The sequence below is a fragment of the Flavobacterium sp. GW823-FHT04A11 genome, assembly GCF_058796535.1.
Genome location: NZ_CM179503.1, coordinates 634,386 through 692,056, shown reverse-complemented (window position 1 = coordinate 692,056; position 57,671 = coordinate 634,386). Strand labels below are relative to the sequence as shown.

At 33.3% G+C, this 57,671-nt stretch carries 50 protein-coding genes (2 of these 50 cut by a window edge); 25 read left to right on the top strand and 25 right to left on the bottom strand.

The genetic code is table 11. The features are described from left to right. The 3 genes from AC3QL1_RS03125 to AC3QL1_RS03115 form a co-directional block, all read right to left on the bottom strand. Positions 1-683 carry the 5' portion of a cell division protein FtsX gene (locus AC3QL1_RS03125; RefSeq protein WP_492495009.1) on the bottom strand. 193 nt of this gene lie to the left of the window's left edge, so only the first 683 of its 876 coding nucleotides appear in the window; its start codon is at positions 681-683; its stop codon lies off the left edge, out of view. A gap of 719 nt (positions 684-1,402) precedes the next feature. Then, positions 1,403-3,964: a TonB-dependent receptor gene (locus AC3QL1_RS03120; RefSeq protein ID WP_492495007.1), complete on the bottom strand. Its 2,562-nt coding sequence runs from the start codon at positions 3,962-3,964 to the stop codon at positions 1,403-1,405. 86 nt (positions 3,965-4,050) lie between these two features. Continuing rightward, entirely contained in the window at positions 4,051-4,398 is a 348-nt protein-coding gene (locus AC3QL1_RS03115) for a winged helix-turn-helix domain-containing protein (protein ID WP_492495006.1), read from the bottom strand. 318 nt (positions 4,399-4,716) lie between these two features. On the opposite strand from AC3QL1_RS03115, the gene leuS reads away from it, so the two are divergent. The 5 genes from leuS to AC3QL1_RS03090 all read left to right on the top strand — a co-directional run bounded on the left by leuS (position 4,717) and on the right by AC3QL1_RS03090 (position 10,628). Continuing rightward, complete coding sequence (gene leuS / locus AC3QL1_RS03110) at positions 4,717-7,581, top strand: leucine--tRNA ligase (RefSeq protein ID WP_492495004.1); 2,865 nt, start codon at positions 4,717-4,719, stop codon at positions 7,579-7,581. 278 nt (positions 7,582-7,859) lie between these two features. Continuing rightward, positions 7,860-8,708: an alpha/beta fold hydrolase gene (locus tag AC3QL1_RS03105; RefSeq protein ID WP_492495002.1), complete on the top strand. Its 849-nt coding sequence runs from the start codon at positions 7,860-7,862 to the stop codon at positions 8,706-8,708. Between the two features lies 1 nt (position 8,709). After that, on the top strand, positions 8,710-9,183 hold the full coding sequence (locus tag AC3QL1_RS03100) for an RNA polymerase sigma factor (protein ID WP_492495000.1): 474 nt from the start codon (positions 8,710-8,712) through the stop codon (positions 9,181-9,183). After that, positions 9,170-9,760 (top strand): hypothetical protein, encoded by a 591-nt coding sequence (locus AC3QL1_RS03095; protein ID WP_492494998.1) that lies wholly within the window; start codon positions 9,170-9,172, stop codon positions 9,758-9,760. Before AC3QL1_RS03100 ends, AC3QL1_RS03095 begins: the two co-directional genes overlap by 14 nt. A 181-nt stretch (positions 9,761-9,941) precedes the next feature. Next, positions 9,942-10,628, top strand: a complete 687-nt coding sequence (locus AC3QL1_RS03090) for a zinc metallopeptidase (RefSeq protein ID WP_492494996.1) — start codon at positions 9,942-9,944, stop codon at positions 10,626-10,628. Positions 10,629-10,852: 224 nt separating this feature from the next. Here AC3QL1_RS03090 and AC3QL1_RS03085 read toward each other — a convergent pair whose 3' ends face one another. From AC3QL1_RS03085 to AC3QL1_RS03075, 3 genes are all read right to left on the bottom strand, one after another. Beyond that, entirely contained in the window at positions 10,853-11,323 is a 471-nt protein-coding gene (locus AC3QL1_RS03085; protein WP_035681816.1) for an Lrp/AsnC family transcriptional regulator, read from the bottom strand. 300 nt (positions 11,324-11,623) lie between these two features. After that, positions 11,624-12,373 carry a uroporphyrinogen-III synthase gene (locus AC3QL1_RS03080; RefSeq protein WP_492494994.1) on the bottom strand — a complete coding sequence of 250 codons (750 nt, stop codon included), beginning with the start codon at positions 12,371-12,373 and terminating at the stop codon, positions 11,624-11,626. Between the two features lie 14 nt (positions 12,374-12,387). Next, the gene (locus AC3QL1_RS03075; RefSeq protein ID WP_492494992.1) at positions 12,388-13,056 is read right to left on the bottom strand and encodes a DUF4271 domain-containing protein; all 669 of its coding nucleotides are present in this window, start codon (positions 13,054-13,056) and stop codon (positions 12,388-12,390) included. A gap of 105 nt (positions 13,057-13,161) precedes the next feature. Here AC3QL1_RS03075 and AC3QL1_RS03070 point away from each other — a divergent pair, with 105 nt between their 5' ends. From AC3QL1_RS03070 to AC3QL1_RS03060, 3 genes are read left to right on the top strand one after another with little or no spacing between them, the layout of a single operon-like run. After that, positions 13,162-13,887: a polyprenol monophosphomannose synthase gene (locus AC3QL1_RS03070; RefSeq protein WP_492497527.1), complete on the top strand. Its 726-nt coding sequence runs from the start codon at positions 13,162-13,164 to the stop codon at positions 13,885-13,887. A 10-nt stretch (positions 13,888-13,897) separates the two neighbouring features. Next, positions 13,898-15,238, top strand: coding sequence for a dihydroorotase (locus tag AC3QL1_RS03065; RefSeq protein WP_492494989.1), 1,341 nt, complete (start codon positions 13,898-13,900; stop codon positions 15,236-15,238). A 9-nt stretch (positions 15,239-15,247) separates the two neighbouring features. Continuing rightward, positions 15,248-15,736, top strand: coding sequence for a DUF4296 domain-containing protein (locus AC3QL1_RS03060; RefSeq protein ID WP_492494987.1), 489 nt, complete (start codon positions 15,248-15,250; stop codon positions 15,734-15,736). 1 nt (position 15,737) lies between these two features. Here the strand turns inward: AC3QL1_RS03060 and AC3QL1_RS03055 are convergent, their stop codons facing one another. Both AC3QL1_RS03055 and AC3QL1_RS03050 read right to left on the bottom strand, forming a co-directional pair. Beyond that, entirely contained in the window at positions 15,738-16,739 is a 1,002-nt protein-coding gene (locus tag AC3QL1_RS03055) for an NAD-dependent epimerase/dehydratase family protein (RefSeq protein ID WP_492494986.1), read from the bottom strand. Positions 16,740-16,893: 154 nt separating this feature from the next. Continuing rightward, a complete protein-coding gene (locus tag AC3QL1_RS03050) occupies positions 16,894-18,129 on the bottom strand; it encodes an outer membrane beta-barrel protein (protein WP_492494985.1) in 1,236 nt (411 codons plus the stop codon). Between the two features lie 233 nt (positions 18,130-18,362). On the opposite strand from AC3QL1_RS03050, the gene tyrS reads away from it, so the two are divergent. After that, positions 18,363-19,658, top strand: a complete 1,296-nt coding sequence (gene tyrS, locus AC3QL1_RS03045) for a tyrosine--tRNA ligase (protein WP_492494983.1) — start codon at positions 18,363-18,365, stop codon at positions 19,656-19,658. A gap of 77 nt (positions 19,659-19,735) precedes the next feature. On the opposite strand, the gene AC3QL1_RS03040 is transcribed toward tyrS, so the two are convergent. The 4 genes from AC3QL1_RS03040 to AC3QL1_RS03025 all read right to left on the bottom strand — a co-directional run bounded on the left by AC3QL1_RS03040 (position 19,736) and on the right by AC3QL1_RS03025 (position 25,517). Next, positions 19,736-20,716: a LuxE/PaaK family acyltransferase gene (locus AC3QL1_RS03040; protein ID WP_492494982.1), complete on the bottom strand. Its 981-nt coding sequence runs from the start codon at positions 20,714-20,716 to the stop codon at positions 19,736-19,738. Positions 20,717-20,858: 142 nt separating this feature from the next. Next, complete coding sequence (locus AC3QL1_RS03035) at positions 20,859-21,203, bottom strand: T9SS type A sorting domain-containing protein (protein ID WP_492494980.1); 345 nt, start codon at positions 21,201-21,203, stop codon at positions 20,859-20,861. Between the two features lie 108 nt (positions 21,204-21,311). After that, positions 21,312-22,499: a beta-helix domain-containing protein gene (locus AC3QL1_RS03030; RefSeq protein ID WP_492494978.1), complete on the bottom strand. Its 1,188-nt coding sequence runs from the start codon at positions 22,497-22,499 to the stop codon at positions 21,312-21,314. A 195-nt stretch (positions 22,500-22,694) separates the two neighbouring features. Continuing rightward, entirely contained in the window at positions 22,695-25,517 is a 2,823-nt protein-coding gene (locus AC3QL1_RS03025; protein WP_492494976.1) for a TonB-dependent receptor, read from the bottom strand. Positions 25,518-25,747: 230 nt separating this feature from the next. Between AC3QL1_RS03025 and AC3QL1_RS03020 the strand changes: the two genes are divergently transcribed. The 3 genes from AC3QL1_RS03020 to AC3QL1_RS03010 all read left to right on the top strand — a co-directional run bounded on the left by AC3QL1_RS03020 (position 25,748) and on the right by AC3QL1_RS03010 (position 29,200). Further along, complete coding sequence (locus AC3QL1_RS03020) at positions 25,748-26,431, top strand: response regulator transcription factor (RefSeq protein WP_026983516.1); 684 nt, start codon at positions 25,748-25,750, stop codon at positions 26,429-26,431. A 226-nt stretch (positions 26,432-26,657) separates the two neighbouring features. Next, positions 26,658-27,743 (top strand): sensor histidine kinase, encoded by a 1,086-nt coding sequence (locus tag AC3QL1_RS03015; RefSeq protein WP_492494974.1) that lies wholly within the window; start codon positions 26,658-26,660, stop codon positions 27,741-27,743. A 161-nt stretch (positions 27,744-27,904) separates the two neighbouring features. Then, positions 27,905-29,200: a porin gene (locus tag AC3QL1_RS03010; RefSeq protein ID WP_492494972.1), complete on the top strand. Its 1,296-nt coding sequence runs from the start codon at positions 27,905-27,907 to the stop codon at positions 29,198-29,200. Here AC3QL1_RS03010 and AC3QL1_RS03005 read toward each other — a convergent pair. The 3 genes from AC3QL1_RS03005 to AC3QL1_RS02995 form a co-directional block, all read right to left on the bottom strand. After that, a complete protein-coding gene (locus AC3QL1_RS03005) occupies positions 29,197-30,273 on the bottom strand; it encodes a glycosyltransferase (RefSeq protein ID WP_492494970.1) in 1,077 nt (358 codons plus the stop codon). The two genes, AC3QL1_RS03010 and AC3QL1_RS03005, sit on opposite strands and share 4 nt — an antisense overlap. Positions 30,274-30,509: 236 nt before the next feature. Then, positions 30,510-31,013: a hypothetical protein gene (locus tag AC3QL1_RS03000; RefSeq protein WP_492494969.1), complete on the bottom strand. Its 504-nt coding sequence runs from the start codon at positions 31,011-31,013 to the stop codon at positions 30,510-30,512. A 63-nt stretch (positions 31,014-31,076) separates the two neighbouring features. Then, positions 31,077-34,511: a DUF8818 domain-containing protein gene (locus AC3QL1_RS02995; protein WP_492494968.1), complete on the bottom strand. Its 3,435-nt coding sequence runs from the start codon at positions 34,509-34,511 to the stop codon at positions 31,077-31,079. A 170-nt stretch (positions 34,512-34,681) separates the two neighbouring features. On the opposite strand from AC3QL1_RS02995, the gene AC3QL1_RS02990 reads away from it, so the two are divergent. From AC3QL1_RS02990 to AC3QL1_RS02980, 3 genes are all read left to right on the top strand, one after another. After that, positions 34,682-35,743, top strand: coding sequence for a helix-turn-helix domain-containing protein (locus AC3QL1_RS02990; protein ID WP_492494966.1), 1,062 nt, complete (start codon positions 34,682-34,684; stop codon positions 35,741-35,743). Between the two features lie 3 nt (positions 35,744-35,746). Further along, complete coding sequence (locus AC3QL1_RS02985; RefSeq protein WP_492494964.1) at positions 35,747-36,802, top strand: helix-turn-helix domain-containing protein; 1,056 nt, start codon at positions 35,747-35,749, stop codon at positions 36,800-36,802. A gap of 114 nt (positions 36,803-36,916) precedes the next feature. Next, on the top strand, positions 36,917-39,091 hold the full coding sequence (locus AC3QL1_RS02980; protein WP_492494963.1) for a TonB-dependent receptor domain-containing protein: 2,175 nt from the start codon (positions 36,917-36,919) through the stop codon (positions 39,089-39,091). 21 nt (positions 39,092-39,112) lie between these two features. Here the strand turns inward: AC3QL1_RS02980 and AC3QL1_RS02975 are convergent, their stop codons facing one another. From AC3QL1_RS02975 to AC3QL1_RS02960, 4 genes are all read right to left on the bottom strand, one after another. Beyond that, on the bottom strand, positions 39,113-41,266 hold the full coding sequence (locus AC3QL1_RS02975; protein WP_492494961.1) for a peptidase domain-containing ABC transporter: 2,154 nt from the start codon (positions 41,264-41,266) through the stop codon (positions 39,113-39,115). 7 nt (positions 41,267-41,273) lie between these two features. Beyond that, complete coding sequence (locus AC3QL1_RS02970; protein ID WP_492494959.1) at positions 41,274-41,795, bottom strand: TlpA family protein disulfide reductase; 522 nt, start codon at positions 41,793-41,795, stop codon at positions 41,274-41,276. A 162-nt stretch (positions 41,796-41,957) separates the two neighbouring features. Next, positions 41,958-42,587 (bottom strand): hypothetical protein, encoded by a 630-nt coding sequence (locus AC3QL1_RS02965; protein ID WP_492494957.1) that lies wholly within the window; start codon positions 42,585-42,587, stop codon positions 41,958-41,960. 377 nt (positions 42,588-42,964) lie between these two features. Beyond that, a complete protein-coding gene (locus tag AC3QL1_RS02960; protein ID WP_492494955.1) occupies positions 42,965-43,195 on the bottom strand; it encodes a hypothetical protein in 231 nt (76 codons plus the stop codon). Positions 43,196-43,637: 442 nt separating this feature from the next. On the opposite strand from AC3QL1_RS02960, the gene AC3QL1_RS02955 reads away from it, so the two are divergent. Continuing rightward, positions 43,638-43,991, top strand: coding sequence for a helix-turn-helix transcriptional regulator (locus tag AC3QL1_RS02955; protein WP_492494953.1), 354 nt, complete (start codon positions 43,638-43,640; stop codon positions 43,989-43,991). 68 nt (positions 43,992-44,059) lie between these two features. On the opposite strand, the gene AC3QL1_RS02950 is transcribed toward AC3QL1_RS02955, so the two are convergent. Continuing rightward, positions 44,060-45,319, bottom strand: coding sequence for an aspartate kinase (locus tag AC3QL1_RS02950; RefSeq protein WP_492494952.1), 1,260 nt, complete (start codon positions 45,317-45,319; stop codon positions 44,060-44,062). A gap of 147 nt (positions 45,320-45,466) precedes the next feature. Further along, positions 45,467-45,955, bottom strand: a complete 489-nt coding sequence (locus tag AC3QL1_RS02945; RefSeq protein ID WP_492494950.1) for a GNAT family N-acetyltransferase — start codon at positions 45,953-45,955, stop codon at positions 45,467-45,469. A 170-nt stretch (positions 45,956-46,125) separates the two neighbouring features. On the opposite strand from AC3QL1_RS02945, the gene fbp reads away from it, so the two are divergent. Next, positions 46,126-47,133 (top strand): class 1 fructose-bisphosphatase, encoded by a 1,008-nt coding sequence (gene fbp, locus AC3QL1_RS02940; protein ID WP_492494948.1) that lies wholly within the window; start codon positions 46,126-46,128, stop codon positions 47,131-47,133. A gap of 195 nt (positions 47,134-47,328) precedes the next feature. Here the strand turns inward: fbp and AC3QL1_RS02935 are convergent, their stop codons facing one another. Further along, the gene (locus AC3QL1_RS02935; protein ID WP_492494946.1) at positions 47,329-47,760 is read right to left on the bottom strand and encodes a tellurite resistance TerB family protein; all 432 of its coding nucleotides are present in this window, start codon (positions 47,758-47,760) and stop codon (positions 47,329-47,331) included. A gap of 171 nt (positions 47,761-47,931) precedes the next feature. On the opposite strand from AC3QL1_RS02935, the gene AC3QL1_RS02930 reads away from it, so the two are divergent. The 5 genes from AC3QL1_RS02930 (at position 47,932) to AC3QL1_RS02910 (ending at position 51,390) form a co-directional block, all read left to right on the top strand. Further along, positions 47,932-48,525, top strand: coding sequence for a HupE/UreJ family protein (locus AC3QL1_RS02930; RefSeq protein WP_492494945.1), 594 nt, complete (start codon positions 47,932-47,934; stop codon positions 48,523-48,525). A 6-nt stretch (positions 48,526-48,531) separates the two neighbouring features. After that, entirely contained in the window at positions 48,532-48,963 is a 432-nt protein-coding gene (locus tag AC3QL1_RS02925; protein ID WP_232682551.1) for a deoxycytidylate deaminase, read from the top strand. After that, positions 48,964-50,541 carry a S41 family peptidase gene (locus AC3QL1_RS02920; protein ID WP_492494943.1) on the top strand — a complete coding sequence of 526 codons (1,578 nt, stop codon included), beginning with the start codon at positions 48,964-48,966 and terminating at the stop codon, positions 50,539-50,541. It abuts the gene before it with no gap. A gap of 15 nt (positions 50,542-50,556) precedes the next feature. Beyond that, a complete protein-coding gene (locus AC3QL1_RS02915; protein WP_492494941.1) occupies positions 50,557-50,922 on the top strand; it encodes a nuclear transport factor 2 family protein in 366 nt (121 codons plus the stop codon). 150 nt (positions 50,923-51,072) lie between these two features. Beyond that, positions 51,073-51,390 (top strand): hypothetical protein, encoded by a 318-nt coding sequence (locus tag AC3QL1_RS02910; protein ID WP_492494939.1) that lies wholly within the window; start codon positions 51,073-51,075, stop codon positions 51,388-51,390. Between the two features lie 190 nt (positions 51,391-51,580). On the opposite strand, the gene AC3QL1_RS02905 is transcribed toward AC3QL1_RS02910, so the two are convergent. The 3 genes from AC3QL1_RS02905 to AC3QL1_RS02895 form a co-directional block, all read right to left on the bottom strand. Further along, positions 51,581-52,186, bottom strand: coding sequence for an FAD-dependent oxidoreductase (locus AC3QL1_RS02905; RefSeq protein ID WP_492494937.1), 606 nt, complete (start codon positions 52,184-52,186; stop codon positions 51,581-51,583). 1 nt (position 52,187) lies between these two features. Then, positions 52,188-52,388: a hypothetical protein gene (locus tag AC3QL1_RS02900; protein ID WP_042563701.1), complete on the bottom strand. Its 201-nt coding sequence runs from the start codon at positions 52,386-52,388 to the stop codon at positions 52,188-52,190. A 103-nt stretch (positions 52,389-52,491) separates the two neighbouring features. Continuing rightward, positions 52,492-53,070 (bottom strand): MarC family protein, encoded by a 579-nt coding sequence (locus tag AC3QL1_RS02895; RefSeq protein ID WP_492494934.1) that lies wholly within the window; start codon positions 53,068-53,070, stop codon positions 52,492-52,494. A gap of 429 nt (positions 53,071-53,499) precedes the next feature. Here AC3QL1_RS02895 and AC3QL1_RS02890 point away from each other — a divergent pair, with 429 nt between their 5' ends. The 3 genes from AC3QL1_RS02890 to AC3QL1_RS02880 all read left to right on the top strand — a co-directional run. Continuing rightward, positions 53,500-54,069: a DUF3109 family protein gene (locus AC3QL1_RS02890; RefSeq protein WP_492494932.1), complete on the top strand. Its 570-nt coding sequence runs from the start codon at positions 53,500-53,502 to the stop codon at positions 54,067-54,069. A gap of 334 nt (positions 54,070-54,403) precedes the next feature. Continuing rightward, positions 54,404-55,381: a ribonucleotide-diphosphate reductase subunit beta gene (locus AC3QL1_RS02885; protein ID WP_492494930.1), complete on the top strand. Its 978-nt coding sequence runs from the start codon at positions 54,404-54,406 to the stop codon at positions 55,379-55,381. A gap of 265 nt (positions 55,382-55,646) precedes the next feature. Then, positions 55,647-57,671, top strand: the 5' portion of a protein-coding gene (locus AC3QL1_RS02880; RefSeq protein ID WP_492494928.1) for a ribonucleoside-diphosphate reductase subunit alpha. Its footprint extends 366 nt past the window's final position; the window shows 2,025 of its 2,391 coding nt (coding positions 1-2,025); its start codon is at positions 55,647-55,649; its stop codon lies off the right edge, out of view.

The window sequence follows — 57,671 nt, the reverse complement described above, 5'->3', positions numbered from 1 at the left end:
AATCCTGCGCCTAACATTCCTAATTTTACACTTCGCATTACAAATGGTTTACGAATAAATGCTTTTGTAGCGCCAACCATTTGCATAGTTTTAATAATAAAACGGTTTGAATGTATGGATAAACGTAATGAACTGTTGATTAATAAAACAGCAATTATCGCAAGGAAACCACTGATAATCAAAATCCACATACTTACTTTTTTGATGTTGTCGTTTACCAGATTTACCAATTGTTTGTCATAAACAATATCTTCAATCATCGTGTTTTGACGCAAACGGCTTTCTATTTTAGTGATGCTGTCTCTTTCAACATAATCTGCTTTCAAGTGAATATCGTATGAGTTCAAAAGAGGATTTTCTCCTAAGAAAGTAAGGAAATCTTCTCCAATAATATCGGTATGTTCTTTTGCAGCTTTTTCTTTGGTTACATACACAAATGATCTCGCAAAAGGAGCTCTTTTAAGTTCCGTATTAAAAGCTTTTATTACACTATCATTAGCTTCGTTTTTAAAGAAAACCGTCATCGCGATTTTTTCTTTAAAATCATTGGCCAGTTTTTTAGAATTGATAATGAATAATCCCAGTACTCCTAAAAGGAATAAAACCAGAAAAACACTTAATACAACCGAAAAATAAGAGGAAATTAACCTGCGCTTTTGAAATTTATCAAAGTTGGAACTCATAGTATGCTTAAATTATGTGGTAAAAATAATAAAGAATTTCTTTATTTAAAGTTAATAACGATCAAAGTTTTAACTTTCGTACCATAAATATACGATTCAGGATTTAATAAATCAAGAATAAAAAATCCCGAAAGCTGAATTAACCGCAAAGTATAGAAATTCTCTAATATTTAAGGTTGTGTTTTTAAGAACATTGCCCGAAGTTTCAACCTTGGGATAGATGTTGTTTATGATTTTGATTGGCTCCAAATGGTTGAAACCATTCGCCATGTTCTAAGGTTGTGTTTTTCTAGATCATAGCCCGAGGTTTCAACCTTGGGATCCATTTTGTTGAGATATTTTGATTGGCTCCAAATGGTTGAAACCATTCGCTATGTTCTAAGGTTGTGTTTTTCTAGATCATACCCCGAGGTTTCAACCTTGGGATGCATTTTGTTGACATTTTGATCATCTCCAAATGGTTGAAACCATTCGCTGTGTTCTAAGGTTGTGTTTTTCTAGATCATACCCCGAGGTTTCAACCTTGGGATGCATTTTGTTGAGACATTTTGATTGGCTCCAAATGGTTGAAACCATTCGCTGTGTTCTAAGGTTGTGTTTTTCTAGATCATAGCCCGAGGTTTTAACCTTGGGTTCCATTTTGTTAAGGCATTTTGATCGTCTCCAAATGGTTGAAACCATTCGCTATGTTTTAAGGTTGTGTTTTCGCCTTATTGATTTTAAATTTTTCCAGTTTCCCAAACTAAAGATAAATAGTATAACCCGCCAATTGATGGGCCGCCAAGAATTGAAGTATATGGTTTATTTAGAATATTAGTTCCGCCCAATTTTGTTGTTAATCCGGTTTTCTTAAAGTTATAATTTACCTGAGCGTCCATCGACCAATACGCCGGAACCGTTCCTGAAACTAAAAAAGAAACATAATCAAAATTGTTTTGATAACGAGCTGTTACGCTTGCACCAAGATTCTGCCAAATATTATTTGCCATTAAAGTTCCGTTTACATTAAATTCAGGCGTATTAAAACCGTCTTCAAGACCATCTTTATCATCTGTTCTGTCAAGTTTGGTATACGTTAGATTTGTTAGCGCCGTAAAAGTTTCATCAATTCGATATTTTAAGCCTAAACTTCCTCCGTAATTGTAAATTTTACTTTGCGAATTTGTCCATAATCGATATCTGTTTTGCGTATTTTTCGAATATAAAGCTGCCGGAATCAGATTAGGATCTGTGGTATTCGCAATACTCGCTTCGACCTGAGCGATAAAGTTTTTATAAGAGTTGTAATAAAAATCGGCATCAATAAAAAGGTTTCTGTTTAAAGCTATTCCTTTAAAACCAAACTCAAATGATTTTACAAATTCAGGTTTCAGATACGTGTACGGATTTTTCTGAATCGTATTTTTATTCTTTTCGATTGCAGCAGCCTGAGTTATTCCAAGCGTATTGACGTCGTTATTTACCTGCGCCTGAAATTTATCGATCGAAGCTTTCGTATATGAATTCTCAAAAATACCGTCAGACATAATTCGCAAACCGCCAACACGTTTTACACCGCCGGAATTTACATTAGAAAATCCTTCGAAAATACTTGGAAAACGATACCCATTTTGATAAGAAGCTCTAAAACTAATAGTTTCTTTTGGCGAATAAACCGCTGTAAACTGAGGCGTGAATTTGGCATCAAAATAATCTGCTTTATCAATTCTTAAAGTAGCGCCTAATCTTAATTTATCATGTAATAAATCTTTTGTCAACTGCGTAAAACCGCCCGTTTTTTGATAGGTTAAGTTTTCAGAATCATTTTTTGGGTTAATAAAATAATTTCCGTCAGGAACGATTATGTAGTTTCTGTAATCGACACCACTCAATAATTTCACCTGTATTTTTTCGAAAAAGGAAACAAAGGCTTTATCCCAATTAATTAAACCTTCGCCATGAACCAAAGTCGATTTTACACGCAAAGCCGCACCAATATCCCAATTATTAATGTCGATTAATTCATTTTTCTTTTGTTCATAAGCTTCAGTTCCGGGTTCAAAACGTCCCTGATCAGATTGTGTTCTGGCTAATTTATGCGCATCTGCAACTGTTGCGCCATTTGTTACAGCATTTTTATAAGCGGTGCTGTAATCTTCAAACCATTTATCATCAGATTTGTAAGCGCGATCCATGTTTTCTGCCAATGAGCGTAAGTTGTATGAGTTTCCCGTATTTTCGGTTGTAGCGTATGCTTTAACCTGAAAAACCGGAGTGTGATAATCGGCTGAAAATTGATTCAATGTATAATCATCTAATCGAAATCTGTTTGAACGCTGATAAATAGTATTAATCAATGCTGTTTTATACGTCACGGCAAGTTCATGATCTTTTTTCGGACGGAAATAAAAACCAACATCAGCTTTGTAATTTTTGATGTCATAATCTGTAATATCCGTTTCGCGATATCCGGTTCTGGCAACCACATAATTTTTGCCGTTTAGATTTAAAGTTTTTCTGTTTGCCGATTCATTTCCGTAACCGTTAACTTCATCATACGCCGGATTATCAGTTCCGAATAAATTCGTTGAAGCATTTGCATTTGGCGCCAAATCAGTTCTGTCGTCTGCAACCCAATCAGTTCCGCCAGTTGTCGAAGCATTAATTTTGAAGGCAAATTTTTCGTTGAAAGCCTTAGCAAATCTTAAATTAAACTGCGAATATATTTTCGGTGAAAACCGGTCAATATTTCCCACATGATTTACGCCCGTCAATTGCTGAATACTTACGCCCTGATATTCAAATGGATTTTTAGTCTGAATATTGGCCAAACCATTTATGGCGTTCATTCCGTACAAAGCCGCCGCCGTTCCCGGAATAATTTCGATTTTATCAATATCCAGATCATTCGCGCCAAGAGCGTTTGCAATTGGAGCACCCAAATGTGGCGCCTGATTGTCGATTCCGTCAACCAATTGCGCGAATCTTACGTTTGTTGAATTGGCGAAACCTCTTGTATTAATGACTTTAAAGCCCACACTTGGCGTTATAATCTGAACTCCTTTTACATTTTCAAGCGCTTCATAAATACTTGGTGAACCCATTTTTTTGGCTTCCGCCGATTTTAACTGCTCGATACTTATCGGCGAACGCATAATATTTTCAGATCGGCGTGAAGCGGTAATGACAACTTCATTTAAATCTTTTTTTTTAATGCTATCCTGATCTTTTTTTGAGTTTTCGATTTGTGAAAAACTTTTCAGACTAATTAAAAGCAGGAATATGCAGCAATATATTTTCATGATTTAGATTTAATTTCAGTATGTTTTAAAATGAATACTGACGGTTAAAAAAAATGGTTTTAGTTATTTTAAATGAAAATTACGATTTAGAATTTTAAATTTTGTGTTTCTTTTAAAGCAAAATCTTTAATACGTTTCTCTATTTCGTAAAAAATGGTAATTGCTTTTTCTCCGGCTTCGGTTAATTTTGCCCCGCCGCCGCCTTTTCCTCCAAGTAATTTTTCTACCAAAGGACTTTCTGCACGCTGATTCATTTCTTCGACTAATTGCCACGCCTGGCGATAAGACATCTTCATTTCTTTTGCGGCATTGGTAATAGAACCGGTTTTCCGAATATTTTCTAAAAGCCAGATTTTTCCAATTCCCAGAAACGGACCTTCGGTTTCTTCAATCCAAAGGCGAACTTCAACAGAATATTTTTTGCTATTATCCATTTGATTCTTTTAATGATGTACAAAAATAGCTATTATGTTGTAATAATATTCTTTCTTTGTTTATTTTGTGCCGGATTGAAATACAGCCTTACAATATAATTTGTTCCTCCGGAACTTGTAGTAAATTGATATATTTTGCTACGTATTAAATGTAAATTTAAGTATTTTTACGTAATTAAAACATAAGTATTTTTTATTTTATTTGTTTGTCAACGAAATAGCTTTGGTACAATCTGTAATAAATGTAAATTTGCGAACTTAATTCGGTAACAAAACCTTTGAACCTTTGTTACTCTGAACCTTTGAACCTAAAGTAGAATGAAATACAATCCAAACGAAATCGAAGAAAAATGGCAAAAATATTGGGCTAAAAACCAAACTTTTGCTGCAAGTAATAATTCTGAAAAACCGAAACATTATGTTTTGGACATGTTTCCTTATCCGTCTGGAGCGGGATTACACGTTGGGCATCCGCTCGGTTATATTGCTTCAGATGTTTATTCTCGTTTCAAAAGACATCAGGGTTTCAATGTTTTGCACCCAATGGGATACGACAGTTTTGGATTGCCGGCAGAACAATATGCGATTCAGACCGGGCAGCGTCCGGAAGATACAACACGCGTAAATATTGACGGTGGAGTTGATAAAGAAGGAAAACAAATTGCAGGATACAGAAAACAATTAGATAAAATTGGATTTTCATTTGACTGGGCGCGTGAAGTGCGTACCTCAAATCCTGATTACTATAAACATACACAATGGATTTTTATTCAATTGTTTAATTCGTGGTATTGCAAAAAAGAAAACAAAGCCTTTGATATTGCTGATCTTGTAAAAGTTTTTGAAGGCGAAGGAAATAAATTGGTTGAAGCAGTTTGTGATGATAACGTCGCAATATTCACAAAAGAAGAATGGAGATCGTATTCTGAAGATGAAAAAGAAAAAATTCTTTTGCAATACAGATTAACGTATTTGGCCGAAACCGAAGTAAACTGGTGTCCAGGTTTGGGAACTGTTTTGGCAAATGACGAAATCGTAAATGGCGTTTCTGAGCGTGGAGGATATCCTGTTATTCGTAAAAAAATGACGCAATGGAGCATGCGAATTTCTGCTTATGCTGAGCGTTTGCTGCAAGGTTTAAATGATATTGACTGGAGCGAATCTATCAAAGAATCTCAAAGAAACTGGATTGGGAAATCTGTTGGTGCTTTGGTAAAATTCAATGTAAAAAATCATAACGAGATTATCGAAGTATTTACAACTCGCCCTGATACCATTTTCGGAGTAACTTTTATGACTTTGGCGCCGGAACATGATTTGGTGGCTAAAATTGTAACGGCTGATCAAAAAAATGCCGTTGAAGCGTATATCGAAAAAACAGCAAAACGTTCAGAGCGTGAACGTATGGCCGATGTAAAAACAATTTCGGGCGTATTTACCGGAGCTTATGCAGAACATCCTTTTACAAAAGAACCAATTCCGGTTTGGATTGGCGATTATGTTTTGGCAGGTTACGGTACTGGTGCTGTAATGGCGGTTCCTTGTGGAGACGAAAGAGATTATGCTTTTGCGAATTTCTTTAAAGGTCAAAACGGAATGCCGGAAATCAAGAATATTTTTAATAAAGATATTTCCGAAGCTGCTTTTGGAGCTAAAGAAGGATTTGAATTAGTAGATTCTGATTTCCTAAACGGATTAAATTATAAAACAGGAACTCAAAAAGTAATTGCCAAACTGGAAGAAATAGGTCAGGGAACCGGTAAAACAAATTACCGTTTGCGTGATGCTGTTTTTTCGCGTCAGCGTTATTGGGGAGAACCTTTCCCGGTGTATTATGTAAATGGTTTGCCAAAGATGATCGATGCGCACCATTTGCCAATTATTTTACCGGAAGTAGAAAAATATTTGCCAACCGAAGATGGTTTGCCTCCGTTAGGAAATGCAACAATCTGGGCTTGGGATACTAAAAATAATGAGGTTGTTAATACAGATTTGGTTGATAATTTCGAAATATTCCCTCTTGAATTGAACACAATGCCAGGTTGGGCAGGAAGTTCATGGTATTGGATGCGTTATATGGATGCGCACAATGAAGACGAATTTGCAAGCAAAAAAGCATTGGCATATTGGGAAAATGTAGATTTATATATTGGCGGAAGCGAACACGCAACTGGGCATTTATTGTATTCTCGTTTCTGGAATAAATTCTTAAAAGACAAAGGTTTTGCTCCAACCGAAGAACCATTCAAAAAACTGATCAATCAGGGAATGATTTTGGGAACTAGTGCTTTTGTTTATAGATTAGAAGGAACAAATACTTTTGTTTCTAAAAATAAAATTGGTGATCAAAAAGTGCAGCCAATTCACGCTGATGTTTCAATTGTTAATTCTTCTGATGAATTAGATATTGAAAAATTCAAAAATTCAAGAGAAGAATATCAAACGGCAGAATTCATTACAGACGAAAACGGAAAATACATTGTAGGCCGCGAAGTCGAAAAAATGTCAAAATCTAAATATAATGTTGTAACTCCGGATGATATTTGTAATGAATATGGAGCTGATACATTACGTTTGTACGAAATGTTTTTAGGGCCTTTAGAACAAGCAAAACCTTGGAATACCGCTGGAATTTCAGGAGTTTTTGGTTTCCTTAAAAAATTATGGAGATTGTATTTTGATGAAAATAACGGCTTAATCGTAAACAACGATGAACCAACAAAAGACAATTTGAAATCATTGCATAAAACCATTAAAAAAGTAGCCGAAGACATTGAGAGTTTTTCTTTTAATACTTCAGTTTCTCAGTTTATGATTTGTGTGAATGAATTGTCAGCTCAAAATTGTCATTCAAAAGCAATCTTAGAACCATTAGCAATTTTGGTTTCGCCTTACGCGCCGCATATTGCAGAAGAATTATGGTCACAATTAGGACATTCAACTTCGATTTCAACAGTTGCTTTTCCGGTTTTTGATCCAACACATTTGATTGAAACCAATAAAGAATATCCGGTTTCTTTTAACGGAAAAATGCGTTTTACTATCGAATTGCCTTTGGATTTAACCGCAGCACAAATCGAAGAAATCGTCATGAAAGATGAAAGAACACAAAAACAATTAGACGGAAGAACTCCAAATAAAGTGATTATCGTTCCTGGAAAAATCATCAATTTGGTTGGTTAAGTAAATAAATTTTCAATATAAAAATTCCAAATTCCAATTTTACGATTGGGGTTTGGGATTTTTTTTTGCATCAAAGTTTGTAGAGTTTCTTTGGCTTTTTTTCGACACGAATTCACGAATTCAATTCTTGTAAATTCGTGAATTCGTGGCGAAAAAAACATACTCAAAGTTGGAATTTGGAATTTTTTTATTGAAATTTTTCATTTCCCTTGTAACATTTTAATAGTTCTCGTATCCAAAGGGCGGATCCGATTATTTATCAACTTAAATCTATTAAAATGAAAAAGTATATCATCTTGATTATCGCATTCTTATTTTCTGCATTATGTTTAAATGTCTTCGGACAAACAAAATCATATCCTTTTGAAGTAACTAAAACCGGAAAAGGAAAACAAGCTATCGTATTTATTCCCGGATTTGCCTCTTCAGGAGATGTCTGGAAAGAAACAAAAGTAAATTTCGAAAAAGATTTTACCTGTTATACACTTACAATGGCAGGGTTTGCGGGAGTAAAACCACAAGGAACTGCAACATTCAAAAATTGGGAAAATGAAATTGCCAATTATATAAAAGACAATAAAATTGAAAAGCCAATTGTAGTTGGGCACAGTATGGGCGGAGGATTAGCATTGGCAATCGCTTCAGATTATCCGGATTTAATTGGTAAAATTGTAGTCGTTGACGCGCTTCCTTGCCTTGCCGCTTTGAGCGATCCTTCTTTTAAATCCAAAGAAAATAATGATTGTTCTGCAATGGTTACCCAAATGACCGCAATGACAGACACGCAGTTTTATGATATGCAAAAACAGACAATGCCAAGACTTTTGCAGGACACCTCAAAACTAGAAATGGTGGTGGATTGGAGCGTAAAATCAGACAGAAAAACTTTTGCAGAAATGTATTGTGATTTCTTCAATGTCGATTTGAGAGAGAAAATTGCAGCGATAAAATGTACGTCACTGATTTTGTTAGAGTCTTATTTTATAAATTTAAAACCTGCAATTGAAGAGCAATATAAGAATTTGAAAACGGCTAATTTTCAATACGCGACTCAAGGTTTGCATTTTATTATGTATGATGATACAGATTGGTATTTAACTCAGCTAAACAATTTTATAAAATCTTAATATGGAATTTGAAGATATCTATAAAACGTATTGGGATAGAATATTTCGACTTTGCATGGGTTTTGTCAACAATTATGATGTTGCGCAGGATCTGGCTCAGGAAACGTTTATTATTGTTTGGCAAAAGCAGGAAACGTTTAGAAATGAATCCAGTATTGGAACCTGGATTTTCAGAATCGCCTCTAATAACTGTTTAAGGCAAATCGAAAAAGAAAAGAAATTCCTGAAATCAGATTTACCAATCAACCTGACCGAAGAAAAACAACATTCATTAGAACCACAAATTCAGTTTTTGTATCAATGTATTGCCGAATTACCGGAAACCGAACGTATTATTATTTCACTGGAATTAGAAGATGTAAAACAGACTGAAATAGCTAAAATCGTAGGACTTTCTGAAGCTAATACAAGAGTGAAAATTCACAGAATAAAAGAAAAACTGACTCAAAAATTCAAAGAAAATGGACAACAATAATATAGATTTTAAAGATTTATGGAAAAAACAAACCGTAAGTCAGCCCAATATAGAAGATTTACTGGCAAGATTAAAACAATTCAAAAAAGTGGGTTTACGTTGTTTATGGATTACCAATATTTTGCTTTTAGCAACCTGCGCTTTCATTGTTTTTATTTGGTATTTTTATCAGCCGGAATTTATTTCGACTAAAATTGGAATAGTAGTAATGATTGCGACTATGGTTATTTATCTTCTGGTTTATAACCGACTTTTGACCATTTATAAAAATATAGATGCCACTCAAAGTAATCAGGAATATGTTGAAAAACTGATTTTAATTAAAAAGAAACAGCAATTTATACAATCTACAATGTTGAGTTTGTATTTTATTTTACTCGGAATTGGAATTTCTTTATATATGTATGAATATGCGGTTAGAATGACAATTTTCTGGGGAAGTTTTACCTACGGAATGACTTTTCTCTGGATGATGATTAACTGGTTTTTTATTCGTCCAAAGCAAATTAAAAAACAGCAGGCAAAAATAAATGCATTGATTGAAAAGTTTGAAGAAGTAAATAAACAATTAATGTAACCGATACTTGTTTTGAAATTATATAAATTCCAGGTTCTACTGTATGTTAGAATTTGGAATTTTTTATTTCAGAATCTTTTTTAAAGATCTAAAATTGAATGTCAAAATGACATTTTTTGAAATTGGTTCGTAAATTGCTGTTTGTTTTGTAACTTTAATTTCAATCAAAAAATCAAAAAAAATGGGAAGTGGATATTTAATTATTGCCGGCGCAATTATGTTATTCAGCTGGCTGGTGAGTTCAAAATTAAAAAGTAAGTTCGAATTATACTCTAAATTGCAATTACGAAACGGAATGAGTGGTGCCGAGATTGCCGAGAAAATGTTGGCCGATAACGGAATTTATGACGTTCGTGTTATCTCAACTCCGGGTCAGTTAACAGATCATTATAATCCGAGTGATAAAACCGTAAATCTAAGCGAAGCAGTTTATAATCATCGTAATGCGGCGGCGGCTGCAGTTGCGGCACACGAATGCGGACACGCAGTACAGCATTCTATTGGTTATGAATGGTTAACAATGCGTTCTAAATTAGTGCCAATTGTAAGCGTAGCGTCAAACTATGTACAATGGATTTTGTTAGCCGGAATCTTGATGATTCGTACTTTTCCGCAATTATTATTAGTTGGGATCGTCATTTTTGCCGCAACAACTTTGTTTACGATTATTACTTTACCTGTAGAATATGATGCGAGTAATCGAGCGCTTGCCTGGTTAGAAAACAAACACATGTTGACACAAGAAGAGCAGGCAGGAGCAAAAGACGCTTTAAAATGGGCGGCAAGAACGTATGTTGTAGCAGCTATTGGGTCAATCGCGACTTTATTGTATTATATCTCGATTTATTCAGGAAGTAGGAGGAATTAATTTTAATGTGGTAATTAGATAATTAGATAATTTATAAAAAACCCGATAGATTTTAAAAAATCTGTCGGGTTTTTGTTTTGTGATTTATTTTGTAACGTTGTGTCAGGCTGAGCGTAGTCGAAGCCTTTGTGAGCCTTAAGCGTTTGACTACAATCAGGATGGCAATTGTTTTTATATACAATTTTAGGCATTATCTAATTATCAAATTGCCACATTATCTAATTCTAAAGCTGAATCTGCCTGTCAATCTGCTGATCTAACGATATAAAGGTTTCTGTTCTGGAAACACCTTCTATAGCCTGAATTTTAGTATTTAAAAGCTGCATTAAATGTTCGTTGTCACGGCAAATAATTTTTATCAAAACCGACCAGTTTCCGGTTGTGTAATGACATTCTAAAACTTCGGGAATTTTTTTTAAATCTTTTACCGCTTCTGAGTTTCGGGAAGCTTTGTCAAGGTAAACCCCAACAAAAGCCATTGTATTATAACCTAAAACTTTAGGGTTTACGGTAAATTTTGATCCTGAAATCACACCGGATTGTTCCAGTTTTTTTAAACGCTGATGAATCGCCGCTCCGGAAATCCCTATTTTGTTGGCAATTTGTAAAATAGGCTTTCGGGCATCATCCATTAAATAACGAAGGATTTCTTTGTCGATACCGTCGATTTCGATTAAAAGGGAGTTGATTTTCATAACTTATAATTTGAAACTATTTATTGTGATTTGGGTTTAGAATAGAAATCAAATGTAGTTAAAATGGGTTGAAAAAGAAAATTCGAATCATATCTTAAATTCCAAAGCTCAAATTCCAAATTCCAATACATAGCAATAATGCTAAGAAGGAAAATTATCCGAAAGTATTAAAACATAGCCCAAGGTTTCAACCCTGGGAGAGGAGTTGTGATTACAATATCAATTAAAACGAAAAAATTCCAAATCCCAACAAGAAAGTTGGAATTTGGAATTTTATAAATTTTATATTTTTAAAAGAAATTATTTTCCTTTGTTTGCTTCGCTAATATATTTTTCTAAAGCCATTGTCATAGAAGGTGTTTCAGGAGTTGGAGCAAGAATATCGATTCTTAAACCATAATCTAAAGCTTCTTTTTGAGTTGTGCTTCCAAAAACAGCAATTCTGGTATTGTTTTGTTTAAAATCAGGAAAGTTTTTAAACAATGATTTAATTCCGGTTGGGCTAAAAAATGCTAAAATATCATAATAAACATCTGCCAAATCAGATAAATCACTCATTACAGTTTTATAAAAAACAGCTTGCGTCCAGTCTACTTTTAAACCATTTAAGGTTATAGGCGCATCAGCATTTAACTGATCAGATGCAGGAAGCAGGAATTTTTCGTCTTTGTATTTTTTAATTAGTGGAGATAAATCAGCAAAATCTTTTGCACCTACATAAATTTTTCGCTTTCTGTACACTACATATTTCTGCAGGTAAAACGCAACTGCTTCAGATTGACAGAAATATTTCAATCCTTCAGGAACTTTGTAGCGCATTTCGTCCGCTACTCTGAAAAAATGATCTACAGCATTTCTGCTTGTCAAAATAATCGCAGTGTAATGATTAAGGTCGATTTTTTGTAATCGAATCTCTTTCGCGTTAACCCCTTCCACATGAATAAATGGTCTGAAATCAATTTTTATTTTGTGTTTTTGTTGGAGCTCAAAGTAAGGAGAATTTTCCACTTTAGGTTCAGGCTGTGACACCAAAATTGTTTTCACTTTCATATTATAAACATTTACTAAGCCGCCTCTTTTGTTATCCAATAATACATGAAATAATAAGGGGCTATTTCAAGAGCGCAAAGATATAAAATAAAATAAAATAACTTACTGATTATTGCATTTTGATACGTTTTAATTGAAATAAAGTAGGAGAATAGGCTTATACACAGCGCAATGCCTATTATCACTAGCGGGACAATCTTTGGAATATTGTCATAATAGAACAAAATAGCGTTAAATGGAAGGATTAAAACCCCAATGTAAGTCCTGTAAGTTGCTTTTTGAAGATTGAAAAGGCTTACAAATTCATCAATGTTGAAAGAAGTTGCAACGATTTTTTCGATTAAAAATTTCCCCAGAATAAAATAAAGTAAAAATGTAGCGATCTGAATGTATAAAACCCAATTTGTTTTTGATGCATATCCGAAAATATGCAGCGTAAGCAAAATGAAAAATGAAAACGAAAGAATCTGTACAAAAAACAGCCCAACAATAAAGCTGCCTTTTAAGTTGCTGGTGTCACGATAAATTTTTGCATACTTATCAGAAAAAATAAGTTTGCTAAATTCACTAAATCTCGTTTCGTAGGTCGATTTAGTAATGGCAACAAGAGCAAAGGCCACCACAAATAAAAGTGTTGCCCAATCTTTGTTCTCTAGAATTCTGGGTTGTAGGTGTTCAATCATAGCGTTACAAAATTAGTAATTTTTTGTATCAATACTTTTATTATAAATTTATTATGAATGAAATGGCATAAAAAGTTTACTTTTGCGATGAAATTGCCAAGAAAAATGAACGATTGTATTGTCATAATCCCCACTTATAACGAAATAGAAAACATAGAAAGTATAGTAAGAGCTGTACTTTCGCAACATAAACCTTTTCATCTTTTAATTATTGATGATAATTCTCCGGATCATACTGCAAATAAAGTAATTGCGTTGCAGGAAGAATATTCCGGCAGGTTATTTTTAGAGCAAAGAGCCAAAAAATCAGGTTTAGGAACAGCTTATGTTCATGGTTTTAAATGGGCTTTGGCACGCAAATACGATTATATTTTTGAAATGGATGCCGATTTTTCGCATAACCCGAATGATCTTGAAAAATTATTTGACGCCTGTCATTTTGGTGGTGCCGATTTAGCCATTGGTTCCCGTTATGTTACAGGTGTAAATGTGGTAAACTGGCCTTTAAGCCGTGTATTAATGTCGTATTTTGCTTCGGTTTATGTAAAATTTATTACCGGGATGAAAATTCACGACGCAACAGCGGGTTTTGTTTGTTATAAAAGAGAAGTGCTGGAGAAAATAAATCTCAACAAAATAAAGTTTGTAGGTTACGCGTTTCAAATCGAAATGAAATACAGGACTTATTGCGCTAAATTTGAGATTACTGAAGTTCCCATCATTTTTACTGACAGAACAAAGGGAGTTTCAAAAATGAGCAATGCCATTATAAAGGAAGCTATTCTTGGCGTAATTTCACTTCGATTAAAAAAATTAGTCAATACATTATAATACCACGGTAATGAACAGGATTTTAATAAAGAATGCTAAAATTGTAAACGAAGGATCTATTTTTGAAGGCGATGTCCTGATCGAAAACGACTTAATTGTCGAAGTGGCAGACAGCATCAGCCTAAAAACTTCAGATTGTATCGTGATAGATGCCGAAGGAAATTATTTAATGCCTGGCGCAATTGATGATCAGGTACATTTTAGAGAACCTGGACTAACGCACAAAGGCGATATAGAATCTGAATCGAGAGCTGCTGTTGCAGGAGGTATCACTTCTTTTATCGAACAGCCAAATACGGTTCCAAATGCAGTTACTCAGGAAATTTTAGAAGATAAATATCAAATTGCTGCCGTAAAATCATATGCAAATTACTCGTTTATGATGGGTGCAACTAATGATAATCTGGGGGAAGTTTTAAAAACAAATCCAAGAAATGTTGCCGGAATCAAAATCTTTTTAGGTTCTTCGACCGGAAATATGCTGGTTGATAACGAGGCAACTTTAGAAAGAATATTTTCAAGTACGCCGATGTTAATTGCGGTTCATTGTGAAGATGAGGCTACAATTCAAAATAATCTAAAGCTTTTTAAAGAGCAATATGGTGACGATGTACCGGTAACGGCACACCATTTAATTCGTAGTGCAGAAGCTTGTTATATTTCATCGTCTAAAGCTGTGGCACTGGCTAAAAAAACCGGAGCACGTTTGCATATTTTTCACCTTTCGACTGCGAAAGAAATGGAATTGTTTTCGAATAAAATTCCATTGGAAGATAAAAAAATTACTGCTGAGGTTTGCGTACATCATCTTTGGTTTACCGATGAAGATTATAAAACAAAAGGAAATTTCATTAAATGGAATCCTGCTGTAAAAACAGCTGAAGACAGGAAAGAACTCTGGAAAGCCCTGAATGATGGTCGTATTGATGTTATTGCAACAGATCACGCGCCACATACAAAGGAAGAAAAAAATCAATCATACCTGAATGCTCCTTCTGGCGGGCCTTTAGTTCAGCATGCTGTCGTGGCGATGTTTGAAGCGCATCATCAGGGAAAAATTACAGTTGAAAAAATCGTTGAAAAAATGTGCCATAATCCGGCTAAAATTTTCAAAATCGAAAAAAGAGGTTTTGTAAAAGAAGGTTATTTTGCCGATTTGGTAATCGTAAATCCAAGTTTGCCATGGAGCGTTAAACCAGAAAATATTTTAGCAAAATGTGGCTGGTCTCCTTTTGAAAATTTCACTTTTAAATCGAGAATTACCCATACTTTTGTAAATGGCGAATTGGTCTATAATAACTTTAAGGTGAAAGACATTCGTAACGGGAAAAGATTATTGTTTGACAGATAAAAGACTAAAATGAAGAATTTTGTATTTATAATATTGGTTTTATTTCTTGCTGTAAGTTGTAAAAAAGAATTGGTAAAAGAACCAAAAGGGCTTATTGCGAAAGAAAAAATGATTGGTATTATGTATGATTTGTCTATTTTGGACGCCATAAAATATAATACTCCATTGTCTTTAGATTCTTTAGACGGAAATCCGAAGAAATTTATTCTGAGAAAATATAAAGTAGACAGTTTGCAATTTGCCCAAAGTAATATGTATTATGCGGCTGATTATGAGAACTACAAAGATATGTTTGATCAAATTTCAAAGCGCTTAGAAAAAAATCAGAAAAAAGCAGATTCACTGTTGAAAATTGAAGAGAAAAAAGCAGCGAAAGCAAACAAAGATAAAAAAGAAAAACCAACAGAACCTGCTCCAAAATTGAATGATATAAAGCCTGTTCTAAACAAGGCAAGTATTGATTCTATAAGAAAAGCAAGGCAGTTAAGAAAAAAATAAGCTACAATTTCGATACGTCTTTTATGTATTGATGTACATCTAGAAAAACCGTTCCCAGAGCGGTTTTTATTTTTTCATTAGAATATAGATTTTTAGAATAAGAAGCTTTTGCGGTTGCTTTGGTTAAACTTCTTTTTTGAAAAAACAGAGTTGAAAATATTGCATCTGCAATCCAAAGGAAATTCATGAATAACGGACTTGCATGAATGCCTGGTTTTTTGACTTTTAAAGCTTCGGCAATAGTATTTAGAATATCTCTGAAAACAATATTGTCTGCAATTAAGGTAAAACGTTCGTTTTTGATCGTGCTTTTCATTAATTCATTAGCAATTTTCACGACGTCATTTATCGCAATAAATCCAGTACTTCCCAAAGTATAAAACGAAAGACCGTTAGCTACTTTTTGGTACAATTCAGCACTTCCTTTTTCATGTTTTTTTGTTTTCGGAATTGGCCCTAAAATGACTCCCGGATTTATAATAATAATATCCAGACCTTCCTGAACGGCGCGCCAGACTTCCATTTCGGCACCATATTTAGAAATGGCATAATCGCTGTGAGGTTTTTCAGGATTCCAGTCGGTTTCTTCGGTAATATAAGTTTCATGCGGGGCTAAATCTCCCAAAGCTGCGATCGAACTTACAAAGCAGAATTTTTTTATTCCTTTGGCTAAAGAAAAATTAACCATATTGGCTGTTCCTTCGATATTAGTTTTTCGAAGCGCGTCTTCATCTTTTGGATCAAACGAAATTAAAGCGGCGCAGTGGTAAACATAATCAATGTCAATAAAAGCAATTTCAAGCGAAGGAACATCTAAAATATCGGCTTCAAGCCAATTAATCTTTTTGAATAAATCACCTTTTTTATACAATTCAAAAACCGATTTTGTTTTTTGAATGTTGTTTTGGTTTCGGTAAATTGCCCGAACGTTTTCTCCATTTTCAATTAAATGAAGCAATAAATGTGCGCCAACTAAACCTGTTCCTCCAGTTACTAATATCATTTTGTAAAGATAACATTTTTGATAAATCAATTAATAACATGATTCATTCTTAAATATCGAATTTACTTTATAATTGTAAAAAAAAAGCAATGGATGAATATTTATTTGATTAAATATTTCCATTGCTTATGTTTATTTAATTTTCGTTTATCTGTTAGAAAATAGAATATGCAAAAACCAAATCAATAGCTTTGTATTCTGCAGAAAAACTATGGTAATCGCGTAATAATTGTTTTTGAGTATTACCTCTAATTTCGGCACTAAATTTATTTTTGAAGTTATAGCCTAATCCAACAGCAAAGTTAGAACCTGAGTTACTTTTGTTTTCTACATTTTTATCAAATGATATACTTGCTTTTCCGTTTACATCAAAGGAATATGCGGCATTTACGAAAATTTTCGAATTTTTATTTAGAAGGAAATAGTAACGTAATCCTATCGGAAGCTGAATACTTGTATATTTTATTTCTACATTACGGGTTGTTAAAGGAGAAACCAGGAAAGGGCCAGGTCTTTTATAATCTTTAGTGTTTTCATATTTTTGATACATTGGATTTAAAAAGATACTCCATTTATTTTTATTAAAAGGAAGTACATATTCTGCTTCCAAACCTATTTTAAAACTAGTTTTGCTGTCTAATTTTACGTCTGTTGATGGTAGATCGCCATCATTCATCGTTAGTGAAATAAAGCTAATTCCCGGAGTTATTTTTAATGAAAAATGATCTGTACTTGTTTTTGAAAGTTCACGGGATGTTTCTTTATTGTTGCTGTTGTTGTATTTTAAAAAGTATTTGGTAAGGTCAGATTTTTTATATCTTAGGTTTTTAAGATCGCTCTCGGTTATGCTTGCTGATCTTACATTATTATTTAGCTGTTGCTTGTAATAATTGTTTTCTTTTAATTCTCCTGTCGATTTACCGTCTTCCATTATGATGTATTTTAAGAATACAAGCTGTTCCAATGGAATTGTTTTTGTTTCGTAAAAATATCGGATAAGATTTTCATCTTTATAAGAATAAAGTGTTGCTTCGCCTTCAACTAATAATCTTAAAAAAATGGTGTTTTCTTCCCATACTGGTTTTCCGGTTTGTGATACTTTAGTTAAATCATCACTGGAGCGATCCATTTTTATTTTTGCTCTTTTGAAGGTAGTAATATTATCGATTCCAAATTCCTGAACATCAGCAATAGTTTCTGTTTTGTAATCATTGTCAGTAATCTGGATCTTAAATTTAAAATCTATTGGATTATTTCCCCAGTCTAAATTTTTTATAAAGCATTCCGTTCTTTTTCCATCGTTAGAGATGAAATACCCTTTTTCAAATGAAATTTGAGCGTTGGTAATAGTGTAGTAAAATAATAATGTAATTAGTAATATTTTTTTCATAGGATAGGTTTTTGGTGCGACAAAACTAGAAAAAAGAGAATGGTGATCTTTACGGGTTCCCGTAATTTTTATTTATTTAATTAAGTATTTTTTCAATAAGCTGATGTTTAGTTGATTATATATATAGTATTTTTTAGATTATTTCAAGACTTAAAAATTGAATTGTTTTAGAAAAGCAATTTCTACCGTAACACTAAAGGAATTAATTATATTTGCACAAATTATTTTAAAAAATGAAGAATCTAGTTGAAGAATTAAAGTGGCGCGGGTTATATCATGATAGCATGCCAGGAACGGAAGAACAATTGCTGAAAGAAGTAACGACGGCTTATATAGGTTTTGATCCAACGGCAGATTCACTACATATTGGTAGTATGGTTCAGATTATTTTATTGGTTCATTTAAAGAATTTTGGTCATCAGCCTATCGCTTTAGTAGGTGGTGCAACCGGAATGATTGGTGATCCATCCGGAAAATCTGATGAAAGAAATTTGCTGAACGAAGAAACTTTGGCTAAAAATGTTGCCGGAATCAAAAGTGTTTTATCTCGTTTCTTAGACTTTAATTCGACTGATAAAAATGCTCCGGTTATGGTGAATAACTATGACTGGATGAAAGAATTCTCGTTTATTGATTTTGCACGTGAAGTTGGAAAACGTATCACGGTAAATTATATGATGGCGAAAGATTCTGTAAAGAAAAGATTGAGTGGAGAAGGAGAAGGAATGTCTTTTACCGAATTTACATACCAGTTAATTCAGGGTTACGATTTTTATCATTTATATAAAAACAACAACTGTCTTTTGCAAATGGGAGGTTCTGACCAATGGGGAAATATTACCACTGGTACAGAATTAGTTCGCAGAATGGGAGGAGAAAGTGCAAAGGCATTTGCGTTAACAACGCCATTAATTACAAAAGCTGACGGTTCTAAATTCGGAAAATCTGAAGGTGGAAATGTTTGGCTGGATGCTGATAAAACTTCGGTTTATAAATTTTACCAGTTTTGGGTAAACGCTACAGATGTTGACGCTGAAAAATATATCAAAATCTTTACTTTCTTAGATAAAGAAACAATTGATGCTTTAATTGCAGAACATCAGGCGGCACCACATTTAAGAGTTTTACAAAAGAAATTAGCTGAAGAAATCACGATTTTTGTTCATAGCAAAGAAGAGCTGGAAAAAGCAATTCAGGCTTCGAATATCTTATTTGGAAATTCTACTGCAGAAGATTTGAAACAATTGGATGAAGCGACTTTTTTAGAAGTTTTTGATGGCGTTCCGCAAGCTGAAATCGCAAAAGCAGATTTAGAAAGCGGATTGGATATTGTTGCTGTTTTAAACGAAAAAACAGGTTTCTTTAAATCAAACGGAGAAGCAAGACGCGCTTTAACGGCAAATTCAATTTCTGTAAACAGAGAAAAAATTAAAGAAGATTTTGTATTAACGGCAAATGATTTGATTAATAATCAATTTGTGTTATTGCAAAGCGGGAAGAAGAATTATTTTGTGATTAGAGTGGTTTAATTGTTTAATCGGTTAATTGTTTAATCGTTAATAAATAAAAAAACGATTAAACGATTTAACAAATCAACGATTCAACATTAAAGAACCATCAAATTACAACCACGAATATCAGAATTATCAAAACGTCCCAATACCTCGAAAGAGTTGTTGGGATTTTTTTTGCCTAAATCCTGAGTCGCGATGAAAGAGCACGAATTGATGTTGGCTAAATCAATAACGTTTATTCCGCCTGTTTTTCCGTCTTTCACGTAAGTGAGCGCGTCTTCGGGATCACGCACTAAAATATGCATCCAGGAAGGACATTCGAAAACTCCTTCGCCTAAAGAATACGCCTGCGCTAAAAGTTCTGTCATTCCATATTCTGAATGAATGGCAGAAACGCCAAAACCTTTGCAAAGCTGTTCGTGAAGTTCTTCGCGAATCATTTCTTTGCGTTTTCCTTTCATTCCTCCGGTTTCCATAATAATGGTATTTTGAAGCTTGAACTGATGTTTTTCGATTAAATCTAATAAGGCATAAGTAACACCAATTAAAATCACATTTTGACCGGATTCATCCAAAGAAGTCAGCTTTTTAATTAAGTCGTCATGATTGTGTAAATAAAAGCCGCTTTCAGGCTGATTGGATAGTTTTATTAAGTCTTCGACCATATAAATAAGCGAAGACCCATCGCGTTCGAGATATGACGGCAAAAGCGCTAAAACGACATAATCTTCGATATTGCCGTAGAATTGCGAAAATCCGTTGCGGTAACTTTCCTCATATAGGGAAACATCGGTCACTAAATGTCTGCTGGTAATCATTCCGGTTGTTCCACTGCTGGTAAAAGTAACCTGAGCCGGATCGTTATTGGAAACCACATTGTGGCTTTTAAAAAACTGAATAGGTAAAAACGGAATTTGCTCCAATGATTTTACCTGTTGCGGATTTACTTTTAAAAAATCGCAGAAATCACGATATACAGGATTATTCTCGTGTTGAAAACGAAACACTTTTAATGCTATTTTTTCAAATTGTTTCTGACTCGAAATCGTAAATATATCGCTGGCTGTGATCAAAACTTTTTTTGTGCAAAGGTAAGTATAAATGTAAATAGTTTTCAGTTTTCAGTCGCAGTTTTCGGTCTGTCCGACTATAGCCAAAATAGGCAATAAAAAAGCCCCAATGTTAATTGGAGCTTTTAAATATATTTTATGCCTTTTACCTAATGATAAGTTTTCGGGTTGCAGAGGCATTTTCTTCACTTATTTTTATGATATAAACGCCAGGAGCTAAATCTGCAACGTTAAGTTCTCTGGTAGATAAATGTCCTTGTAGGACTTTTTTCCCCAGTACATCAAAGACAATAATTTCTTTTTCTAAATCGTTTTTAGATGTTATATAAACTTTGCCATTTGTAACAGGATTAGGGTACAAGCTAAGCCCCTCAATGGTAGAACCGTCTTGAGGTTTTGGTAATTGCTTACTATTATCCTGCGCTGATGCTGTTATAGTAGTAAAGAAAAAAGCCAATAAGAGTATAATATAAAAGTAGTTTTTTGCCATCGCTTTATTTTGATTAATGTAAATATACAAAAAAAATTACAAAAATGACGCCAAAAAAAAACATCCTAAATATTTAGGATGTTTTTAACATTTATATATGTTGTATTCTTATTTGATTAAGCTTACACCGTCAACAGTAGCCCAAGCGCCAGTAGTTAAAACAGCTCCAGTAGCTGTAGTACTAGTTACGAAATTTGCTACAGGGAAAGTTACTGTAAAATCAGGTACACCTGCGATTGGAGTAACATTTGTTGTGTTAGAGATTTTCACATTCAAAAGTTTAATTTTTCCTGTATTTACCTGGTGAGTATTGGTTGCAGCATCTAAGATACTAACAGCGCTTCCATTATATGTAGTTCCATTAAAAGTGAAGTTACCATAACCATCAATCACGATGTTGCTGTATTCTCCGTTACCTTCTCTTTTGAATTGAAAAGCATCAACTTGGTTGTCATTTGCTTCAGGAACGTTACCAGCTTCTCTTTTTAAAGTAATGTTAGAAACTTTTGGTCCGAAAGCATTATCATTTGCAGAAGCTTCGATTTCCATTCCGTAGTTACCTTTTCCAGTTTGGTAAGCATACCAGTTTGTATTAGCAGTACCTTGCCATCCATCTTGCCAGTCAAATGAGTCATCCCAGTTTCCGTAAGAAATAGCGTTTGTCATGCTTACAGTTCCTCCGAAGAATTCGAATCCGTCATCAGCACCTTTGTAAGATACTAAGTGATCTAATTTTGTTCCAGAACCTACTGAATAAAAAGTAAAACCATTGTTTTCTTTATTACCATCAGCTAATTTAGATCCTGCATATTCTACTCTTGTGTATGATAATGAACCACTATTGTCAGTTGCATTTGTTCCACCATAAGTAATTTTGTTACCATCTTCAGAAGTACCAGTAGTTAATCCGCCAGCAATAAGTGCAGGAGCATTTCCGTAAATAATAATTCCACCCCAAGATCCAGGAACTTTAGATTTTTCAGTAAATACAACTGGTTGATCAGCAGTACCGTTAGTAATTAATTTTCCACCTTTTAGAACAACTAATGCGTTGTCTCCAGTAGCTTTATCGATAGTAATTGTTGATCCTGCATCAAAAGTTACAGTTACACCATCATTAATTTTTACAATTCCTTTTAAAGTGTAGTTACCATAAGCAAAAGTTTTGTTTGCAGTGATAGTACCCGTGATTTCACCTGTTGCTGGTGGAGTAACCGGAGTTGTATCATCACTACTTGAGCAAGAATTTAAAAATAAACCCGTAGCAAGAGCTAAAGCAAAAAATTTAGTTTTCATAGTTGTGTTATTATGTGTTTTTATTTTTATCAAAATTAGAACGGAAATCTTTTTCAGGTGTTATCTGAATATTACTTTACAGTTACCAAAAAACAATTATAATATTAAGAGAATGTTAACTGGGTTTTGTTAAAGTAACTAACAAAAAAAGCTCCAGATATCTGGAGCTTTCATTACTATATGTGTTAAATGAGTTTAAAAAGTGTATCCTAATTTTAGAGAAAATCCAACTCCTTTTTTGTAGCTGTTAGCTAAGTGTGATTGTTCGGCAAAAGGTAAAGTTCCTTCGTTTCCAAATTCAAGTTTTCTTTCAGGATTTAACAAGTTATCTGCAGTAAATTTAATATCAAAATGTTCTGATATTTTGCTGCCCCAAACAAGGTCTAACTGTGAAACAGGTAATTCATAAGTATGATCCTGACCATTTGTTCCTACTGCAAAAATTCTTTTTCCGAAAACGCCATATACAAGAGACATTGTATTTGTCCAGTCTTTTGCTAAATTGAATTCATATTTTAAATCTGAGTTTACTAACCAATTTGATGCTCCTTGTAAATTTCTTGAACCTTTGTGTGTTTCAAGTGTAGTAAGTCCTGCAGTAATTACTCCATCTTCATCAATTGAATCATATGTAGGACTCACATTTACTTTTGTAGCCATTACTGTTGTGTTAAGACCAAATGAAAATGCAGATAAACTTTCGCTGATTCTGTCTAATCCTAAAAGGAATTCAAATTCTGCTCCATATAAATTAGCGCTGTCAGAATTTAAGAAGGTTGTAATAGTTCCTGATGTAGCATTAGTAACAAATGTTCTTTCAATTGGGTTATCAATATATTTTCCAAATACACCAACAGCAAACATTTCTTTAGCACTAGGAAAAAGTTCGTATTTTAAATCAACATTATAGTTATCACTGTTTTTTAATATAGAATTTCCCTGTATTGCAGTTCCATCAGCATTTTGATAGGTGATAGGGAACGATTCCATTATTACTGGTTTTGTGTAAGTTTTACTTGCCGCAAAACGCAGGTTTGATTTCTCGTTCATAAGATATTTAACATTCAAAGAAGGCAAAATATACAAGTTGTCGTATTTAAGTATTTTAAACGGATCAGTAAAACTTCCTAATCCTCTATAGTGAGTTTCTTTTAGGGTACTTTCAACTCGAACACCTGCATTCACTTCGTATTTGTCAGCAAATTTCAAAAGTAAATTTGTGTAACCGGCATTTGCACTTTCGTCAAGTTTTACTTTATAGGTTGTATTTGAGTTTTCCTGAAAATAAACATTCGAATTTGTTACAAGATCACTTTCAATTTTATCGTTAATGGTATTTAAGTCATATGCAAAACTAGGACCCTGAATAGCAACAAATCGGTAAGAAGATTCCATTTTAGACATATTGCCATTATAACCAATAGTTAATTTATTTTGTTTGTCAGTACCTTTTCCGAATTTCAGACTGTATTCTGCCATAGCAGAAATAAATGAATTTCCATCTATAGTTAAATACTGACGCAGGATATTGTTGTAAGCAGTATTAATTACACCATCGCTTTGTAAAGTACCAGAAAGAACTTTTCTGTCCGGTTGCTCATACTTTGTATCAGCATAAGAAACGCCAGCCTTTATGTTTTGATTTTTGTCTTCTGTCAAAGCATATTCTCCACCTAATTGTAAGTTTAAATAATCGCTTTTCTCTAACTGATTGGTACGGATAAGAGTATTTTTAATCGCAGGAGTACTTTCCGATTGTCCAAATTGATCTTTTATTGAGTTTAAAGTTGTCTTAATGTATAACGTATTAAAATTTAATTTTAATCTATTTGTATTATAGTTTAATCCTAATAATGAAGACGTAGTAGTTTTAAAACGGTACTCTGTAGTTAAAAAATTATTAGCATATACTGAAGGTGAATTTATATTCATAGTTCTTTCAGCACCTTCTCTAATCGCATAGTTATTATCATAATTAATAGATAATAAGTAAGAGAAATTACGGTCGTCGCTTAAATTAAATTTCTCAGCGTGCAATAAGTTTAAACTTGAATTTAAAGGAGCTTTTGTTTTATTAACATTAAAACCTTTATTACCATTTATTGAATTTAATGATTGATCTGTTGTGAAAACTTGTTTCGTTGCTTTATCTCCAAGGAAACTTGGTAACTCTCTGTCTTTACCATTAAATCCAAAAAAACCTGCAGCTGTATCTGCATCAGTAGATAATAAGAAATCCTTAAAGCTGTTTCCAGTTGTATAACCTGCTCCAATATTTATTTTCGTAATACTTTTTGATGGCTTTGAAGTTTGAATATTAAATGTTCCACCTGCAAAATCTCCATAGATATTAGGGTTGAATGTTTTATAAACATCAATAACCCCCACAATGTTTGTTGGAAACAAATCAAGAGAAACTATTTTAGTGAATGGACTGTTTGATGGGGCAGCAAGATCATTAATTAATAAATTGTTGTATCTGTCTTCAAGACCACGAACAAATAAACCTCTTGAACCTACTTTTGAAATACCGGTAATTTTTGTCAAACCTTCTTCAACATCATTAACACCTTTTCTTGACATTTCCTGAGCACCAATACTTTGTTTAATTACAACAGCATTTTTTTGATCTAACAATAAAGCTGTTTCTTTTTCTCTGTTTACAGAAGATGACTTTACCACAACATCCTTCAAAGTATAACCAGCTCCAGAAGAAAGTGCCTTGTTTACAGTTACAGTTTGGTTAGCTTCTACCGTAGCAGGAACTTCAACAGATTCATATCCTAAAAAGCTTAGGATTACAGTATAATTTCCAGGGTTTACAGAAATTGAATATTTTCCGTCAATGTCAGTGTTAGTACTAATGTTTGTTCCTTTAATTAAAATATTTGCAAAAGGAAGAGGTGCATTGTTCATTTCTTTGTCGGTTAATGTACCAGAAATTGTACCTTTGTTTTGAGCGATCGAAATCGTGCAGATAAATAATGTAAATAATAGAAATTTTAGATTGAATTTCATTTTAGTTGTGTTTAATTTATTTTTTTGCAAAGAAAGAACCGCCCTGTAAAGTTCATGTTACGCACTTGTTATGTTTTTGTGTTCTGTAGATTATCAAATTGTTATGAGATTAAATTACCGTTAACGCGGATTTTTAACCGTCGATTTATTATTATATTTACCATCGCAATTAAAAACCATCAGATTTTTTAGGATGAAATTTGATGAGAAAACTCAATTTTTGCTATTTTATGAAAAAAACTCAAACCAAGATTTTATTGGTCGACGATGAACCGGATATCTTAGAAATCGTAGGCTATAACCTTGCTCAGGAAGGGTATCAGATTGTAACAGCTTCTAACGGAAAAGATGCAATCGCAAAAGCTCAAAAAGAATTGCCGGATTTAATTATTATGGATGTGATGATGGCAGAAATGGACGGTATGGAAGCTTGTGAACATATCAGAAAAATACCAGAATTAAATAATGTAATCATAACATTTTTGACAGCAAGAAGTGAAGATTATTCGCAAGTAGCTGGTTTCGATGCAGGTGCAGATGATTATATTACCAAACCAATAAAACCAAAATTATTGGTCAGCAAGGTAAAGGCTTTGTTAAGAAGGTTAAAAGAACAAGAAGTCGTTAGCGATACTTTAAATGTTGGCGGAATCGAGATTAACCGGGAAGAATATAAGATCATAAAAGGAAATGTAGAAATTGCATTGCCAAGAAAAGAATTCGAATTGTTTTACTTATTGGCTTCAAAACCAGGTAAAGTTTTTAAAAGAGACGAAATCCTTGATAAAGTCTGGGGCAACGAAGTGGTAGTTGGAGGAAGAACAATCGATGTTCACATCAGAAAGTTACGCGAAAAGATTGGAGAAGATCTTTTTAAAACAATAAAAGGAGTAGGATATAAATTTGAAGTTTAATTTTTTTAAGATGCTAAGAGACTAAGATTCTAAGATTCTAAGTAATTTTGATTGAGATCTAACATTAAATTATAGCCCGTACTTTTATACTCAAAGTCAATCTTTATCAAAATTTAATTTGATAAAGATTGACTTTTGAAGATTATAGAAATAAGCTTTACTTTTATAGGAGCTTATATCACTTATATGGTGAAAATAATAATATCTAAATGGTTCAATACTATCAATGAAAATTAATTTTAAAAAAACATACAAATTTGCCATAAAATCGGCATTATATATAAGTCTTTTTGCAACGGGATTTGTACTGATTTTAATGTCATTATTTTATAAAGCGCAGTTAAAACATCAAATTGCCTTTGGATTAATTTTCATCATATCGATTTACATTTTCTCCTTTTTGGTTTTACAATATCGTGTAGAACGTTTTATCTACAGAAGAGTAAAAAAAATATACGATGAGGTTTCGTTATTAGAATCCACAACATTGATCAATCAGCCTATCACGACAGACATGGAAACGCTTTCGCGCGAAGTGAAAAAGTTTGCAACTGATAAAAAACTCGAAATCGAAATGCTCGAAATTAGAGAACAATACCGAAGAGAGTTTTTAGGAAATGTTTCGCACGAACTAAAAACGCCTTTGTTTACCGTTCAGGGTTATGTTTCGACTTTGCTGGATGGCGCAATGGATGATAAAAACATTCGAAAAAAATATTTAAAGCGTGCCGAAAAAGGTGTAGAACGATTGATTTACATCGTAGAAGATCTTGATATGATTACCAAACTCGAATCTGGCGATTTGGATTTGAATATGACCGATTTTGATATTGTAGTACTCATTCAGAATGTTTTTGATTTGCTGGAAATGAAAGCCGAAAAGAAAAAAATAAAATTGGCTTTTGAAAGCAGAAACGTAAAATCGGTTATTGTTCGTGGCGATCAGGACAGGATTCAGCAAGTACTCGAAAATCTGATTGTAAACTCCATTAAATACGGAAAAGAAGGAGGCTTAACCGAAGTAGGCGTAGTAAATCTAACCAAGAAAAAAGTTTTAATCCGAATTAGCGATAACGGAGAAGGAGTTGAAAAACAAAACATACCAAGACTTTTTGAGCGTTTTTACAGAGTGGATAAAAGCGGAACACGATCTGAAGGCGGTTCCGGTTTAGGATTAGCCATCGTAAAACATATTATCGAAGCGCACAAAGAAAAAGTATACGTAGAAAGTGAATTCGGAATTGGTTCGGAGTTCTCTTTTACACTCGAAAAAACGTATAAAACGCAAAAAGCAGAGGTTAAAAAATTGTAAGCTTTATAAATATCATACGCTATATATAGGGCCTGAAAACCCGAATAATATTTGCATAACCATTTCGAAACAAATCTTCTTATTTTGGTAACGCCTTGTTAATGATTTCTTAACATAGGTGATACATCTTTGCATCTTGAATTTTAGCGCATTATAAAAAGATGATAAAAAGAAACATAATTGCAATTTTATTGCTGATTACTTGTGTTGCAAATGCGCAAGAGTTAACAAAAGAAGATGTAAAAAAAGAAGTAGTTCGTCTTCTTGACTCTATCAACAAAGCCAAACTTCCGGATACCAAATCGGGTGTTAGCAATGACGAACACTGGTACGACAGAATCTCTTTAAGAGGTTATGCACAAATAAGATACAACGGTTTATTTTCTACAAACGATAAAGTTTCCTGCGAACAATGTGATAAATCATGGGGAACAACTTCGACAGCTCCGGATGCAAAAGCAAACAACGGACTTTTTATTAGACGGGCACGTTTAGTGTTTTCAGGACAGGTTCATCCCAATGTGTTTTTCTATTTTCAACCTGATTTTGCCAGTTCGCCAAGTACAGGAATTCAAAATTTCGTTCAGATCAGGGATTTGTATTTCGATCTTTCTTTTGATAAGAAAAAGGAATATCGCGTACGTGTGGGACAAAGTAAAATCCCTTATGGTTTTGAAAACATGCAATCCAGTTCACAGCGTTTGGCTTTAGATCGAAATGATGCCATGAATAGTGCTATATTAAACGAACGTGATTTAGGAATATTTTTTTATTGGGCTCCGGCCGAAATCAGAGAGCGTTTTGCCATGCTGGTAAAAGACGGTTATAAAGGTTCTGGTGACTTTGGAGTATTTGCCTTTGGAGTTTACAACGGTCAAATTGCCAATAAATTAGACGGAAACAGAGATTTGAATGTTGTCGCAAGAGTAACATATCCGTTTGTTATCGGAAATCAGATTATAGAACCTGGACTTCAGGCTTATACCGGAAAATGGGCTTTTACAGGCGAAATTTCAACCGGCGTTATCGTCAATGATCCGCAATATGTAAAAGACCAAAGAGTAGGAGCGACTTTTGTTTTGTATCCAAAGCCATTCGGAATCCAGACAGAATATAATATAGGAACAGGACCTCGCTATAATACACTTACAAACACAGTTGATGAAACCGATTTGAACGGTGGTTATGTCTTATTGAATTACAAATTGGATGTCAAAAAGCAGCATATTTATCCCTTTGCCAAATTTCAATATTATGACGGAGGAAAAAAATATGAAAAAGACGCCAGAAGTTATGTTGTAAGAGATTATGAATTAGGTATAGAATGGCAGCCAATAAAAGCCTTCGAACTTACAGCAGAATACGTGATTGCCGACAGAACTTTTGAAGACAGTGCGCTTCCAATCAACAGACAACAAGGAAATTTGTTGCGATTACAAGCGCAGTTTAACTTCTAAACTTTATCTTCAAATATAGAAAATAACGAATCCCAGTCGATGTTATCCTGAAACTGAGAAAAACCTGTAAACGACTTTACTCTTGATAAATCTTCAATGGTAAAGTCGTCTTGCAACGCATACGGTACCAAATTTTCATCCTGCAGTTTTATCGCTAAATATTCCTGTTCGTATTGTCCGGGTGTTGGAATAAAAAAAGCTTTTTTACCCAATTTAGCCAAATCCATAACAGTAGTATAACCGGAACGGCATAAAACCAATTCACTTTCGTTAAAAGTCTGTTCCAACTGTTTAGAATTCATGAAATTGTAATGCGTAACATTTCCTGATTCTCGTTTGGTCTGGTCTTTTTCGACTACACCTTTTACAAAAACCACTTTTCCCTCGTAATTCACGATTTCCTTTTCTAATTTTTGTTCCAGATATGTACGTTGAGGTTCTGGTCCGGAAAGAATAATCATTAAATCATATACTTTTGGCGTTTCCTTTTTTCGCATTCTGCTCAAAGGCCCAATATATTTTAAGTCCAGTTCATCGGTTTTTAAATGACCTAAATCTCCGGTAAGATTTACCTCTTCATTAGTGTCGGGAACCCAGCATTCATCGTATTTTTTTATAATATGCTGATGACATTTACTTGTAAACCAAGTCGTATTTCCCGTCATCACATTCAGTTGATGCGTTATAAAAACCGATGGAATTTTTTTACTGAAAACACCTAGTCTGTTGTCCGAAATAATACCGTCAATACCGTGTTTTTTAACCCACGATTTTACCATTCTTTTTTCATCGCGAATGGCAGTAATCATTTTCGGCAGGTTTTTAATCAGCTTCCATTTAAAATTTTTACCATTTTTAGCATATTCAATATGATACGATGGCAATTCAAGAGTTTGAACATAAGGGAATTCTTTTCTTAACAAAGCAAGCGCAATACCGTCAGAAGCTATTATCGGAATGAAGTTATTTTCCTGAAGAGCTTTTATAATCGGGATGCATCTTGTGGCGTGCCCTAATCCCCAGTTTAACGGTGCGACTAAAATAGTTTTGTTTGCAGAATATTCAATACTCATATTATGTTTGCTTTTTGACGAAGATATATAAATAAGTCTTTTCTGCTATTTCGGAGATATTACTAAATTATTAACTCTATATTTTATTTAAGTTGCTAAGATACTGAGGTTCTAAGTTTTTTCCCGGCAAATAAAAAAGCCGAACTTATGTTCGGCTTCAAAGTTTTATGTCTTACAATTTGAGCATTCTAAGAACCTCAGAATCTTAGTCTCTTAGCACCTTAGCACCTTTCTCCTTAATCCTGAATATACGTTTTGTTTCCGTTTTTATTAATGTAATACTTTCCGCCTTTTGGCCCGGTATACACTTTTTTACCGTTGTATTCTCCCGTAACTTTATCCGCTACTTTTGGAGCTTTTTCATTGGTTTCCTTCAAAGATTGTACAGTCGCTTTTTTAGTGGCTGTTGCATCTTTTTTTACCGATTTAGCTTTTGTGTCCGCTTTCGCTTCTGTCTTTTTTATGTCCGCTTTAGTGCTTTCGGTTTTGGCTTCTTTTTTTGCTTTTGCAGCATCAGCCTTTGCTTTTTTTGCATCTGCCGTTGCTTTGTCAGTCTTATCTGCTGCTTTTTTAGCTTTTGCAGCTTCTTTTTTAGCATCTGAAGCAGCCTGGTCAGCGTCAGATTTTGCTTTTTTCGTCTTAGCTTCTGTTTTAGACTTAGTCGTTTTTGTTGTTGTTTCCTGAGCATAGAAATTTCCGGAAAGCACAAATACAAAACAGATTAAAAATAATTTTTTCATAAGTTGAGAGGTTAAAATTTGAATTAAAAATAATCAATTTATGGTAATGTTGTTCGCAAAGTGTTAAAAATAAGCACGAAGCTGAACATTTCCGGTATGAACCGTATTTCCCGTCTCACTTTTTCTGCCCTGGTAATTTAAATTAATATCTAAAAACTGCGTGATGTTTTTCTGTAAAAGCAACTTCCAAACCAGATTTTGTCCAGCCTGAAGCCCCTCCAGCATCTGAAAACCGACAGATGAAAATTCATTGCCTTCAAATTTATTTTCATAAAAAGAAAACTCGCCATTTACTGTTATCTTTTTTTCGCCCGCATAAGAAAAAGAAGTTCCCAGCCTATTTTGACGCAGTGTTTCAAAATTCCCTATTTTGTTTTCTTTGTTTTGAAGTTCATAAAAGAAATCCAGACTCGTATTTTTCGAAAATAAATAACTGACTTTAGGTGCAATCTGATAACCTTCCAAGTCATAATTTTTCTCTGTAAAATCTTCTGAAACTAAGTTTGTTTTGATTGTTTTAGTGAAGAAATTAAACAGCCAGCTTTTTTGATACAAATGCGTGTATTGCAATTGATGCGAATTGTTAGTGACATTTTGTGACCCAATCGAAAGCAGGTTTTTCCCTTTATTAATAAGGTAAGAATATGTTACAGAATGTTTTTGCTTGCCTCGATTATAATATAAACTGTTTCTGAAACTGGAATTTAATCCCAAAACATTTTCTTCAGAAGAACTAAACGGATTCAGTTCTAAACGATCACCGTCACTTTTTACCTTTCGATCCATAATAAACGAAGTCTGATTGTAAAAATAAGACGCCAGTTTTTTGAAGCCCGTTTCGTTTTGCCATTGCAGCGGATTTAAAGTAACCGATTGCGAAAATTTATTCTGATTGGTTTTAATGTAAATCTGATTCGGTAAAAAGATGCGGATAAACTTTGCCTGATCCGGAAAAGGCGCCACTTCAAACTCTTCCAATTCCTGAATTCCGTTGCCATTATAATCATTCCAGGTATAAACGCCCTGACCCGCCGGAACTTCGACATACGTAAATTCCTGTTGCGCAATAGTTCCTGAACTCGTTTCATAAGCCGTTCCTATTTGCATAAACTGATTAAAAAACCGATCGTTATACAGAATTCTGGAATTCAACGAAGGCTCATTTTTTCTCGAAACATCCGTAAAATTCAAAGTTCGATAACTCGCATAAACCGCCAAATCTGTTTTTTTGTTCTGAATCAATTTCGATTTCAAAACATACATTCGGGAATCGTTAACATGCTGCAGCAAACCATTTTGCAAACTGTCGTTGCGGCGCTGTAAATATCCCAGTTGGACAAATACTTTTGTACTGTCGCCGCGTCCAACAAAAGCGCCATATTCTGAAAATCTTTGGCTCAGGGCCGAAAACTGATTTGTAACTTTATCTTTTTCCTGATTGTCTTCGATTTGAAAACTGCCTCCAACCCAGTTTTTACCAAAATGATATTTCGTTTTCGCCAGATTTCGAATGAATTTTGAAGTCGAAGCCGTCGCATTAGAATTTAAAAAACTACCCTGATTTTCTATTGTCCATTTATTCAGTTTAAAAAAAGCCGTTGCCGTATGTCGCGCTCCCGAATAGCTTTCGGTATAATCTAATTTCTCAAATTGATATTTAAATAAACCAATATTTGTAGTTTCCTTTTTGGCAAATAACTCAAAATTTACACCCGTAACCAAAAGACTTTGATTGCCTAAAAGCGAAGTTGTATTTAAATTCCAATCGCGGTTAAACTCAATATTATATAAACGCTCCACAGATCTGAAATCTTCCTGAACAAACTGGTAATTGGCAAAACCATCCAAAGTCCAGTCTCTTGTAAATAGCCGTTTTTTGACATTGGTTTTAAAAGCAATTCCTTGATTATTAGGATCGTCAATATTCGAAAATAAATTTTGATCCTTGTTGCTCATGGCAATTTCAAAATCAGCAAAAGTTTTTTCATCAGGATTGTATTTTCCCAGAAAAGTCGCCACCTGAATTTTCATTGGTGCAACCAGCTTTACAATAGGTTCATAATTTCCCTGCAAAACGCCGTTTATTGGCGATACATATTGATAAATGCGCTCAACAGAATTGTTGTTTTGAATGATATAATTCCCCAGATTATTGCCAACAAGACTAAATTTTACATTGTATAAAACATCGCTCGAATTGTTCGAATATTCATAAACATCAACATTGTTTACGAGTACTTTTTTATACAAAATTTTAGTATCAGCATAAGCATCTTCATAAGCAGAAGGCGCGACCATTAAGTTTTGATCGTCTCCAGCCTGACTCAAAATCTGAACCTGTTCTGTAGAAAGATTTTGCTGCAAAGGCTGGTTTTTCATATCATTTTCAGAATAAATATAACCGCCAAAGCTCCAGCTTTTATTCTCGTGCGTTGCGCCCGCATAAGTAACTAGTCGGTTGTAATTTCGTTCAGAATATTGGTATTCGACATTGATACGCATTTCAGATGTAATCGGAAAAAGCGAGGTAAACACAATTTCTCCCGCGTTATAATCAATCACATAATCGTTGTTTTCACCACGTTTCAGCAAAACACCATTTACATAAACGCGCTCAGAACCGGAAATGACCAAAACGTACAATTCGCCATTTTGCCCTTTTAATTTATAAGGTCCCTGATTGCCTTCCTGTCCCGTAAAAGTACTTTTGGCATATTGTCCTTTTACAAAAGCAACCGATGCAAAAACATTGGTTTTATTTTCTTCACCACCAAAATCAAAACTCGTCGCAAGTCCCTGAACCTTTTTATTAAAACTCAGGAATTGGGTTTTTCGGTTTTCCAGAAAAACATCGCCTGCGCGAATGTTCCAGTCATCACTAAAAAGTTCCATGAAAATATTATCAAACTGATCCAGTTTTTGCGAATATCCTCCATCTTGTAACGGAATATTATTGTCCTGAAGCGAAGCCCGCAAACTCACTTTATCTGATATTTTTCCGGTGATCTGAAGATCCAGATTAGAGTTCAAAACCGTATTTTGATTATTCCCAATAGTGACACCTCGCGTAATACTTCCCGAAGTATTTAAACCCTCAAACGGAGTAACTTTTTTGGCATTTTCATTTTCGAGTTTGTATAATTTCTCTGTGCCAACATCGTTGCTAACCACCTGACTGTCTTTGTAAAGCGAATATTCTTTGGTTAGGAAATCAGGATATTTTAAATAATTGACAATTAAAGTATCTGAAACCGAATTGAATTTTTCATTTAAAAGTAGAGTTCCTTTTTGAAAATCAATTTTATAAAAAGTAGAATCAATCCGTTCATTTTTAGTATTTAAAAGCTCAAAAAAACTGGAGTTTATACTAAATTTTTCCAGGTGGATTGTGTCTTTTGTTACGATTACTTTTTTCGTTTGATACGATGATTCCGTTTCCTGCGCCTGAACACCAGAAAACCAAAACAGCACCATTAAAAACAGTAATTTTTTCAACATACAGACTTTAACTCTAAAAAGCCAAAAGTAGTATTTATAATTGGGAAATTCTGAAGGATTTACACGTCCATAATATTGTGAGTTAGAGCATTATTCTATTATTTTAAAATAGTAGTAGCATCATAAATCAATCTTTTTTTTAGCTTTGTCTGCAATAACCAATTTAGATTATGGATACTGGCAAAGAACTTTTATTCTTTTTTAGTGCTTTGGGAGCTTTCAACGGAATTATTCTTGGCGTGTACTTTTTCTTTTTTACGAAGAAAAAATACCTGACCAACTATTTCCTTGGTGCGCTTTTATTTGCGTTAAGTATTCGAATCGGGAAATCTGTATTTGTGTATTTTGATCCCACTTTGCCCAAAATGTATTTGCAGTTTGGACTTACAGCCTGTTTTTTTATTGGTCCGTGTTTGTATTATTTTCTGAAATCAGCCATCGAAGAAGTAAATGTGATGCCAAAATCCTGGAAAATCACGCTTTTATTTTGGGGAATTTTGATTGTGACAGTTGGAATTTTATATCCATATGAAGATTATCCAAAACTTTGGGGACACTCGATTATAAAAGTAATTTATTTTCAATGGTTCGTTTATATTGTTTTTTCAGCATATACTATCCGAACAATTTTAAAAAAAATAATAGATCCAAAACAAAAAGCAACACCTTCAGAAATCTGGTTCGGAATGCTTTTTCTGGGTAATTTCCTTTTGTTTCTGTTTTATTTTCTTTCGATTATGGGCGCGTCAGGAGCAACTTATATAAGCGGTGCCGTGGTTTTTTCTTTTATTTTATATTTAATTATTTCGATTCTTTTATACCGAAAGAAGACGGATGATTTGTTTCTGCTGAACAATCAAAAATATTTGGGTAAAAAAATAGATGCGACGGAAGCTGCTATTTTATCTGAAAAATTAGAAAAAATCATGATTGACAAAAGTTTATACAAAAATCCAAATTTGAGTTTACAAGATTTAGCACTGGAACTTACTATTTCAAGTCATCAGTTGTCGCAGTTTTTAAATAACAATCTGGGAAAAAATTTCACCAGTTTTATTAACGAATTCAGAATAAACGAAGCGTGTAAAATCATCACTTCAAATGATAAACTAACATTAGAATCTATAGGTTATGATGTTGGTTTTAATTCGAAATCGACATTTTTTGCCGCCTTTAAAAAACATACCGGAACAACGCCGCTAAATTATCAACTGCAGGCTTTACAAACTTAAGTTATGAATATTGGTAAAGAAATATTATTCTTTTTTGGTGCTTTGGGCGCTTTCAACGGATTTATTCTGAGTGCGTACTTTTTCTTTTTTACCAGAAAAAAATACCTTACCAATCTTTTTCTTGGCGCTTTGCTTTTGGCTTTAAGTATTCGGGTTGCGATTACGGTTTTTGTTTATTTTAATCCTGATTTGCACAAAACGTATCTTCAAATTGGGCTTTCTGCCTGTTTATTAATTGGTCCGTTTTTGTATTACTTTCTAAAATCAGGAATTCATTCCGTTACTGTAATTCCGCAAATTTGGAAATATCATCTAGCAATTTGGTTTGTGCTGATATTGAGTATTGGGTTTTTATTTCCGTATAAAAATTATCCGGTTTTATGGAATGATTATTTTGTAGCAGTTATTTTTCTGCAATGGTTTAATTACCTCTTTTTGTCAGGTTTTGAAAGCCGACTATTGCTTCAAAAAACTATTCAAAATTATGATACTACCTCTCCGGCCGAAAAATGGTTTGCGATGATTTTCTTCGGTGACGCGATTATTTTTCTTTTTTATTTTCTTGGTTTTGCCAGAGTTCCATTTATTTCGTGTGTAACAGGTTGTTTGTCCTTTACATTTATTTTGTATTTAATAATCCTGATTCTTTTATACCGAAAAAAAACAGACGATTTGTTTTTATTGAATATTCAGAAAGCAAAAAAAATAGACCAAAAAGAAGCGGCAGTATTAGCTGAAAAATTAGAAAAAATCATGCTCGACAAAAGTTTATACAAAAATCCAAATTTAAGTTTACAGGATTTGGCGCAGGAACTGAATATTTCAACTCATCAGTTGTCGCAGTTTTTAAACAATAATCTGGGCAAGAACTTTACCAGTTTTGTAAATGAATTTAGAATAAACGAAGCCTGCAAAACCATAGTTTCAAATGATAAACTCACATTAGAATCGATAGGTTATGATGTTGGTTTTAATTCGAAATCCACATTTTTTGCGGCCTTTAAAAAACATACCGGAACAACACCTTTAAACTACCAGATTCAGGGATTTCAATCGTAAACAGAGTATTGATTTATAAATTCGTACTCCTGAATTCTCTTTCCATTACCTCATTTTGCGGTTTTGAGCTGACTTTTGTCACTACAAAAAGTCAAACCTTAACCGTTACAATTTATGAAGTTTTTAATTTCAGTTTTCGTTTTTATCTATTGTTTCTTTTTTGCCTTGAATGCAAAAGCGCAAACTAAACCAGCAATTCCAGCAAAAGTTGAAAGTCAAAATAATGAGTTAAATGAAGTCATTATTAAAAAACAATCGCCATTGTTAAAATACGGAGCAAACGGAACAATCGATGTGAATGTTGCCAATACAGTTTTGGCGACAAGCAGTTCTGTAAACGAATTATTGGGCAGAGTTCCCAATGTTGTCGTTGCCGAAGGACAAATTAGTGTTTTGGGAAAAGGAGAAGCCATTATTTACCTAAACGGAATTTTGATTAATTACGAACGTTTTACGGCGATCCCGGTTTCGCAGATTTTAAAAATAGAAGTCATATCAAATCCATCTTCAAAATACGATGCAGAAGGAAAAGCGGTCATTAATATTATTACAAAAAGAAGTATTGAAAGCGGAACAATGGGAACGGCAAGTCAGCAATTAACAGTTTCTAAATTTGCCGGAACGAGCACAAACACGCTCCTTGATTTTAATTATACGAAAGGAAAATTTTCGTTTATAACCAATTACGGACTGCAATTAGGCAAAGGCCGGGAACTTTTGTACACGACAAGAACGCGCTCAAATCCCGATGATTTTATGCGATCGCAACTTACAACAGATTGGAAACGCCAGTTTAATAATTACTCTAATTTTGGTTTTGGCGTGCAATATGCTTTTTCTGATAAGGATTATATTTCATTAGCATACAGCGGAAATATTGAAGATTTAGGCGGAGCAATTGTAAGTCGAAATTCTATCGAAGACAATACCGGAACTAATTTTTATGCGACAGATATTGCTAAAAACGATGTTTTGCTAAATCAGTTTGTCAATTTAAGCTACAATATGATCACCGACAGTAAAGGTTCGTCGTTATTTATAGCAAGTCAATATTCAAATTATAATGGAACGATACACGATTTTATTGACGAGAATAGTCTGGTCGATAACTTAAATACCGGGCAATATTTAAAAAATAATGTTGCAAATGGTATAAATATAATAATGGCACAAGCAGATTATTCTAAGAAAAATAATGAAAACACCAAACTCGAAACGGGGGCAAAGTTTAGTTATGCTACTATAGATTCAGGCACGGAGTTTTTGAAAGCGAATCCGGAGGATGAAATTTTTGAGTTAGACGATGAACTCTCCAGCGACTTTTCATACAAAGAAAAAATTGGTGCGGCGTATTTTAATTACGGAAAATCGTTGGGCGAAAAATTTAATTTTTCGGTTGGCGCCCGAGGCGAATGGACAACGTATGATTTGTTTACGAACGCAAACGGAATTCAGAAATTCAGTAAAAGTTATGGCAATATTTTTCCAAACGTACTTTTGAATTTTGATTTTTCTGAAGATTGGAAAGCGCATTTCTCCTATGTTTCCAGAATTACAAGACCAAGATATCAGGCATTAAATCCGTATGTTATTTATCAGGATCCGTTTACGACAATAGAAGGGAATCCGAATTTGGTTCCTGAGAAAACACATGCTTTCGAAATTGGAACGATGTACAAAAAGTTTGATTTTAAAATTGGATATACCTATAAAATCGATCCTATTTCTGGTGCGGCTTTGCGCGGCGATACACCCAACAGTTATGTTTTAAAAGGCATAAATCTCGAAAGTGGATATGTTTTTTTTAGTTCGCTTTCCAGGTCTTTTAATGTCAAATGGTGGACTTCTACAAACACAATAAGTGTTAATTTATCGAAATCTATAGATCATTATTATTCGTATGTTTTTAGTCCCGTAAAGCCTCAGTTTTACTTGTATTCCAATAATACATTTGCAATTCCGAATCTCTTTAAAGTCCAGCTTCTTGCCTGGTATTTGGGAGACAGAGGTTATGGATTGGGAAACGATAACAGCCGTTCAACAGTAACGTTAGGAATCGAAAGAAATTTTTTCAAAGATGCTTTAAAAATCAATTTTACGGCAAATGATATCTTTCACGATTTTATGGTTTCGGGAGATTATAATGTGGGACAAACCCAAATTTATTATCACAGAACCTACACAACAAATTATTTCAAATTAATCGCCACTTATAGTTTTGGAAATTCGAAAAAGACGAATTATAAGAAATCTGAAATTGAACAGACGGAGAATAACAGGGCGAGATAGATTTATTGAAAAGAAGAATACTTATTTTTCTTTCCAATAATCACTGTAAAAATTATTTGAGTTCATTAATTGCTGATGATTTCCAGAATGAGAAATAGTTCTATTTTCTAAAATATAGATATAATCTGCTGTGTTTTTTAAAATATTTAAACGATGAGAAATAAACAGAATCGCGCAATTTGGTTTTATTTTTTCAAATAATTTCATGGTAAAATTTTCGGTATTTCTATCCATAGCTGATGTCGCTTCGTCAAGAATTAAAAACTGGGGTTTTTTATACAAAGCTCTTGCTAAAGCAATAATTTGCTTTTGTCCGCCGCTTAAATTAATTCCTTCTTCGCCAACAATAGTGAGTACTCCTTGTGGTAATAAATTGAAAAAGAAATCGAAATGATATTCTTCAATAAATTTCAGAATATTTTCTGGTGAATCAGTCGTGCCTAAAAGAATATTATCAATTACATTGCCGTTAAATATTGTTATTTCCTGAGGAATTACGGCTAATAAATTTCTATAACTTTTAAGCTCAATATTTTGTAATTTATATTTGTTGTTTAAAATAATATATCCATTTTCGCAATTATAAAAACGTTGTAATATTTGACTGATTGTACTTTTTCCGCTCCCGCTTTCTCCAACTATAGCCGTAAACTTTCCTTTTTGAATTTCAATATTTATATTATGAAAAAGTTCACTTCTACCGGCAAATCGAAAGGAAAGATTTTGAATAGAAATACTGTTTATTTCAAAAATTTCTAAACCTTCTTCATTTTCTTTTTCGATAGATGCAAATTCATACATTCTGTTAAAAGCAATTTTAGCTTCATTTATAGGAATAGAAATTAGTGCCAAATTTGCAATTGAAGGCAATAAGGAACCAGCTATTCCTAAAATAGCCATAAGCTCACCAATTTTAATTTCTTTATTAAAAACCTGAACAGAAGTGTAGATTAAGATTCCAATTAAAAAAAGAACACTTGCCAGTCCGGATTGCCAGGATAATGAAATATTAATTTTTCCTAAATTAAATATTTTTTCTTGAAAATTGGCGAAAACATATTTGTTTAATTTGTTGAAAATAAGTTGTTTATTGTCGTTTTTTATAGTCGAAATTCCTTGAATAGTATTTATATGGTTACTTTCATTAATGGCATCACTTTGCATTATTTCTATTTGTGCCTTGATTATTTTTTTTTTATTTCGATAAATTATAAAGAAATAGATTGGTAAACTTAGTATGGAAATTAAACCCAGATCCCATGAATAACCAAACAAAAAAACTAAAGATATTATTGAAACTAAAACATCAATAACTAAAGTACTGGAAAGCATTTTAATTACACCTTGTACGCGTTGAGCATCATTTAATCTTGCAATAAGTTCACCTGTTTTTCTTGTGTCAAAAAAAGATTTAGGAAGATGTAAAAGTGAAAAGAAAAATGTATTATTTATTCGATTATTGAAATCTTTAGATTGTTGTAATAAGAAGAATTGTCTTAAAATAGTTATTCCAATTTTAGCTAAAAGCAAAATCGCCAAAAGTGAAATTCCAGATATTAATTTTTTAATATTGTGGGAAGGTAAAATATCGTCAATTAATTTTTGGGAAAATAGTGCCATTGACATTCCTAAACCTGCAATAAAAATACCTAACAGGATAGAAATCCAAATGAGTTTATAATCTTCTTTTAAGATACTTATGAACCATTTTTTCTGTGCATTTTTTTTTGCTTTTTCAGTAATAAAGTTCTCATTTGGTATAAGGGTTAAGCACGTTTTTGAAATCCATATTTTTTCTAATTCAGAAATAGATATATTATATATTCCTTTTCCAGGATCGCCAATTAAAAAACCTTTGGTTTCATGATATCTGTAACAAACAATATAATGTTGTGATTGGTTTTCAGTTAAAGTATGTAAAATAACCGGTTGTTTATGATCAATTAGAGTTTGTATATCTGCTTCGCAGCCCTCAGCGTTAAATCCTGATTGAATGGCAACTTGGTACAAACCTAACATTGTAGTTCCTTGTCTGGTTGTGCCGCTTAATTCTCTGAGTTTTTCAATAGATTGATTTCCGTTATATAATTTAATAATGGATAATAAACAAGCGGCTCCACAATCTGATTGATCAAGTTGTAATGTGTGCGTTTTTTTAATATGTTTTAAATTCATTTTGAGTTTATTCTACATTCATTTTACCTAACAAAGTTTTTGTATTAGTTTGTCCCTTAATTTTTTCAATTAAATGCTGATTTTTGTCATAAAGTACTAAACAAGGCAATGAATTCACATCAAAAGTACTTGCGAAAGTAGCTTTGTTATCACATAAAAAATAAACATTATCATAAGTTGTTAATTGATGTATTTGAGCAAATTTTTTGATAGTTTCCGGTTTTTCAAACGACACAAAAACCAATTGAATATCCTTAAATTTAGATATATTTTCTTCGATCATTTGTGTTTCATTATCGCAATACTCACATTCTGTATCGAAATAAATAAAAACAGTCGCAGTTTCTTTTTTTAGATCTTCATTAGTAAAAACACCATCATTTATATTTTGATAACTAAAAGCAGGAATAATTTCTATGTTTTGAGCTACTTCATTTTTATGATTTATTTTAAGCACAATTTGTGAGCATAAAAAAAGTAAAAACCCAATAAAAATTGTAATAAGAATAGTTTTTAGATATTTTTTCATTTTTCTTTTTTACTTATAATCTGTGAGATAATAACCAGAATCATTGTAATACTTCCCAACAAAGTTGAAGGAATGTCTGTATCATAAAAGTAATATCGAACAATGTGTGCAATCAATATTATAAAGCACATAACAACAAATATTTTTCTGATTTTAGACATTTTAAGAATAATTAAGAGTGAAAAACATTACCGTCGCGACCCATAATAATAAACCGGGAACATAACTCGAACCAACAATTTTTAGCCCGTAATCAGTATTCGTATTTGTTAACTTGCCAATTTGAAAACCTAAATAAATAATGTAAAAAAGTTCAAATAAGTTAAGTACTTGAAACGGATAAATAAACCAAGTTTCAAGACCTTTATAGCCTATTATATTTAATGCTGATAGTGGATAGAAATTTTGAATATCATTTAAATCATATTTTGTTTGGAAAAAACTGAACCAGAAAATTTTTAAAATGGGAACTATTACAAAAATGAATTCTGCATTTATAACCGCATTCCAAATAATTTTATATTTTATATCTCTATTAGATAAGAATAAACCAATGTAAACTATTGTAGCGATTGTTAAAGTTTTAATTAAAATGATAGCATAAATATAAAAATAAGCTAACCAATGCCAATTATCTTGGAACTCAAAATAACTGTTTAATTGATCTAAGGTTAAATAATCTGAAAGGAAATGACGAAGTAAACCCTTAAGATTAAGTATTATATTAGAAATTTCAGTTAATATCGTAAACGTTATAGAAAGTAGAAGACACTTTAAAAAAGTATTATTCATTTTAATGTTGTGATGTTCTGTTAATAAAAAAGCATTATCCAATTATGAATAATGCTTTCAAAATTTTATTAATCTTAATAAACTCTAATGATTTAAAGAAAGCTATTTCTCAAAATATAATTCTTTAAAATATTTTATATTCCATAATGGTATAATGAATAATAAAAAATCATTCTTTTTAAGAATATTTTTTTTTGATAATCTATAATAATCAGTAAAGAGTCTATAGAGATAATAGAATACTAATAATGTACAAAATAAGATTGAATCACCATTTTTTGCACTAAAATACAGCAAAGGTAATGGCAATAAAATTTGAAAATAATAGATCACTAAGTTTTTCATGTTGAATTTGTTGAAGATTAAAACAAGATAGGTTAACACCCATTTTTTGCTGCACAGGCAAGTGCAAATGCAACAGCAGTTTGTGGAAGAAAGGCAGTTGAAAGAGTTGCTACTACCGATCCCCATCCATGATTTGTATATACATCACTCATACAACCAACGACATTAGAGCCAGAACAACCTCCTCCACCTTCATCAGCATATTTAAGTTTTTCTGCTCCACCGGTCAAAATTTCCATTTGATTTAGTTCTAATTTTTTCATAAACAAATAATTAAGTTAATAATATTGATAATTTTTATACAAAGCTATAAGCTCTTCAAAGTTATTCTTATGCATAAATCGGTTATTTCAAGTCTGAATTCGAATATTCTAGTTTTTCTTCTTTTTGTAAAATCTATCGTATATAAGATATGATGTACATGATCCAATTATGATAGGAGAAATTTGTGAGAATAATTCTTTTTCTGAAGAAACTCCGAAAATTATTAATTCATAAATCCCAAAACTTATATAACAAATGCAAGCAATGAAAAATATTTTAATCATTAATTTATTGAAAGTTGTCATTGATTCTTTTTTTAAGTTTAAAATAAAATTAGTGTATAATAGAAATAAGTCTTAGTCAATTTTCGGTTTTTTTTTATTCTTCAATATGTATTATTGTAAATTATTTCCTATGTTTACAACGACAAAAGAGTAATTTATGAATGTATCTGTAGGAAATAAACTAAAAGAATTGCGTAAGGCAAAAAATATGTCGCAGGAAGAAGTTGCTGATTTTTTGCACATCTCCCAATCTGCATATGCAAGGATGGAACGAGGAGAGAGTACATCTTGGGCAAGCCATTTTGCCCGAATCTGTGAAGTTTTTGAAATAGCTCCACAAGATTTGGTAAAGAAAGAGCGTGGTTCTTCTAATTATGAAAATTTGACTAATTATGAGCGATCAACAGAAACAGCGATGTTAAGTGTTTACAGAAGAATTATTGAACAATACGAGTTACAAATTGAAAACCTAAAAACGATAATTAGAAATTTAAATAGTGATAGAAGTTAAACAAAAAAGGCTTCACATTTCGTGAAGCCTTAATATATGAATTGAAATAATTACCTTTTATAAAAGAATTAATTTAATTCTTTAGTTACAATCTGCATGGTTTCTCTACTCACTTGTTTCAATAAAACCGCTTTGTTTTCTTCCACCGTTTGAGCGGCCTTTTCTGTAAAGTGACGAATAGTATAAAGCGTTACATTCTCACTATAATCTACTTTGAATTTTTTCGAAAGAATGGCATTTAATTCATTGAAATTTCCAAATTTATCTTCTACACAAACAGAAAAACTAATCGCAGAGTTCTGGATTAAATTTACTTTGATTTTGAATTCGTGGAATAAACCAAAAATTTCACTAATGTTTTCTTCCATAATAAAAGAAAAATCAATCGACGAAAGTGAAATTAAAAGCTGTTCTCTTTTTACAATAAAACAAGGATATTGTGGCTCCAGATCAACCCCTTTAGAAACACAAGTTCCTTTTAATAACGGATTGATAAAAGATTTTACGTATAACGGAATTTCTTTTTTCTGTAAAGGCTGTAATGTTTTTGGGTGAATAACCGTTGCGCCGTAAAAAGCCAACTCGATAGCTTCACGATAAGAAATCTGGTTTAACAAACTCGCATTTTCAAAATAACGCGGATCCGCATTCATAACTCCGGGAACGTCTTTCCATATTGTTACACTTTCTGCACCAAGGCAATAAGCGAAAATCCCCGCAGTATAGTCAGAACCTTCGCGACCCAGCGTTGTAGTAAAGTTATTTTCATCGGCACCTAAAAATCCTTGTGTGATATTTAATGTTTTTCTTGGTACATTTTTACTGATAAGCTGTTCAGTTGTTTCCCAATCTACTTCTGCATCTCTGTAATTTGCATTGGTTTTAATGAAATTACGAACATCAAGCCATTGTGTCTGAATGCCTCTGAAATTCATATAATGACTCAGAATTGTAGTCGAAATCAACTCTCCAAAACTCACAATCTGATCATAAACAAAATTGTAATTTGGTGATTTGTTATGTGCCAGGAAATATTCCAATTCAGAAAACTGAGCATTTACCGCAGCAAAAACTTCGTGTTTTTCATCTTCAAATAAATCCAATACAATTTTATTGTGGTAATTTTTAATTTCCTGTACAGAGGAATTTAATTCTCCCGATTGATCAAAATAATTCTTAATTACAACTTCAAGAGCATTTGTGGTTTTTCCCATAGCCGAAACTACCAAAATCACATCTTCATAACCCACTTTTTGTAAAACGTCATATACGTTTTTAATTCCATCTGCATCTTTTACCGATGCTCCACCAAATTTAAATACTCTCATTTTTAATTTTAGATTTTTAATTTTTTCCGCCACGAATTCACGAATTATTTTTTAATCTTTACGAATGAAAATTCGTGAATTCATGGCAAACTTGACACAGATTTTAAAATCTTTTTAATCCTTACAATCTGTGGCTAAATATTTTTTTTACAATTTCTCCAAAAACGAATTGATTCCCGTCTGATCCATTTGAACAACCTGCCAGTCTTCTAAGATTCTTGCGCCGGAATTCTTGTAGAAATTTACCGCCGGCGTATTCCAGTCAAGAACATTCCATTCAATTCTTCTCACATTATCTCTTTTTCCCTGTTTCATAATTTCGGCATAAAGAGCAGAACCCAAACCGGTACCACGCATTTTTTCTTTTACGATTAAATCCTCAAGGTGAATCGTTTTTCCTTTCCAGGTCGAATAGCGATAATAATATAATGCGATTCCAACAATTTCTTTTTGCTGTTCGCCATTTTCAATCTCGGCTACAAAAACTTGAAACAATGGTTTTTCGCCAAAACCGTCGCGTTTTAAATCTTCTTCTGTTATAACAACAGCTTCAGGTTCTTTTTCGAATATTGCCAATTCCTGAATCAGTTCCAGAACCGCTCTCATGTCTTCAGGATTTCCTTTTCTAATATTCATTATTCTTATTATTAGTTGTTTATTAGCTAAATATGTATTTTTTTATTCGCTCCTTCTTAGCTTTAATTAGCAAATATATAATAGTAGCAAACTAACAAAATAATTTTTAAATCATTCTCACAAAAAAAACGATATTTGTGACTTAAAATTAAAACTACAACGATTTAGTAATGGAAGAACGCAATAAAACACTGGGAGAGTTTATTATTGAGAACCAAAAAGCATTTCAATATTCGTCGGGGGAGCTTTCCCGTATTATCAATTCTATACGTTTGGCGGCCAAGGTTGTCAACTATAAAGTAAACAAAGCTGGGTTAGTGGATATTATTGGCGCTGCAGGCGAACAAAATATTCAGGGAGAAGACCAGCAAAAATTAGATGTGTATGCAAACGAAATATTTATCCAGACGTTAATTAACCGCGAGATTGTCTGTGGAATTGCTTCAGAAGAAAACGACGATTTTATTACAGTTCAGGGGAGCGACAACTGTCATAATAATAAGTACGTGATCTTAATGGATCCGCTTGACGGATCTTCAAACATTGATGTGAATGTTTCTCTGGGAACCATTTTTTCGGTTTTCAGACGAATCACACCAATTGGAACTCCGGTAACAAGCGAGGATTTTTTACAACCGGGAGTAAATCAGGTGGCTGCAGGATATGTAATTTACGGCACATCGACTATGTTGGTTTATACGACGGGTTTTGGCGTAAATGGTTTTACGTTAAATCCGGCTATTGGAACATTTTATCTTTCACATCCAAATATGAAATTTCCGCAAGACGGACATATTTATTCGGTAAACGAAGGAAATTATGTGCATTTTCCGCAAGGAGTAAAAAATTACATTAAATATTGTCAGCGCGAAGAAGACGACAGACCGTATACTTCAAGATATATAGGAAGTCTGGTTTCTGATTTTCATCGAAATATGATCAAAGGCGGAATTTATATTTATCCAACAAGTTCAAAAGCGCCAAAAGGAAAATTACGTTTGTTATACGAATGTAATCCAATGGCATTTATTGCTGAACAGGCAGGAGGAAAGGCAACAGATGGTTTTGGAAGAATTATGGAAATCCAGCCAACCGAATTGCACCAAAGAGTTCCTTTTTTCTGCGGAAGCTATAATATGGTAGAAAAAGCAGAGCAATTTATGGCAGAAGCTGAGTAGTTTTTAGTCTCAGTTTTCAGTCTCAGTTTTCAGTCTCAGTCTGAATAAAAATAGAAAACCCGACAGATTTTTTAAAATCTGTCGGGTTTATTTTATATAATATTTCGTCTGAAACTGTTACTAATTCCCATTTTCAAGTCTGAAAACTGAAAAACTGCGACTGAAAACTGAAAAACTGCGACTGAAAACTAAATACTATTTATGCATATGCTGCATTTCGTAAACAAAAGTATCGGCATCGACCTTTTTGTCTACTAATGATAATGCTTTTGCAACTATATAATTTACATTGCTTGGAGTAAATCCTAAAGCAATTCCTAATTTTCTTAGCATTACCTCTTGTTGGTCTTCCAAATGGTGATCAACATGTACCATTCTGGTTAGATCGTATAAACGCTCTAATCGTTGAACATGCAGATAAGGCGGGTTGATTGGGTATTTTAATGGATCGTCAAGAATTTCTTCGTACTCAGTCTCTGAAATTTCTAAACGAGAAGCTAATTTGTCCAAGAAACTTTTTTCTTCAGGAAGCACAATACCGTCTGCTAATGCTACACGAACAATTGCTGAAAAGTGACCTTTATTTCTTTGTTTGAATTCGCTATCGAATAAATCTGAAAATGACATAATTGTGGAGTTTTTTATCACGCAAATATAAATCTTATTTTAAATTAATAATTTTAATTTTCTCATAAAATTTAACTTATTTTTCTGCGTTGATTTAATATCGGGGTATCTCAAATTTTTCAAAATAAATCGTAAGTTTACGACCCCTTAATCAATTAATACCTTTTACCTATGTCAGAATTTTGGATTTATTTTCAGATAGGATTAAAGCATGTTTTAGATATTCACGCTTATGATCACGTTCTTTTTTTAATCGCATTAACCGTTCCCTACACCTTTAAAGACTGGAAAAGAATCTTGCTTTTGGTTACGGTTTTTACAGTTGGTCATACTTTAGCTTTACTGCTTTCTGTTTTTGGAATCATTGCTGTAAAAGTAAATATTGTTGAATTTTTAATTCCAATTACGATTTTGATAACCGCATTTTATCATCTCTTTACAGCAGGAAAAGCAACTAAAAATGACGGACTGAATTTAGTCTTTTTTGTGACCTTGTTTTTTGGAATTATTCACGGGCTTGGATTCTCAAATTATTTTAAAACAATTTTAGGTGGTACCGCAACGTCAAAATTACTACCTTTAGGGGAATTTGCTTTAGGTATCGAAGCCGCACAACTCATTGTAGTTTTTGTGGTTTTATTAATATCATATATAGTACAAACCGTATTTCGTTTTTCAAAACGCGATTGGGCACTTGTAATGTCGGCTTTTATTATCGGAGTTGTGATCCCGATGATCGTAGAAAGCCCAATTTGGAACAGATAAAATTAAATGGAAGTAAAAAAGTTAAATAAATACGATAAAGCATATCTTCGAATTGCCAAAGAATGGAGTTTACTCTCTTATTGCAAACGCAAACAAGTAGGCGCAATTATTGTAAAAGACCGAATGATTATCTCTGATGGTTACAATGGTACACCATCCGGATTTGAAAATTGCTGCGAAGATGAGGAAGGATTAACACGTTGGGACGTCCTCCATGCCGAAGCAAATGCCATTTTGAAAGTAGCGCGGTCAACACAATCCTGCGAAGGAGCGACATTGTATATCACACTTTCGCCTTGTAAAGAATGTAGTAAGCTCATTCATCAGTCCGGGATAAAAAGAGTGGTTTATAAAGATGGTTATCGCGACGATTCGGGAATTCAGTTTTTAATAAAAGCAGGTATCGAAGTCGAACATATTCCTGTTTTAGAAGAATAAATGAAAATTAATTCAACATATTTACCCATCGTTATAGGAGCTACTTTTGCTCTTGGCACCGTTCTCGGAAGCGTGATGAATGCTCCCGCCGATGATCAGCTTTTGGCTAAAACCAGCTCAAAAACCAAGCTGAATAAACTGATTGATTTTATCAATAATGAATATGTTGATAAGGTAAATACAGATTCTATTGTAAACCTTACCGTAGATAATATTTTATCTAAACTCGATCCGCATTCTGTTTATATCCCGCCAAGTGAACAGGCTGAAGTCGCAGAAAGTATGAAAGGTGATTTCGTGGGAATCGGAATTAATTTTTATATGTACCGTGATTCTGTAGCGATTATAAGACCGGTTGAAAACGGACCTTCGGCGAAAGCCGGATTAAAATCGGGAGACCGAATTTTATTTGCAGGAAAAACGAAATTATTTGGGCGAAAATTACCTTCAGACAGTTTATTCTCAAAACTAAAAGGAATAAAAGGTTCTGAAATAGAATTAACGGTTTTTAGAAAATCGGAACAAAAGAAACTTAAATTTAAAATAAAAAGAGACGTTATTCCGTTGAAAAGTGTTGACGCTTCTTTATTATTGGATAATAAAACCGGTTATATTAAAATAAATCGTTTTGCCGAAACTACTTATAAGGAATTCAAAACCGGTTTAACAAGATTAAAACAAAACGGAATTCAGTCTCTCGTAATTGATCTCCGTGATAATGGCGGCGGTTATATGGAAGAAGCGGTGGCTATTGCCGATGAGTTTCTAAAAGACAAACAGCTGATCGTTTTCACTAAAAATAAAAACGGAACCACCGAGAGAACATACGCGACGAAAAGCGGTAGTTTTGAGACGGGAAAAGTATATGTTTTAATCAATGAAAACAGTGCTTCGGCAAGTGAAATTTTAGCTGGTGCCATTCAGGATAATGATCGCGGTACTATTGTAGGCCGACGTTCTTTTGGAAAAGGTCTGGTGCAGCGCGAAATGGATTTTAACGACGGATCTGCAGTACGCTTAACCGTGGCAAGATATTATACGCCAACCGGAAGATCGATTCAAAAACCATATAAAAAAGGAAACGAAGAATATTATAAGGAATCTGAAGATCGTGTTAAATCTGGCGAACTTTATGCAAAAGACAGTATTAAAGTCGCTGATTCTTTGAAATTTAAAACGCCAAAAGGCAAAATTGTTTATGGCGGCGGCGGAATCGTTCCGGATGTTTTTGTACCAATGGAAGCCGAACATGGAAATGAAAATGTTGCTTATTTATTGCAAACCGGAATCGTAGGTCATTTTGTTTTTGAAGAATTAGATAAAAACAGAAGTGCTTTTGCTGGACTTCATTTCAATGAATTTTTAGCGAAGATGAAAGGCTCGGACGCTTATTTCAAAAAATTCCAGAACTATATTTTAATGACCGGTTTAGATCTTAAATTAGATAAAACTAAAGCTTTGGTGAATCGTTATATTACTGCAGAATTTGCCAGACAGTTATATGGAGAATTGTATTATTATGACGTAATTCTAAAAGATGACGCCATGATTAAAGTAGTTTTGAATCCGAAGAAATAATTTAATTTTTTTGATATGAAAACAGAAGCAATCGTAAATGCGGAAATCGAACTTTTGACAGCAATTAAAAAAGCAGATCTTGCGGTTTTAGAAAAAATGCTTCATGATGATTTACTATTCAATTTGCCTGACGGAAATACAATTACAAAAGAGTTTGATTTAGAATCCTATCGTTTAGGCAAAATGAAAGTTGAAACTCTGGAAGCTTCAGATCAAACTATTAATATAATAGATGATACTGCAATTGTTGCTGTAACGGTTTCTTTAAAAGGAACTTATGATAATAATCCTATTGTTGGAGCGTATCGTTATATCAGAGTCTGGAAACAATTTGATGAAGATTTAAAAGTAATTGCCGGAAGCTGTGTTGTTTTACAATAATTAAATAATAATAATTTTTTAAAGTATTATATAACACTTCTTGTGCCGAACTTAACGTACTTTACATCACTAATAATTTAAAAATAGCTAGCGAGCTTTTTATATCCCGAGACTTTGGGATTGCAAACTTTGCGGTTAAAAAAACAAAATATGAAAAATCTAAAAAGAATAAGTGCATTTTTAATTTTAATGGCTTTTGTAATTTCTTGTAACTCTATGAAAAACAGTAGTAATAATACAATTACAGGAAAAGTAGAATCAATCGAATCAGGAAAAGATGGTTACACAGCTAAAATAAATACAGATAAAAAAGAGGTTTATTTTGCAACGGTAAGTATCGTAAATGTTGGCGGACCTGAAAATTATAAAAGATTTAAAGAAGGAGAAGTAGTTTCAGTAAAAGGAGAAATCTGGAAAGCCGAAAACGAAAACCATATTAAGGTAACGCAAATCGTTTCGGTAAAATAAAAAGCAAAACATTAAAGTTTTTAAACCATTAAGAGATTAAGAAAAATTAAGTCAAATGCTTAATAATCTTAATCTCTTAATGGTTTATTTTTGATGATGAAATTTATATTGTCAGTTAGAAATTAAGTATAAAACCTTAATTTTTCTTAATCTCTTAATGGTGAAAATTATAAAACGAATGTTTTAAATTTTATCGAATGCTATCGTGAGAATGTGTTTGTACACCGTTATTCCATAAAGTCAGAATATCTGTTGCAACGGCAGCGCCGCTTCCTGCAGCAATGGCCAATTGGCTTCTCCAGCCTGCCAAAGTTCCTATCACATAAATACCTTCTGCAACTTTGTGATCTTCATTTTTAAGCTGAATACGTTGTTTTTCCGGAAGGGCTTTTTTATGAGGTTCAATATATTGCATTAAACCTTCAATATCAAAAGTATTGGCGGAACCAATTCCGATCACGATACTTTTTGTTTTGTATGAGTTTTTATTAGTAACTACAGTAAATTCAGGAAAAGATCCTTCCACTCTAATTACTTTCTCATTAGCAATTTGGGCAATATGCGGATAAGACGCGGCCAAATCCTGAGTGCTTTCTGTAAGCAAATCAGATCCTAATTTACCAGGCGTTATACCATAAGCATTGTAGAAAATCGCTTCTTGTAACGAAGAATTTTTTTGATGTGTAAAGATTCCGATTTTTTTATCGGTAACAAAAGCTTTGTTTTTGGCAGATCCTAATACCAGGGCACAAGACATGCCCGAAACGCCTCCGCCAATAATTAAAACATCAAACATATTATCGACCGTTCATTTTTTCTTCAATTCTTTTTGAAATTCTAAAAATCAAAAGAATCAAAACGGCACAAAATGAAGCTGCAATTCCGATAAAAGCAACTGCACTGTCACCCTGAAAAGGATTCTTAAAATCTAGCAACGTAATATTGAAAACGATTAAAGCTAATGCTAAAAGCACTAATATGGAAGTGAAAATTTTCATATGGTTGTTTGTTTGTCTAAAATAATAAGTAAAACTTTTTGACATAAATGTCTTAAAGTCGTATTTAGAAATTTTATTGGGGATAAATTTATAAAAATAAATGTTAGACAAACAAACCTTTAACATTAGCAGCGAATAATTTAACAGCTATTGCTAAGAGTATTACTCCAAAAGTCTTGCGGACGACGCCAAGTCCGTTTTCTCCTAATAAATTTTCGATTTTTTTGGATGATTTTAAAACAACATAAACCAATATAATATTCAGTAAAATAGCAATAATAATATTAATGGTATGAAACTGTGATCGAAGCGATAATAAAGTGGTCATTGTTCCCGCTCCGGCAATTAATGGAAATGCTAATGGAACGATAGAAGCAGATCCCGGTTCTTCGTCACGGTAAATTCTGATTCCTAAAATCATTTCTAAAGCAAGAAAAAATAATACAAAAGAACCTGCAACGGCAAACGAATGCACATCAATACCTATAAGATTAAGCAAGCCTTCTCCAACAAAAAGAAAAACGATCATAATCATTCCGGCAACGATCGAAGCTTTTTCAGATTCAATATGGCCTACTTTTGCTCGTAAATTCACAATAATAGGAATAGAACCTACAATATCAATTACAGCAAAAAGCACCATTCCTACGGTAATAATTTCTTTAAAGTCGATTTCTAACATATTACTTTGATTTTAAGTGTTTAAAATTTTTGCAAAGGTAGATAATAAAGGTAGGTGTTTTTTTGATAGAACGCACTTTTGTTATAAAAACACGTTTTACTAGTTAAAAAAGTGATATTTGTAACAATTACTTCTTTTACCGAAGAGATTAATAGAATTTATGTTTTTTACTGAAGTTACGCAGAATTTATTTTTACAACAGAGATTCACAAAGTTTTTACACAGAGTTTCGCAGAGTTAAATTTATTTAGGAATGATTTTTAAGTTCACAAAGCTTTGAGATTATTTTCACACTTAATAAAATCTTTGCGCATCTCTGTGTAAAAACTCCGTGCATCTCTGTGGTAGAATTATGCAGTAAATTTAATCTCATTTCATCTGCTTTCTTTAACTATCTTTGCACTTTATAAATTTCAGTATTTTATTATCATGTTTCAATTAGGTAAAACCATTATTTCAGAGGATATTCTTGAAAAAGAATTTGTGTGCAACTTGTCGGCTTGTAAAGGAGCTTGCTGTGTTGACGGAGATGCGGGCGCACCTTTGAGCGAGGCTGAGACTAAAATATTGGAAGAAATTTATCCGAAAGTAAAACCTTTTTTAAGAAAAGAAGGAATTGCTGCTATCGAAGCACAAGGAACCTGGGTAAAAGGAACCGATGGGGATCTTGAAACGCCGCTTATAGATGAAAAAGATTGTGCTTACGTAATTTTTGACGGAAAAACAGCGCTTTGCGGAATCGAGCAAGCTTACAACCAAGGAATCGTAGATTGGAAAAAACCTGTTTCCTGTCATTTATATCCAATTCGCGTAAAAGACTTCACAGAATTTGCAGCGGTCAATTATGACAAATGGGATATTTGTGATGATGCCTGTTCTTTAGGAAAAGAATTAGAAGTTCCGGTTTATAAATTTGTAAAAGAAGCCCTAATTCGCCGCTTTGGTGAAGACTGGTATATGGAACTCGAAAAAGTAGCCCAGGAACTTAAAAATTCTTAAAAAATAACTGTAGAAAATACGTTTTCAAACGGTGTTTTTTAACTCAATAAATTTAAGTTTTAACTCTAAAAAAAACTTTTCAAAACAATTAAATTTTTCTTGTTTTTTATTGTAAAAAGTCTATATTTTACAGCACTTAAGGTCGGATTGACAATTTTAAATTACTCATTTTCAATAATTTAAATATTGTCTGAAAAATTGACTACTTTTTAGCCGTTGTTAAAAACTACGTCAAATTGTGAATAAGTTTGGCTTTCATTTTTGGCAGTAAATGACAATCTTTGTACTACTCTGAAAAAGCAAAAAATCAGTAAAAAAATTAAACATAAAAGCCATGTCGCAAGTCGAACCAATTTTACAAGAAAACAAGAACCGTTTCGTTATTTTTCCTATCAAACATCATGATATTTGGGAATGGTATAAGAAGATGGAAGCTAGTTTTTGGACTGCAGAAGAAATTGATTTGCACCAGGACTTAACAGACTGGAATAATAAGCTGAGTGATGACGAAAGATATTTCATTAAACACATCCTTGCGTTTTTTGCTGCATCTGACGGAATCGTAAATGAAAACCTTGCCGAAAACTTTGTAAACGAAGTTCAATATGCTGAAGCGAAGTTTTTCTACGGATTTCAAATCATGATGGAAAACATTCACAGCGAAACTTATTCTCTATTAATTGACACTTACGTGAAAGATGAAGCAGAGAAAGCGGAATTGTTTAATGCTTTGGAAGTTTTTCCTGCAATTAAGAAAAAAGCAGACTGGGCTTTAAAATGGATTGAGTCTGATTCTTTTGCTGAAAGACTTATTGCTTTTGCTGCCGTTGAAGGGATTTTCTTTTCAGGAGCTTTCTGTTCAATTTACTGGTTGAAAAAACGTGGATTAATGCCAGGTTTAACTTTTTCTAATGAGTTGATTTCGCGTGACGAAGGCGTACATTGTGATTTTGCGGTTCACCTTCACAATCACCACTTGCTTAACAAAGTTCCAAAAGACAGAATTAAAGAAATCATTGTTGATGCTTTAGATATCGAAAGAGAGTTTGTTACAGAATCTCTTCCGGTAAGTTTAATTGGAATGAATGCGGCATTAATGACACAATATTTAGAGTTTGTTGCTGACAGACTTTTAGTAGAATTAGGCTGCGAACGTGTTTATGGATCAGCGAATCCGTTTGACTTCATGGACATGATTTCTCTTCAGGGAAAAACTAATTTCTTTGAAAAACGTGTTGCAGAGTATCAAAAATCCGGTGTGATGAACACAGATAGTGATGCTCAGAAAATTTCATTCGATGCAGATTTTTAGGTAACAAGATATTTTAGTGTTTTACCCCAAATAAACACTGATTAAAAGATTAAATTTTATAACAAAACATTTTTAGAATCTCTTTTCCCAAATCGAAGATTCAATAATTTTTAATGCATTTTCGGTCTGATTTCAGATTGGAACAGGGTAGCTATTGAGAATGCTATAATTCTCAAAAAATAATTAAAAAACACACAATGTTTAAGTCCCGGAATTCGTTTTCTAGTGACTTTCATTTTTTCAATAACTAAAATAAAGTAAGCTTATGTATGTAGTAAAAAGAGATGGCCACAAGGAGCCCGTAATGTTTGATAAGATTACAGAAAGAATCAAAAAATTGTGTTACGGGTTGAATGAACTCGTAGATCCTGTTAAGGTAGCCATGAGAGTTATCGAAGGATTGTATGACGGAGTTTCTACATCTGAACTTGATAATCTTGCAGCAGAAACGGCGGCTTCTATGACTATTGCACATCCTGATTATGCGCAATTAGCAGCTCGTGTGGCAATTTCGAATCTACACTCAAATACAAAAAAATCTTTCTCAGAAACGATGAAAGATATGTACAACTACGTAAATCCAAGAAATGGACAAGATGCGCCATTACTTTCGGATGAAGTATTTAAAGTAATTCAGGAAAATTCAGCTTTCCTTGATTCGCATATCATTTATACAAGAGATTTTAATTACGATTACTTTGGTTTCAAAACCTTAGAGCGTTCGTATTTGTTAAAAATCAACGGAAAAATCGTAGAAAGACCGCAACATATGCTGATGCGTGTTTCGGTTGGTATTCACCTTGACGATTTAAAATCTGTAATTGAGACTTACGACTTAATGTCTAAAAAGTTCTTTACGCATGCAACCCCAACGTTGTTTAATGCCGGAACTCCAAAACCACAAATGTCTTCTTGTTTCCTTTTGGCGATGCAGGATGATAGTATTGATGGTATTTATGATACATTAAAACAAACGGCTAAAATCTCGCAATCAGCGGGAGGAATTGGTCTTTCTATTCATAACGTTCGTGCAACAGGATCTTACATCCGTGGTACAAACGGAACTTCAAACGGAATTGTGCCAATGTTGAGAGTTTTCAACGATACGGCACGTTACGTAGATCAGGGTGGTGGAAAACGTAAAGGAAGTTTTGCGATTTACATCGAAACCTGGCATGCGGATATCTTCGAATTCCTTGATTTAAAGAAAAACACCGGAAAAGAAGAAATGCGTGCAAGAGATCTATTCTTCGCAATGTGGACTTCAGATTTATTCATGAAACGTGTTCAGGAAGATTCAACATGGACTTTAATGTGTCCTAACGAATGTCCGGGATTATACGATGTTTACGGAGAAGAATTCGAAGCAATGTATACGGATTATGAATTTAGAGGAAAAGGTAGAAAAACCATTCGTGCACGTGAATTATGGGAAAAAATCCTGGAATCACAAATCGAAACAGGAACTCCTTATATGTTGTATAAAGATGCAGCAAACCGTAAATCAAACCACAAGAATTTAGGAACAATTCGTTCTTCTAACTTGTGTACAGAGATTATGGAGTACACTTCTAAAGATGAAATCGCGGTTTGTAACTTAGCTTCTATTTCATTGCCAATGTTTATTGAAAACGGAAAATTCGATCACGAAGCACTTTACAATGTTACAAAACGCGTAACCCGTAACCTGAACAAAGTAATTGACAGAAACTATTATCCGGTAAAAGAAGCTGAAAACTCAAACATGCGTCACCGTCCGGTTGGTTTGGGTGTGCAAGGTTTAGCAGATGCTTTTATCATGTTGCGTATGCCGTTTACAAGTGATGAAGCTAAAGCTTTGAACCAGGAAATTTTCGAAACATTATACTTCGCAGCCGTAACCGCTTCTATGGAAATGGCAAAAGAAGAAGGTCCATATTCTACGTTTGAAGGATCTCCAATGTCTAAAGGAGAATTCCAATACAATATGTGGGGAATGAAAGATGAAGAATTATCTGGTCGTTGGGACTGGGCTTCATTAAGAAAAGAAGTAATGGAACACGGAGTTCGTAACTCATTATTGGTTGCACCAATGCCAACAGCTTCTACTTCTCAAATTCTTGGAAACAACGAAGCTTTCGAACCATATACATCAAACATTTACACACGTCGTGTATTGTCTGGAGAATTTATCGTAGTAAACAAACATTTACTGGAAGATTTAGTAAAACTTGGTTTGTGGAACGAAACATTGAAACAAGAGATCATGCGTCATAACGGATCAGTTCAAAACATTGATGTGATTCCGCAA

Coding starts and splice junctions, on each gene's coding strand:
- AC3QL1_RS03080 (WP_492494994.1), bottom strand. CDS start 12,373: ATGAAAGTGAAAACAATTTTGGTGTCACAGCCTGAACCTAAAGTGGAA.
- AC3QL1_RS02970 (WP_492494959.1), bottom strand. CDS start 41,795: ATGAAAAAATATCTAAAAACTATTCTTATTACAATTTTTATTGGGTTT.
- AC3QL1_RS02975 (WP_492494961.1), bottom strand. CDS start 41,266: ATGAATTTAAAACATATTAAAAAAACGCACACATTACAACTTGATCAA.
- AC3QL1_RS02905 (WP_492494937.1), bottom strand. CDS start 52,186: ATGTTTGATGTTTTAATTATTGGCGGAGGCGTTTCGGGCATGTCTTGT.
- AC3QL1_RS02965 (WP_492494957.1), bottom strand. CDS start 42,587: ATGAATAATACTTTTTTAAAGTGTCTTCTACTTTCTATAACGTTTACG.
- AC3QL1_RS03065 (WP_492494989.1), top strand. CDS start 13,898: ATGAACAGGATTTTAATAAAGAATGCTAAAATTGTAAACGAAGGATCT.
- AC3QL1_RS03015 (WP_492494974.1), top strand. CDS start 26,658: ATGAAAATTAATTTTAAAAAAACATACAAATTTGCCATAAAATCGGCA.
- AC3QL1_RS03105 (WP_492495002.1), top strand. CDS start 7,860: ATGAAAAAGTATATCATCTTGATTATCGCATTCTTATTTTCTGCATTA.
- AC3QL1_RS03060 (WP_492494987.1), top strand. CDS start 15,248: ATGAAGAATTTTGTATTTATAATATTGGTTTTATTTCTTGCTGTAAGT.
- AC3QL1_RS03000 (WP_492494969.1), bottom strand. CDS start 31,013: ATGAAAAAATTATTTTTAATCTGTTTTGTATTTGTGCTTTCCGGAAAT.
- AC3QL1_RS03100 (WP_492495000.1), top strand. CDS start 8,710: ATGGAATTTGAAGATATCTATAAAACGTATTGGGATAGAATATTTCGA.
- AC3QL1_RS02955 (WP_492494953.1), top strand. CDS start 43,638: ATGAATGTATCTGTAGGAAATAAACTAAAAGAATTGCGTAAGGCAAAA.
- AC3QL1_RS03020 (WP_026983516.1), top strand. CDS start 25,748: ATGAAAAAAACTCAAACCAAGATTTTATTGGTCGACGATGAACCGGAT.
- AC3QL1_RS02945 (WP_492494950.1), bottom strand. CDS start 45,955: ATGAATATTAGAAAAGGAAATCCTGAAGACATGAGAGCGGTTCTGGAA.
- AC3QL1_RS02950 (WP_492494952.1), bottom strand. CDS start 45,319: ATGAGAGTATTTAAATTTGGTGGAGCATCGGTAAAAGATGCAGATGGA.
- AC3QL1_RS03090 (WP_492494996.1), top strand. CDS start 9,942: ATGGGAAGTGGATATTTAATTATTGCCGGCGCAATTATGTTATTCAGC.
- AC3QL1_RS02895 (WP_492494934.1), bottom strand. CDS start 53,070: ATGTTAGAAATCGACTTTAAAGAAATTATTACCGTAGGAATGGTGCTT.
- fbp (WP_492494948.1), top strand. CDS start 46,126: ATGGAAGAACGCAATAAAACACTGGGAGAGTTTATTATTGAGAACCAA.
- AC3QL1_RS02915 (WP_492494941.1), top strand. CDS start 50,557: ATGAAAACAGAAGCAATCGTAAATGCGGAAATCGAACTTTTGACAGCA.
- AC3QL1_RS03075 (WP_492494992.1), bottom strand. CDS start 13,056: ATGATTGAACACCTACAACCCAGAATTCTAGAGAACAAAGATTGGGCA.
- AC3QL1_RS03030 (WP_492494978.1), bottom strand. CDS start 22,499: ATGAAAACTAAATTTTTTGCTTTAGCTCTTGCTACGGGTTTATTTTTA.
- AC3QL1_RS03025 (WP_492494976.1), bottom strand. CDS start 25,517: ATGAAATTCAATCTAAAATTTCTATTATTTACATTATTTATCTGCACG.
- AC3QL1_RS02910 (WP_492494939.1), top strand. CDS start 51,073: ATGAAAAATCTAAAAAGAATAAGTGCATTTTTAATTTTAATGGCTTTT.
- AC3QL1_RS03050 (WP_492494985.1), bottom strand. CDS start 18,129: ATGAAAAAAATATTACTAATTACATTATTATTTTACTACACTATTACC.
- AC3QL1_RS03095 (WP_492494998.1), top strand. CDS start 9,170: ATGGACAACAATAATATAGATTTTAAAGATTTATGGAAAAAACAAACC.
- AC3QL1_RS02925 (WP_232682551.1), top strand. CDS start 48,532: ATGGAAGTAAAAAAGTTAAATAAATACGATAAAGCATATCTTCGAATT.
- AC3QL1_RS02985 (WP_492494964.1), top strand. CDS start 35,747: ATGAATATTGGTAAAGAAATATTATTCTTTTTTGGTGCTTTGGGCGCT.
- tyrS (WP_492494983.1), top strand. CDS start 18,363: ATGAAGAATCTAGTTGAAGAATTAAAGTGGCGCGGGTTATATCATGAT.
- AC3QL1_RS02990 (WP_492494966.1), top strand. CDS start 34,682: ATGGATACTGGCAAAGAACTTTTATTCTTTTTTAGTGCTTTGGGAGCT.
- AC3QL1_RS02885 (WP_492494930.1), top strand. CDS start 54,404: ATGTCGCAAGTCGAACCAATTTTACAAGAAAACAAGAACCGTTTCGTT.
- AC3QL1_RS02995 (WP_492494968.1), bottom strand. CDS start 34,511: ATGTTGAAAAAATTACTGTTTTTAATGGTGCTGTTTTGGTTTTCTGGT.
- AC3QL1_RS03085 (WP_035681816.1), bottom strand. CDS start 11,323: ATGAAAATCAACTCCCTTTTAATCGAAATCGACGGTATCGACAAAGAA.
- AC3QL1_RS02890 (WP_492494932.1), top strand. CDS start 53,500: ATGTTTCAATTAGGTAAAACCATTATTTCAGAGGATATTCTTGAAAAA.
- AC3QL1_RS03115 (WP_492495006.1), bottom strand. CDS start 4,398: ATGGATAATAGCAAAAAATATTCTGTTGAAGTTCGCCTTTGGATTGAA.
- AC3QL1_RS02920 (WP_492494943.1), top strand. CDS start 48,964: ATGAAAATTAATTCAACATATTTACCCATCGTTATAGGAGCTACTTTT.
- AC3QL1_RS03120 (WP_492495007.1), bottom strand. CDS start 3,964: ATGAAAATATATTGCTGCATATTCCTGCTTTTAATTAGTCTGAAAAGT.
- AC3QL1_RS02900 (WP_042563701.1), bottom strand. CDS start 52,388: ATGAAAATTTTCACTTCCATATTAGTGCTTTTAGCATTAGCTTTAATC.
- AC3QL1_RS03070 (WP_492497527.1), top strand. CDS start 13,162: ATGAACGATTGTATTGTCATAATCCCCACTTATAACGAAATAGAAAAC.
- AC3QL1_RS02930 (WP_492494945.1), top strand. CDS start 47,932: ATGTCAGAATTTTGGATTTATTTTCAGATAGGATTAAAGCATGTTTTA.
- AC3QL1_RS03010 (WP_492494972.1), top strand. CDS start 27,905: ATGATAAAAAGAAACATAATTGCAATTTTATTGCTGATTACTTGTGTT.
- AC3QL1_RS02980 (WP_492494963.1), top strand. CDS start 36,917: ATGAAGTTTTTAATTTCAGTTTTCGTTTTTATCTATTGTTTCTTTTTT.
- leuS (WP_492495004.1), top strand. CDS start 4,717: ATGAAATACAATCCAAACGAAATCGAAGAAAAATGGCAAAAATATTGG.
- AC3QL1_RS03055 (WP_492494986.1), bottom strand. CDS start 16,739: ATGATATTAGTAACTGGAGGAACAGGTTTAGTTGGCGCACATTTATTG.
- AC3QL1_RS03005 (WP_492494970.1), bottom strand. CDS start 30,273: ATGAGTATTGAATATTCTGCAAACAAAACTATTTTAGTCGCACCGTTA.
- AC3QL1_RS02935 (WP_492494946.1), bottom strand. CDS start 47,760: ATGTCATTTTCAGATTTATTCGATAGCGAATTCAAACAAAGAAATAAA.
- AC3QL1_RS02960 (WP_492494955.1), bottom strand. CDS start 43,195: ATGAAAAAATTAGAACTAAATCAAATGGAAATTTTGACCGGTGGAGCA.
- AC3QL1_RS03035 (WP_492494980.1), bottom strand. CDS start 21,203: ATGGCAAAAAACTACTTTTATATTATACTCTTATTGGCTTTTTTCTTT.